We start from the raw sequence: 57,509 nt of genomic DNA on the forward strand, positions 1-57,509 counted from the left end.
ACGAGCGACTGGTGCTGCTGCACCTTGCTCACCTCGACCTCGACCACCTGGCGACCGTTCACCACCCGGGCGCCGTTGCTCTGCAGCCACGAGAAGACGGCGCGCGCGTATTCTTTGGCGTCAGCGTGATCACGCGTATGCGACGACGCGCTCAGCCGCGACCAATAGATGCCCGGTTCGGGGGCCGAGCCCAGGTCGATCGATCCGCCGCTCAGCACGATCTCGCTCACCGGCACGTCTTCGGCTTCGAAGGCGGCCAAGAGCGGCGGCAGCCACTCCGAATTCTCGTGAACGATGAACACGCGCGACGATTGACGCTGCGATCGACTCGGCGATTGACCCATAGTGCTCAAGTAAACCGGTACCACCCCGCCGGCATTCCGGTTGTGACATTCTGTGACCACCCGAGGGTTGGGCTATGAAAAACCGAAGGCTTGTGGCGCGATGTCAATGCCTCCCCGTAATATTACGTAACAGAGCGAAGGATGCTCGACCAGACACCGCGGCCCGCACGTGGCCCCGACCGAGATGAGGGTATTCCATGAGCACAATGACCGAAATGATGTCGATGTCGATGGCTTCGACCATGAAAGAGATGGGCATGTCAGACATGGACATGTCGATGATGGAGGCGTGTATCGAAGCCTGCTCGGCATGCGAGCAGGCTTGCGTGATGTGCGCCGACGCCGATATGGGCGACGGCATGGCCAAGTGCGCGAGCATGTGCTCGATGTGCGCCGACGTGACGAACACCATGATGCGCATGATGATGCGGCCGATGAGCTGGAACATGATGACCATGATGTCGATGCTCGAGACCACCATGGCGATGTGCAAGGCGTGCGCCGACGAGTGCATGATGCACGCCGAAATGAGCGAGCACTGCAAGATGTGCGCTCAGGCGTGCATGCAGTGCATGGAGGCGTGCGAGGCCATGCTCACCAGCATGAAGGCCATGGCCAGCTGACGCTAGCCAGCCAGAACCGGCTGGCATGCCAAGTCGACGGCCGGCTGAAACCCGCCCGCTGCCCGACCAGGCAGGCTGACGTTACAGGGCAGCCTCTACGGCTGCCGGTTCCACCACGACACTGAACCACTCAGACCCGACCGCCAGCACATTGTAGGCGGCGTGCAACGCGACGGGTTCGCCGATGCTGAGCGCCTCGGCGAGGTCATGGTGGTGCCACACCTGCACCGTGCTCGAGGTTTCGACCGAAACGAGTTCGAGCCAGCCGTCTTCTGACACCGACGACACGATGGCGTCAGCCCACTTGCTCGGCGTTGCCGCTGCGAGGCGACGGCGCATCGGGTGCAGCGAGTGCCCCTCGGCGGCGCGGGCACACTCCATGCCGAACTCCACTGCGCACACGGGGTGGAGCGGGGTACGGGTGGGCTGCCTGGTCATCGTTTCCTCAATCGAACGCATCGTGAACTTTCGTAGAATTCACGGTACGTGCAGAGCGATCCGCTGTCACCAGAGCACGTCATCGAACGACACATAACTCCCCAGGTGCGGCAGTATGTTCTGCCATGGCCCTCATCTATCGCGCCGACCTTCAGCCGTCGAAACTCGATCTGCTGCGCGGGTGGCTCCCCCGTCAGCCCTGGTACGCGCCAGACACGGCATCGGCCGGCAAAGGTTCGACCAGCACTGGTTCGACCAGCACTCCGCCGACGCAGACGCAGCTCTCGACGGTCGGCTCGTTTCGCTTCGACGACCCTGCGGGTGAGGTCGGCGTCGAGACTCTTTTCGTGCAGGTCGACGAAGGCGTCATCCATCAGGTTCCGCTGACCTATCGAGGCGCCCCGCTCGTGGGCGCCGAAGCATCGCTGATCGGAATCACCGAACACTCGGTGCTCGGCACACGCTGGGTCTACGACGGGCTGGGCGACCCGGTCTTTCTCGCCGTTACGGTGAATGCCGCGCTGAACGGTGGCCGGCACGCCGACGAGTTCGTCGATGTCGATGGCGAGCTGATCTTGCGTGAACCGCGGGCTCTCGTGAGGGGTTCTGGCACCGATTCGGGCGCCGGTTCACGCACGATTTCGCCGCCGGCGGTCGCCGAAATCTCGACCACCAGCAGCGCACACGACTCCACGACGAGCTTCGCGGCATTCGACGTGGTGGTGTTTCGAACGCCCGAACCCGCACCCCGAGCATCCGGCAGCCCGACGCAGGCAACGCCGCCGCAGGCCGGGCAACCGGATAACCGCCCCACCAATGCCGTGCTGACCGCGACCTGGGCCGGCCAGCCCGTCGAGCACACCTTGGTTCGCGTCACGACGGCGAAGAACCTCTGATGCGCACCTCAGTCGCGTTTGCGTTCGTCGATGTATTCGCCGACGAACCGTTGCACGGCAACCCGCTGGCGGTGATCGACGATGCCGACGAGCTCGCCGTGCCCGTGATGCAGGCCATCGCGCGCGAGTTCAATCAGTCCGAGACGACGTTCATCGTAAAGCCGACGGCCGCCAACGCCACGGTTCGGCTGAGATCGTTCACCCCGAACGGCAGTGAGGTGTTCGGCGCCGGCCACAACGCGCTGGGTGCCTGGCTGGCGCTGGCGCAATCGCGGCCCGCGCTGTTTTCGCCCTCGAGCGGCTCAGAACCGGGCACTTACTGGCAGCAGATCGGCCCCGACGTATTGCCGGTCGAGGTGCGAACCGCCGCCGACCGCAGGCCCGTGGTCTCGATGTCGCAATCGGCGCCCGTCTTCGGCGACAGCGTGAGAGACCGGGCTCAGCTCGCTGCCGCGCTGGGCCTGCGCGAGAACCAGCTCGCCGACGAAGCCGCCCAGGTCGTCTCGACCGGGGCCGGCCACCTGCTGGTGGCGCTCACCGAGCGCAGCGCAGTGGATGCTACGCGACCCGACTCGAACGAGCTAGCAGTCGTGCTCGCGGCAGTCGGCGGCGAAGGATGCTACGTGTTCAGCCGCGACCCGCACGACCCCGGCTCGGCGGCCTACGCCCGCTTCTTCAACCCCGTGATGGGAATCGCAGAAGACCCGGCGACCGGAACCGCCGCCGGCCCGCTCGCCGCCCTGCTCGTGTCGCGCGGTCAGGCGTCGGATGCGACCGAGACCATCATCGAACAGGGCTTCGCTCTCGGCCGGCCCAGCAGAATTCGTGTGTTCGTCAACGGCTCAGACGTGCGGGTCAGCGGCACCGGCCTCGTTGTGGCGAACGGCACCCTTCACCTCTGAGACGCGCGCGTCGCGCGCGGCGAGCCTGGCCAAGCGGCGCAGGCGAAGATGGTGCCCCACCTTCAGCCCGCGTGCCGCCGAACCGCCTCGGCCATCGCCACAACCGCCTCTTCGAGCAACGGCGCCGGCATCGCGAAGATCAGCCGCACATACTGTTCGTACCCCCGCCCGCAGAGCGCTCCGTCGGTCACCGTGACCCCAGCCTCGACCCGAAAGAAATCGGCGACCGACCCCTCGATACCAAGCGCCGAACAGTCGAGCCAGGCGATGTACGTGGCCTGCGGAATGCTATACCGCACCTCGGGTAGGTGCTCGGCCAGCAGCCGCCCGAGCAGTTGACGATTGCCGTCGAGGTAGTCGACCACCTCGGTCAGCCACGGCCGCCCCTCGGCGTAGGCAACGGCCGACGCCACAACGCCGAGAGTGGATGCACCGTGCAGCACGGCGAACCCGAAGGTCTGGTAGAGCTCTTCGTCGAAGTCGTTCGACGTGATGAGCTGGGCGGCCTTCAGCCCCGGCAGATTCCACGCCTTCGAGGCGCTCGTCGAGGTGATGGTGTGCGCGGCCGTTTCGGGCGAGAGCGAGGCGTAAGCGATGTGGGGCGTCGATCCGTACCGCAGCGGCGCGTGGATCTCGTCGGCGAACACCCGCCCGTTGTGCTTGCTGACGATCGCCGCGATCGACTCGAGCTCTGCCCTGGTCAGCGCCGTGCCCGTCGGGTTGTGCGGGTTGCACAGCACGAGCGTTCGGGCCCCCGCTCGAAAGGCAGCGTCGATGGCGTCGAGGTCGTGCTGCCAGCGCCCCTCGACGACCACACCGGGCACCTCGAAGACGGCCCGGCCGAGGGTCGGCAGAAAACTCAAGAACGGCATATAGGCAAGCGTCGGCACGATGACCCCCGTTGCCGCCGGCGAGAACTTCGTCACCGCGACCTCGAGCGCCGCCATCACGTCTGACACGGCGTGCACCCGTGCGGCATCCACGCTCCAGCCGTATTCGGCCTGCACGAAATCAGCCGTCGCCCGGGCCATCTGAGCGCTGGTGTCGGGCGAGAGGTAACCGAGGTTGCCGGCGTCGATGGCGCGGTGCAGGGCATCCGTCACCTCGGGTGCCGTACCGAAATCCATCTCGGCGACCCACGCGCCGATGGTGCCCGGGTGCAGGCTCCATTTTCGGCTCGCCGCCGTGCTCAGCTCAGCGCGGGTGATGGCGTCGAATCGACTGGGATGCATCGGTACCTTTCTCGAAGCGAGCTTACAATCCGAAGCTCCTGAGCCAACTCTCAGAACCACCACCGAAAACGCAAGGCGCGTTACCAGGTGTTGCAGTCGTGACTTCGTGTGTCACTTGAAAAGAGCGGCATGGTTTTGCCGAAACTACTGTTATTTCGTGAGCACTCTGTAGACGGGGCGCACCTCGCGACCCGCCTGTTTGCGTGCTTGCTTGCTTGAAAGAAACCCACCGATCGAAAGACGAATGACGTGACTACTCCGTTGTACCTCGGCGTTGCGCTCGATGGCGCCGGCTGGCATCCAGCAGCCTGGCGCGAACCGGATGCCCGGCCCCTCGATCTCTTCGACGTGGGGTATTACACCGACCTGGTGCGCCTCGCCCGCTCGGCCGATGTCGACCTCGTCACCATCGAAGACGCGGTGGGATTGCAGACCTCGGGGTTCGGGCCTGCGCGCGAGCACGCCGAGAATGATCGCACCGAGACCGACCACGCCGAGAAAGACCGCACCGCGACCGATCGCACCGACGAGGTGCGCGGCCGCCTCGACGCGGTCGTGCTCGCCAACGCCATCGCCCCGCGCGTGAGCGGAATCGGCCTGGTACCCACCGTCACCACCACCCACACCGAGCCGTTCCACACTGCGACCGCCCTTCAGACCCTCGACTATGTGAGCGAAGGCTGGGCCGGCTGGCGCGTGCAGGTTTCGGGCAGGGCGCACGAAGCGCAGCACTTCGGTCGCCGAACGATCGCGCCGTTCGACGCGGCGGCCATCACGGGCGGCGACCCAGGGGCCCAAGCCCTGCTCGCCGAGCTGTTCGGTGAGGCGCGCGATGCCGTCGAGGTCGCCCGGCGGCTCTGGGACAGCTGGCAAGACGACGCCATCATCCGCGAGGTCGAAACCGGTCGCTTCATCGACCGCGACAAGCTTCACTACATCGACTTCGTCGGCGAGTACTTCAGCGTGAAGGGCCCCTCGATCGTGCCACGCTCACCACAGGGTCAGCCGGTCGTGTTCGTGCTCGCCCATCAGAAAGTGCCCTACGAGCTCGCGGTCGCCGAAGCCGACATCGTGGCGATCACACCGCACACCGACGAGCACCTCGACCAGATTCTGAGTGAGCTGCGTGACGCCGAGCAGAGCGTCGAACGGCTCGCGGGCGCCCCGCTGCAGGTGTGGAGCGAAATCGTGGTGCTGATCGAAGAGACGGCTGCGGATGCCCGTACCGCCCTCGCCAGGCTGAACGACCTGCACGGCCAACCACTGGCATCCGACGCCCTCGTTCTCGCGGGTTCGCCGGCCGAGGTCGCCGACCAACTGCTGCACTGGTACCACCGCGGCATTTCGGGTGTGCGGTTGCGCCCCGCGCGACTGCCGCGAGATCTGCACGAGATCACCGAGAACATTATTCCGCTACTCGACCGGGCCGGCGTTCGCGACACCGCGCAAGGTGCGCACTCGTTGCGTGAGCGCCTCGGTTTCGGCGCAGCCCCCAATCGTTACGCGCCCGCCGAGGTCGCCCGCACAGAAAGCATCACCCGATGAGCACGCAGTCGCAGAGCACGCACCCGCAGAGCAGGCAGTTCCACAGCACACAGTTGCAAGCCACCCCACTGCAGCGGAGCACAGCTCGCACCGAAGACGGCCGCCCCCTGAAGCAGATCCACCTGGCTGCGCACTTTCCAGGCGTCAACCACACCACGGTGTGGAGCGACGGCAATCAGGCCAGCCAAGTGGCGTTCTCGTCGTTCCGACACTTCGCGCAAAACGCCGAGCGCGGCAAATTCGACTTTCTGTTTCTGGCCGAGGGCCTGCGCGTGCGCGAGCAGAAGGGGCTCATTCACGATCTCGACGTTGTCGGCAGACCGAACACCACGGCCATCCTCGCCGCCGTCTCTGCCGTCACCAGGCACATCGGGCTGGTCGGAACGCTGAGCGCCACCTTCAACGAACCCTACGAGCTCGCCCGTCAGCTCGCCTCGCTCGATCACGTCAGCGGCGGCCGGGCGGGCTGGAACATCGTGACCACGTCTGACGCGTTTCACGGCGAGAACTTTCGCAGGGGCGCCTACCTCGACCCGGCCGACCGGTACCGCCGGGCCGAAGAGTTTCTCGACGTGGCCAAGCAGCTCTGGAGCAGCTGGGCCGACGACGCCGTCATCGCTGATGCCGCCGCGGGCGAATTCGTGCGCCCCGGGGCCGTGCGCTCCATCGATCACCACGGGCCGCAGTTCGACGTGACGGGCCGGTTCACGACCCCGGTCAGCCCGCAGCGTTACCCGGTCATCGTGCAGGCCGGCGATTCGCCAGACGGCCGTGACTTCGCGTCGCAGAACGCCGAGGTGATTTTCTCGCGGCACTCCGAATACGAGGCGGGGCGGCAGTTCTACAGTGATGTTAAGGGCAGGCTGGATGCCGTGGGCCGAGACCGCGACTCCCTCAAGATTCTGCCCGCCGCCACCTTCATTCTGGGTGACACCGCCGATGAGGCTGCAGAACGTTCGCGCGAGGTCGGGCGGCTGCAGATCAGCCCGCAGACGGCCATCTCGTTTCTCGAGCAGGTGTGGGGCACTGATCTGTCGGGCTACGACGTGGATGGCCCGCTTCCGGCCACCGATCCGGTCGAAGACACCGCGGGAATCGCTCGCGGGCGAGTGCGGCAGTTCGCCGACCCGGTGGCCGTCTCGCGCGCGTGGCGTCAGCAGTCCGAGGCCGAGGGGCTGAGCATCCGGGAGCTGGTGATTTCGTTCGCCGCCAAACACACCTTCGTGGGTACGCCGGCGCAGGTGGCCGAGACGATCAATCGGCACGTGCAGAACGATGCGTCTGACGGGTTCGTCATTGTGGGTCACACCAGCCCGACCGGGCTCGACGAGTTCGTCGACACCGTGATTCCCGAGTTGCAGGAGCGCGGGGTGTACCGCCGCGACTACGACGAGGGGGCGACGCTGCGCCAGACGCTCGGGCTGCCGACACCGGTACCCCTGCGGGCGAGGGAGAAGGGCATGGGCAGCGCGGCTGTCGCGAGCGCCGCGGGTAGCGCAGCCCCGGGGGTGTCTGCCGGGGCCACGACATCCGCCTCTGGCGACACCGCCGACGGTGCATCCACCGTCGTGCTTGCGCACTCTGCACCGGCGAGTACAGCGCGGTGACCCTCGACACTGACGCCGACGTTGTGCTCGTCGGCGGCGGCGCCATGGGCTCGGCGGCTGCCTGGCAGCTCGCTCGCGGAGGCCGATCTGTCACCCTGCTCGAGCGATTCGCCGCCGGACACACTAACGGCGCCTCGCACGGGGCATCGCGCAACCTCAACCTCAGCTACGCCGAACCGACCTACCTTGCGCTACTGGCCGAGGCGCTGCCGCTCTGGCGTGACCTCGAGGCCGAGACGGGCACCTCGCTGCTCGAGCAGGTGGGCATCGTGAACCACGGTGCGAATGCCGCATTCGACGAGGTGGCCCGTGCTCTCGAGGTGGCCGGCTTCGAGGCGCAGTTCGTGCAACCGAGCGAGGCCGAGCGGCGGTGGCCGGGCATCCGGTTCGACCAGCGTGTGCTGTTCACGCCGCAAGCCGGGCGTCTCAACGCCGATGCGGCCGTGACTGCATTGCAGCGGGCCGCCGCCGCACACGGGGCGCAGATTCGGTGCTGTCACCGATCCGGATGCCCGTACCTTTCGCTCAGACCCCGACCAGTTGCGGGCGCTGCAGCGCTACGCGCGCGAATGGTTACCCGGAGTCGACCCCGACGCCTTCACCGAAATCAGTTGCACGTACACCACAACCCCAGACTCGAACTTCGTGCTCGACCGAGTGGGGGCAATCACCGTAGGCGCGGGCTTCTCGGGCCACGGCTTCACGTTCACGCCCGCGATCGGCCGAGTGCTCGCCGACCTCGTTGAGGGCCGGCCGGCGCCCGCCCTCTTCGGCCTGGCGGCCGACCGCGGCTAACGTCGGCCTGGCGGCCGCCCCCGGCTAACTCGCGAGCGGCGCCAGAGCGCGCTCGCCGACGAGCGGAATGAGGTCAGCCGCGATGCGCTCGAGCTCCTCGTGCAGGGGTGACGACTGGATGAGCAAGAGGGTGAGCCCGGCATCCTGATACTGCAGAATACGCTCGGCGACCTGCTCGGGCGTGCCGACCAGATTCGGCCGCAGGCCACGCGTGCCGACCGAGTATTCGCGCTTGCTCAGCTCGACGTCGAGCTGCGAGTGCGCTCGAAACTCCTCGAACGACGCGTAACCGGGCGACCCGGGATCGACCGTGGTGATTCGCTCGAGTTCACGCTGCGCCTCGGCCTCGGTGTCGCGCACGATAACGTACGCCGCCATGCCGAATTCGGCGAAGTCAGAACCCGAAATACGATTGCGTCGTTCGTTGAGGTCTGCGACTTTCGTTCGCACCTCATCCACCGAACCACCGTGCAGAACGTACGAGTCTGCGAAGCCCGCGATGGCGTCACGGCCGGCCTCGCTCTCGCCGCCGGCGAAGATGGCCGGCAGCCGACCCGGCTTCGGCGAGAGAATCGCCTCATCGACACCGTAATACTGGCCCTTGTAGCTGAACGGCGTCTCGCTCCACATGCCCTTCAGAATCTCGACGAACTCGGTTGCCTGGGCGTACCGGGCGTCATGGGTGGTGAAGGTGCCGCCGTATTGCTTGGCCTCTTCGGCCCACCAGGCCGCGACAACGTTGAGAGCGAACCGGTTCGCACCGATGTCAGAGATCGTCGCCGAGGTCTTCGCGGCCACCGTCGGCAAATGAAAGCCGGGCCGAATGGCGGTCATTACGCGCAGATTGTCGGTCACGGCCAGAATCGCGCTGCTCAGCGCCCACGCCTCGAGGCTCGGTGCGTCGATTCCCTTGCGGTCGTTGAGGTAGAGCTCGGGAACGAGTGTGGTGTGAAAACCGAGACGGTCGGCCTGAATCGAGACCTGCTTGATGTAGTCCCACGTCGCGGGCATGCCCTCATCACCGACGTTGCGCAAGAATCCGCCGTAAACGGGTGTCCAGTATCCGAAATCCATGGGTATTACTCCTTTAAGCGTGAATCGCGTGTTTATGCGTGAGTCGCGTACGACTGAGCAGAATCTGTGTCAGCCGAGTCTGTGCCAGCCGAGTCTGTGTCAGCCGAGTCTGCGAGCGATTCGAAGGTGAGCAGGTCGAGCGAACGCCCGAGGTCGGCGATCAGATCGGCCGGGTCTTCGAGCCCGATCGACAGCCGAACTGTACCGTGCGAGAAGCCGGCTTCGACGAGTTGCTCTTCTGACAGGTGGCTGTGGGTCATGGTGGGCGGGTGGATGACCAGGCTGCGGGCATCTCCGATGTTCGCCACCAGGCGAAAGACCTGAAGCGAGTCGATGAATCGTTCGGCAGCCTCTTCACCGCCAGCCAGATCGAGTGAGAACACCGATCCGGTGCCTTTCGGCAGGTATTTCTGGCCGGCCGCGAACCAGCGGTTGCCTTCGAGGCCCGCGTAATGCACGGCGGTCACGGCAGGGTGCGAGCCAAGAAACTCTGCGACCGCGAGCGCGCTGGCCGTCTGGCGCTGCACCCTCAGATCGAGGGTCTCGATGCCCTGGATGATCTCGAAACTGTTGAAGGGCGACAACGACGGCCCGAGGTCGTGCACGAGTTTCGTCTTCGCATAGACCAGAAAGGCACTGCGTTCGCGCCCGAAGGCATTCCAGAGCGTCACATCGCTGACCCGCGGGTAGGGAGCAGTGAACTGCGGCCAGCGCTCGGGCTCAGCTCCGAAATCGAAGGTGCCGAGGTCGACGATGATTCCCGCCAGCGAGTTGCCGTGCCCACCGAGAAACTTCGTGGCGGAGTGCACCACGAAATCGGCCCCGAAGTCTTTCGGCCGCTGCAGGTAGGGCGTGGCGATGGTGTTGTCGATGATCAACGGAACGCCCGCCGAGTGCGCGATATCGGCGATGTCTTGCACGGCCAGCACGCTGTTGATGGGGTTGCCGATCGACTCGGCGAAATAGGCGCGAGTCTCCGGCCGGGCGGCGGCCCGCCAGGCCTCGAGGTCGTCTTGGTCGACGAACGTCACGTCGATACCGAAATCGGCGAACGTGTCGGCAAGAAGGTCGACCGTTCCGCCGTACAACTGCCGGGCTGCAACGATGTGCTCGCCCGCTTTGGCCAAGGTGAGCAGAGCAACGGCTGTGGCCGCTTGGCCCGACGAGACCGCCAAGGCTGCGACGCCGTCTTCGAGTGCGGCGACCCGCCGCTCGAGTGCTGTCTGCGTGGGGTTGCCCGTTCGCGAGTAGAGGTTGCCCACCTCACGCAGCGAAAAGATGTTCTTCGCCGATTGAAAACTGGCGAACTCGTACGCGACCGTCTGGTAGATCGGCACAACCGCGGGGTTCTGCGCTTCACCGGCGGTGAGGCCGGCATGAACCTGGTCGGTGGCGAAATTGGTCGACGGAGTAGAGGGCCCTGACGGCGCCGAAGATCCGGAGGCCGAGAGCGACGTCACTTGATGCGCCGAGCGAGCGGCTGGTCAACACCTGCGCGCAAGGTCTCGAGATACTGCACGATCACCGCGGCGGTGGTGCGGTGAGTCGAATCGTTCAGCACGTCGTGCTTGGCGCCGTCGATGACCCAGACCTGGGCATCCGGATTCGACTCATACGTTGGCAGCGCCCCGTCGAGCGGGCTCAGTGAATCGGCCCCACCGTGAATCGCGAGAACGGGCACCGTCAGGGTGCTGAGATCGCGCGCAATACGATCGGCCTCGAGCGCCTCGGCGAATGAGCCGTGCGACACACCCGCATCAGCGTCGAGCACACCGCGATGCACGGGACAAGTCGTGCGTTCGAGCAGTTCAGACTCCCAGTCGTCGGTCACCGTCGAGGCGCCCGCTGTCGGGTAGCCGGCGAGGATGACCGCGGCAACGTCTGCCCCGAGCTGCCCAGCCACGTCGACCGCAGCAACGGCTCCCACGTCAGAGCCGACGATGATCACCGGCGCCGTCAGCTCGTCACCGGCGATGCGCGCGCCGATTTCGCTGGCGACCTCGGCCTCACTGCCGAATGCGTCGGCGAACGCCACCACGGTGTACGAGTCGGCCGAGATGCGCGTGCCGAATCGGTTGTACACGTCGGCCGTCTCACCGCGGCCGCCGAGCACCACAACGGTGCCGCGAACGCGAAGATTCTCAGGGGCAGTCCACTCTCGCGAGTGCAGATTCGTCTGAACTGTGGTCATTTCATTTCCGATCGTGTTGAAGAGTTGGGGGCCGCCGAAGCGGGGCTCACACCGTTGCGAGCGCTTCGTTCGGGGTGCTGCGGTCGGGCGTGCTGAGGTCGTTCGCGCCGGCGTCGTTCGCGCTCACGTCGAGGCCCGATGCAGCAGCATCCGCCCGCACCCAGCCAAGAGCGGGAGCCACCTCGGTCGCCAGAAGTTCGAGCGCTCGAATCGACGCGTCTAGGGTGGGCTTGCCCGGGTTGAACTGCGCCAGCAGATCGGTCGCGACGGGCAGCGCCTGCTCGCGGCTCAGCTGCTCGATCACCTGGTCGGGATGCCCGTAGAAGGCGTTGAACCGAAAGAGTGCATTCTCGAGGCTCTCTTCACCCAGGTCGAAGCCGCTGCGCTTTTTCATCGAGACGAGACTGTCGAGCACGCCGTCGCCGATGGAGCGCAGCGCCTCTTCGCGTGAGCCGGCGGTGAAGATGAGGCGAGACAGCCCGACACGCGGGGCGCGTCTGGCGACGGCGCCATCTGAGTCCGACTGCGCTGAGCCCGACTGCTCGGCGACCGCAGCGAGGTACGCGTCGGCCCACGGGCGCTGCACCACATCGGTGGGTTCGCTGTGCCCGTAGGTCGCACGGTTCAGCAGCAGGTTGCTGCCGCCTGCCGCAGCGTAACGCGCGCCCTCTGCGCTGAACACGCCCTGCCAGATTCTGTTCGCGGCAAGGTCGGGCGAGTACGGCTTCGACTGCGGGCCGCCTTCGAACAGTGGATGACCGGCGAGCGCACTGCGCAACCGATCGAGCGCGGCAGTAGTCAGCTCGCGCTTCTGCTCAATGTCTTTGCCGAAGGCGCGATACGCGTCGGGGTCGTAGCCGCTGCCGACGCCCAGCTCGACCCGGCCGTTCGACAGCACATCGACGACGGCGACGTCTTCGGCCAGGCGCAGCGGGTCTTCGAGGGGCAGAATCGTAATGGCCGTACCGAGGTGAATGCGCTCGGTTTTCGCTGCGACGTTCGACAGAAAGGTCCAGGGCGAGCCGAGGCCGCCGTTCGGTTCTGGTGAGAAGTGGTGCTGCGCCACCCATCCGGTGTCGAAGCCGAGCTCATCGGCGGCGATGAAGAGTTCTTGGGCGTTCAGATACGACTGCTTGAGGCTGGCACCGCCCTCGACGTGGGTGAGAAAGCCGAGCTTGAACTTCGATGCCTGCGACACGATCGCTCCTTACAAATCTGGTGGTCGTGAGACTGTACCAAGATCAAGAGAACCCGAGTGTAACAAAGTGATCATTGTTGAAACAAACTGACACGAAAGTCAACAAAGTCGTTAGGCGCGCTAGCGTCACGGCTCGCACGCGTGCAACACATTACGTCGCGGCAGGCCGATTCTGTTCAACCGGTCAATATGATTGAGACAATAGTTGTGAACACGTCTGCCGAGGAGAGACCACGCATGAGCTCCCCCACCATCAGCCGCATCTCGTCGGAATGGCTTGCCGAACGCGTTGTCGACAGGGGCGCCGTGGGAATCGGCGATGCCGTCGCAGCGCTCATCAGATCGGGCGAGGTCGAACGGGGCGCTCAGCTGCCGACGATACGCGAATTCGCCCGGGTCACCGGCACCAGCGTGGGCACCGTTCTGGCCGCCTGGAATTCCTTGCGCGAGGCAGGCCTCGTCGAGACCCATCGCCGCGCCGGTACGACGGTGGCCCTCGAACCCACCGTCTCGCCGCGCAGCACGCCGTTCTCCGACTGGTCGGCGATCGACCTCGCCCAAAGTGCACCCGACATCGCACTGCAGCCCGAGCTCGGTGCCGCACTGCTCTCGACCCTCGACTCGAAGAACCTCAACGTGTTCGGGCGCGAATACATGACCGAACGGCTGCTCAGCGCGGTCGCACCGACGTGGCCGTTCGAACCCGAAGCGTGGGCGACCGCAGGCGGCGGCACCGAGGCGCTACTTCTGGCGACTGCGGCCGCGGCTCCCCCCGGCTCGCTGGTTGCGGTCGATGAACCGGTGGGCCCGGGTTTTCTCGATACGCTGCGCGATTTGCAGTTGACGGCCGTAGGCGTGGCTGCCGACGCCGAAGGCCCAACTGTGGCATCACTGCGCGAAGCGCTGAAGCAGAACCCGGTCGCCTTCATCTTTCAGCCCGGGGCACCATTCGCGGTCAGCCACTCGGTGTCGCCGAAGCGTGCCGCCGAACTCGCCGAGGTGCTCGCGGCGCATTCCGAGCGCGTTTGGGTCGTCGAAGACGATTCCATCGGACCACTCGCCCGCTCGGAATCACCCTCGATCGGTTCGCACTTGGCCGGCCAGGTCATTCGCATTCGCAGCTACTGTAAGGCGTTCGGCATCGACGTCAGAACGAGCGTTCTGGCGGGCTCGAAAGAGCTGATCGACCGAACCATCGCCCTGCGCAGCCACGGCGTCGGGTCGAACAGCAGAATCTTGCAAGACACTCTGGCCTATCTCATCGGCAGCGCCGAGGCCCAAGCCTCGGTCAGCTCGGCGAAGTCGATCTACGCCGCACGGCGCACGGCCCTCACGAACGCTCTGCGAAGCGAGGGCGTCACTGTGTTCGCGGGGCCCGAGAGCGTGGTCGTCTGGGTCGAGGTGAGAGACGAGACGGATGCCCTGCTCGCCCTCGCCCGCCAGGGAATCTCTGTGGGTGCCGGCAGTAAGTCGTTCGTGCACGCCCCATCGCGGCCGCTCTTGCGCATCTCGATCACACAGCTGCCCGACGATAGCGTCGTGATCGGGCAGCTGGCGCGAACGATCGCGCAGGCGTCGAGCGCCAGTACCCGCGAGTATTTCGACTGAGAAGGTACTTCGACTGAGAAGGTACTTCGACCGGGAGTACGTGAGCCGAGCATCCAATCGGCGAATGCCGTTCGGGCAAACAATACAGTTTGTTACAGCAACAATCGGTAAGAAATCCATTGTTGCGCCCTTCACGGGCAACAATGGCGGTAACACATACGTCTACCCGTGGAGGAACGATCCCCTATGTCAGCATCAGGCGCAAGCCGGCAGATCAAACTGGGCGCTGTGCTCACCGGAGTCGGTGGCCCCGGGCACTTCAATACCTGGCTCGACCCGCAGATTCCGACCAACGCGAGCATCGACATCAATTGGTACATCGAGCAAGCGCGCATCGCTGAAGAGGCCAAGTTCGACCTCGTATTCATCGTCGACAGCCAGTTCATCACCGCGAACTCGCCGCCGCACTACCTCAACCGGCTCGAGCCGCTGACACTGCTCTCGGCACTGGCTGTCTCGACCAAGAACATCGGTCTCGTCGGCACTCTCACGACCTCGTACAACGATCCGTTCTTCATCGCGCGCCGCTTCGGCTCGCTCGATGTCATCAGCGGCGGCCGCGCCGGCTGGAACGTGGTGACCAGTGGCGACGCCGGAACCGCTGGCAACTTCAGCCTCGACGAGCACTACGACTACGACACCCGCTACGGCCGCGCGCTCGAGAACGTGCGCGTCGCCCAGGGCCTCTGGGATTCGTACGAAGACGACGCTTTTCCCGCCGACCGCGAGACGAAGGTCTTTCTCGACCCGTCGAAGCAGCACACGCTGAACCACCGCGGCGAGTACTACCACGTCGAAGGCCCGCTGAACCTGTCGCGTTCGCCGCAGGGTCAGCCAGTCATCTTCCAGGCCGGCGACTCAGAGCAGGGTCGAGACCTGGGCGCCGAGATCGGCGAGGGCATCTTCACCCACGCGCCCACTATCGAGATCGCGCAGGCCTTCTACGCCGACATCAAGTCGCGCGCAGCCGCGAAGGGGCGCAACCCCGACCACGTTTTGATCGTGCCGGGCGTTTCGGTGTTCGTCGGCGACACCGACGAAGAGGCGCGCGAAATCGAGCGCACCACGCAACTGGCCGACGGCGGTTTCGAACAGTCACTGGCCGAGTTCGGGCGCGCGTTCGCGTGGCACGACTTCCGTCAGTACGATCTAGATGCGCCGTTCCCTGACGACGTGCTGAAGTACGCGGAGCGCGGCTTCTACACCCAGGCCGTGAAGGTCGTCGAGCTGGCTGCCGCGCAGAACCTGACGTTGCGCCAGGTCATCGAGATCACCTCGAGCCCCCGCCGCGGTCCGTTCGTCGGCTCGCCCGAGACGGTGGCGAACGAGTTGCAGCGCTGGTTCGATGGCCGAGCACTCGACGGCTTCAACATTCACGTCGGGCATCCTGACCAGTTCAAGCGGCTGATCGACGAGGTACTGCCGATTCTGCGCGACCGTGGTCTGCTGCGCCGCGAGTACGAAGGTACGACCCTGCGCGAGAACCTCGGCCTGCCGTTCGTCGAGAACCGCTACACCGTGGCACGGAATGCTGCGGAGTCAGCGCAGCCGCAATCAGCCTCAACCGACGAGCAGAAGAACGACGTACGCGAAGACGCCGCAGAGGCACTCGTCTCGTCGCACTGACGCGAGTCATCAACCGCCGCACTACTCGAGCGGGTAGCGCTCGGCCGGGCCGCAGGATGCCCGTGCCGAGCCCTACCCGCTCCACCGCGTCTCCGCCGTGTCTCCGCCACGAAGTGAGCCCGTTACGCCGCATTGAGACCGGTATAGCGGGCTCTTTGCGGCGTAACGGGCTCGGCGCACGGCGGCTATGCGGCCGCGGCCGCGCGCAGAGCAGAGCAGAGCAGAGCAGAGCAGAGCAGAGCAAAGCCAGCGTTGCGCAAAGGGAGACCCTATCGCTGCGGTGTGCCGGTGCGACACGGCGACAGCGCAGCCGGCGCAGCGCAGCGCGCCGCTCAGTCGGCGAAGACCGGAGTCTTCTCGCCCGCCTCGATGGCGACCACGAGCCGGTTCTGCGCCGGCGCCAGCGGGCACGGCGAGTAGTTCGTGTAGGCGCACTGCAGGTTGCCCGTGCGGTTGAAGTCGAGCTCGATAGGCCCGCCCTCGGCAGGCAGCTCGGCCGCGATACGTCTGCTCGCACGGTACGTGCTGACGCCGCTCGTGCCATCGGTGAACACCGCGAACGCGCCGCCGCCCGCGGCACCGCCGGCTAAGAACAGCAGACGGTTCGTGGTGCCATCGAGGTCGAAGACCACCTCGCCCAGGGCATCGTGCTGATGTGTGATGCCGTCGATCGCAGCATCGATCGCCGTGTCGCGCGGCGCCTCGAACGGCACGTACTCGCCCCGAACGATCCATCGCGGGTCGGGCGCGAACGCCGGCGTCTCTACGTATGATTCACGCAAGCCGTGGGCTGGGTCGATGGGTCGCAGCAGGGTGATTCCCCCGCGCTTCGAGAGTTCGACCACGACCTCATCGAACCGGGCATCGCGACGAAACTCGCGTTCGGCGACCGGCGCGAAAACAAAACGGCCGTGCACGGGGTCTTCGTCGACGGTCAGCCGCTCTTCGTCAGAGAGTTCCACCACGACACCCTCGTCGCTGACGCTCCACGCACCGGGAACCTCGGCAAAACGTTGCGCCGTCTCGCCGAGCTTGTAGACCGCCGCGTAAGAGAGAAAGCCATAAGCGTCACGCCGGCGTTCTTCGTTCTGCGCACGCCAGGCATACCAGGCGGCTTCGAATTCGGGCCGATCAACAACAGGGGTTGTGGGTTCTGTGAGAGTCATGGCGTCAGCGTAGCGACAAACGATTCGGCACACTGTAACAAACGAAACAAACGTCGGTTCCGGATGCCTCGCCTCAGCTCACCGCGTTGCGAGAGCCGCCCCCAGCGGCAGCCGCGGGTAGATCTCATCGGCAATGACGCGCAAGCCCTCGCTGAACTCGCGCGAGGCGTTGGGCAGCGGAATCGAGAACAAATAGTCCGTCGACCTGGCTACCGCGGCATCGTCTGCGAGCTGCTCGCCGATTTCGTCGGGGCTGCCGTAGTAGACGTTCGATTGCTTCAAGAACTGTTCGGGTGAAGTCGCCCCGAATCCGGTGTACTGCCGAGGGTTGGCAGCGAAGTCGGCGGTGATCAGGGCCAGAGCATCTGCCCGCGACTCGGCCGGCAGCACCGCTCGCGAAACACCGATGCGCGGAGCCGCGTCAGCGGAGTACGCCTCGAGGTAGCGGTCGATCAGGGCGGACTGCACGGGCCCGGTGTCGCCCTCGAAGGCGAGGCGGTGCAACAAGAGACCGTCACCTGAGCGGCCGATGGCCTCGGCGTTGCCCGGCGTCGCCGTGGCTTGCCACACCCGCGAGAGCAATGGCCGCGGCGACGGGTACACGTTCAGCGGTTTGTCACCGCCGTCGATGACGCCTTCGAGCGCGAACTTCAGTCGGGCGAGGCTGTCGTCGTACAAAGTGTCTTTGTTGTCTTCAGAGAGTTCGAAAGCCTGAAAGGCCGGGGTCGAGAAGCCTCGACCGTTGCTCTTGCCTACCCCGAATTCGAGCCGCCCGCCGCTGAGGTAGTCGGTCACGGCCGCGGTCTCGGCGAGACGGATGGGGTGGTCGAAGACCACGGGAATGATCGCAGTTCCGAGCCGAATGCTGCTCGTGCGCTGCGCCGCCGCAGCCAAGAACGTCAGGGCCGACGGCAGCCCGATGGGCGCGAAATGAGCTTCGGCAATCCACGCTACTTCGTAGCCAGAACGCTCTGCCTGCTCGACGACGTCGAGCGCTTCGCCGTAAACACGGGCGGGATTCGTATCAGCCGGCGTCTGCAAGAAAAGAGACAGCCCTGGCCGGGGTGCTCTGTTAACGAAATCAGTCACGGCACGTTCCTCCATCAATCACGCATCAATCAAGCTCACGATCGTTGCGAGCATAGACATCTCAGCATTGTTTCGCCGCTTTGTGACAACAAAGAGACTCTTAGCAGACGCTTTTCGTAACAAAATCAGGCTTTTCGTAACAAAAAAGCGACATCGAAAGCCCCTATGTAAGCATGAGTCACGGCCACCCCGCCGAGCCTGTTCTCGTAACGCATGCACCGTGTTCACGTGAGCGCAGGTCACCCGAATTGCACCCAGCGCACAGCACCTACTTGGAGAACCATGAAGACCAAAACCCGCGGCCTGGCAATCGCCAGCGCCCTCGTTGCCACAAGCCTCGCGCTTGTCGGTTGCTCATCGGGCGGTGACTCGAGCGCCTCTTCGGCGAGCTCAACCCCCGTCGACGGCGGCACCATCACCTGGGCTTACACCAGTGTGGCCGCGAACTGGGATCCGGTGGTCATCGGTGGAACCGCAGGTACCTACCTGACGACGCCGATCTTCGCGTCGTTGTTCACCCTCGACTCCGACCACAACATCGTTCCCGACCTGGCAAGCGGATTCGACTACAACACTGCTGGCGATCAGATCACGATCCACCTCAAGACGGGCCTGACCTTTCAAGACGGCACGCCGATAAACGCCGCTGCGGTCAAGTTCAACATCGACCGCATCTTCTCTCAAACGAACTCAGCGTTGAAGGCCGTGTACGCCGATGTGAAAGACGCCGTCGTGGTCGACGATGCGACCGTTCAACTCGACCTGAAGCAGCCCGATTACCAAATTCCGTACATCCTCGCGGAAAAAACCGGCGAACTCGCGAGCCCGACCGCGGTGCAGAAAGACCCGACCGCGTTCAATGCGACCGCACCCGTGGGAGCCGGCCCCTTCATCGTGAAGGAACTCGTTCCCGGTGACCATGTCACGCTAGAGAAGTGGCCCGGCTACTGGAATGCCGCGAACATCCACATCGATACACTGCGAATCAACCTCGGAGTCAACCCGACGACGTTGGTCTCAGCGCTGCAGTCGGGAGATGCCAACTTCGCCACTCTCACCCCTGACCTCATCGACTCGGCCACACAGGCCGGGCTGACGGTCGAGGACACCAAGTCGTGGGGCTCGACCTTCTTGAGCCTGAACACGAATCAGGCGCCCTTCAACAACCCGGCCGTCGTCAAGGCGATCCGGTTGGCAACCAACCCCGACCAGTACGTTCAACAGCTGGCATTCGGTAAGGGTCAGTCGAACTATCAGCCGTTCCCTCAGGGTCACCCGGATTTCGTTCAGGCGCTCACGACTGAGAACACGTACAACGTCGACCAGGCGAAGTCCACGTTGTCAGCAGCCGGCATTCAGCCTGGGCAGATCTCGTTCGACGTGCCCTTCATCAACGTCAACGGCTTCGACAAGGTGGGCGAAGTTCTGAAGTCGCAACTCGCCGCAGTCGGAATCACGGTCAACCTTCAGAGTGACGACTACGCGACGTGGGCGAAAGGCTACTTCGGTAAGACCTTCGGGGCATCGCTTTACGGCTGGGTCGGTCGCGACTCGCCGGTCGCCGCCATCTCAGACCAGTACGACAGCCTGGGTGTGCTGAACCTCAGCTCGCCGAACGTCTCACCTGACCTGACAGCAGCGTTGGCGAAGGCGCGTTCGACGCCGATCGACTCGCCCGACTACGACACCAACCTGCAGGCGGCAGCGAAGATCGGCTACGAAACGGCCAGCAACGTCTCGCTGTACACCTACTCGACTCCCCTCGCCCTGGGCGCCGGTGTTTCGAACCTGCCCACCGTCGACGGGTTCATCGACTGGACGGGTGTGTACATCACTCCCGGCAACTAGCCGACAGGTTCTGGGTCTCGGGATGACCGTTCAATCGGTCATCCCGAGACCCAGAACCACAGCTCAACCCAGCACGTCGCAAGCGCCGCACCGACCCACCACCCGCACGATCTGATCCTGGAAAGGAGAACGACCGATGACCGCATCGACAGTAGCGCCACCCACGCCGAAGACGGCACCGAGCAGCAGCCCGAGTACCAGCGACCGCGAACCTGCACAACGACCTAGGGGAATCTTCTGGCATCGGGTACAGCGTGTTCTGCGCTCGGTGTGGAAGCCCATCAGCATCTTCATTCCGGTCTTCATTCTCGCCACCTTCTTCACCTTTCTTTTGGGCGCGGTGAGTGGCCGAAGCCCCGCCGCACTCCAGCTCGGCGATTCCGCCACGCCTGACGCCGTCGCTGCGCTCAACCATCAGTTCGGTCTCGATCAACCCTTCTTCGTTCGCTATTTCGACTGGCTCGGAACACTTCTGAGCGGCAATTTCGGCAACAGCTGGGTGAGTGGCGTTCCGGTAGCCAAGCTTCTGGGCGACAGAGCGGTCGTCAGCCTCTCGGTTGCCGGGCTCGCTCTGCTCATCGGGCTGGTCTTCGGATTCATTCTCGGAGCTGTGGCCGCACATTTTCAGACCCGCTGGCCCGACCGAGTGATCACAACGGGCACAACGGTCATCTCTGTGCTGCCCCCGTTCGTCGTGGGCATCGCGCTGATCGCCGTGTTCGCGATCTGGCTGCGCTGGTTGCCGGCCGTCGGATTCGTACCGATCACCAAAGGCTTTTGGCCGTGGGCGAGCCACCTCATCCTGCCGGCCGTCGCCTTGAGCTTCGATACGGTGTCTGACGTCGCCAGGCAGTTGCGCACCGGCCTCGTCTCGGTCTACCGAGAGAACTATGTGATCGGGGCCACTGTTCGAGGCATCGGCCCTCGACGGGTCTTCTGGGTACACGTTCTTCGCAATGGCGTCGGGCCTGCCCTTTCGGTTCTGGGACTCAAGTTTCCGGCGTTGCTCGGTGGCGCAGTGCTCATCGAGTCGATTTTCGGCCTCGCAGGCTACGGCGTTTTCGCTGCTCAGTCGGCAGTGAGCGGCGACGTGCCCTCTGTTCAGGCCGTGCTCGTCATCTCTGTGGTTCTGGTCGTGGTGTTCAACCTGCTGGTGAACGTCGTGCTCAATCGCCTCATTCCTTCGGCAGCACGAGGAGTGTGACGTCATGATCAAGACTCTGTGGAAACTGCGCAGCACCAAGATCGCTGCGGCGATGCTGCTCTTCATCGCCCTTATTACCATCGTCGGGCCGTTCGTCGCACCCTACGACCCGCTGGCCACCAGCTCCCAAGCACTCGCCGCCCCGTCGGCTTCGCACTGGCTGGGTACCGACTACCTCGGCCGAGACGTGCTGAGCCGCATTCTGGCCGGAGCACCGCTCAGCGTCGGCAGCACCGTGCTCGTCGCCGTCATCGCTCTGCTCGTCGGCGCCATTCCCGGCATTCTCTCGGTGTATCTACGCGCGGGTTTCGAATGGGTCTCGCTGCGCGTCGTCGACACGTTCATCGCACTGCCGTTTCTGGTTTTCGCGGTCGCCATGACTGCTCTGCTCGGCAATGGCATCATTCAGGCGATGATCGCGGTCGGGCTGCTCGTCTCCCCTCTCTTCTACCGCGTCGCACGATCGGCCACTCTTTCGGTGGCCAACTCGCAATACGTCGAAGCGGCCGTGCTGGCCGGCGCATCCACCGGCTATATTGTGCGAAAGCACGTGTGGTCGAAGGTGCTCCCTCCCATCGCTATCTCATTGGCCACGACACTCGGGCTTGGTCTTATTGTCATTTCGAGCCTGCAGTTTCTGGGAATCGGCGTTCAACCGCCGACACCCACGTGGGGCGGCATTCTCGCCTCTGACCTGGGGTACCTGCAGCAGCAGCCGTATGCCCCCATCTATCCGACCGCGCTCATCCTCATCACTGTGCTGGCTTTCAATCTGCTCGCCGACGCCATTCGTGACGCCGCCGGCGAGTCGGGTCGCATTCTGATCGGATCTAAGGGTGCGCAGGCCAACCGCGCCCGGCGCCTGGCCGCGGTCAGTTCTGACTACCCCGAGAAGGAGGCCGCATGACTGCCCCAGTGAACCCCACGGCGAACCCCGCACTGAGCACCACAGCGAACGAGCCTGACAGCGAGATCGTGCTCGATCTCAAAAACGTCACCATTCATGACGACGTTGCCGACAACGAACTGGTGAAGGGTGTCTCGTTCACCCTCCGCCGGGGTGGCGTTCTCGGAATCGTCGGCGAATCGGGCAGCGGAAAGAGCCTCACCTGCCGAGCGATTCTGGGCATTCTGCCCAAACACATCGAGGTCTCGGGCGGTTCGATCGATCTTCTGGGCCGGGATGTTTCGAGCCTCACCCTGAAGGAGTGGACGGGTCTGCGCGGAACGAATATCGCCGCGGTGTTTCAAGACCCGGGTTCATACCTGAACCCCTCGATTCGGGTCGGCAAGCAAGTGCAAGAAGTACTTCGCGTCAAGCAGCACCTCGGCCGCAGAGAATCCCGGCTGCGCACGCTCGAGTTGTTCGAGGCCGTGCGCCTGAACGACCCCGCTTACGTCTACCAGCAGTACACCCACGAGCTCTCGGGTGGAATGCTGCAGCGCGTGCTGATCGCGGCGGCCATCGCACTCGAGCCCGACGTCCTCATCGCCGACGAAGCCACGACGGCGCTCGATGTGACTGTTCAGGCCGAGATTCTCGACTTGCTCGGGGAGCTCAAGGCGCGCACCGGTCTCTCGCTGATCGTCGTCTCACACGACCTCGCCGTGGTCGCTCAACTGTGCGACGAAGTGCTCGTCATGAAAGACGGCGCCGTTGTCGAGCAGGGTCTCACGCGCGACATTCTGTACGCACCGAAACACGAGTACGCCAAACTTCTCATCGCTGAACATGAGCAGTACGGTCTCGAACGGTATCTCGACTCGGCCGTGCCCGAGCCCGAACAGCAGGAGCTCGACTATGCCTGACGTGCCCCTGAGTTGGACCGCGCCTACCCTCGAAGTCGCGTCGCTGAACGTGCACTTCGGCCGCGGCCGCGCACGCAAGCAGATCATCGACGATGTCGGCTTCGAGATTCGGCCTGGCGAGTCGGTCGGGCTGATCGGCGAGACAGGGTCGGGCAAATCGACGATCGCCCGCAGCATCCTCGGCCTGGTCGACCCCTCGGCGGGCTCGTCAGTACTCGTCGCCGGCAAACAGGTTGTCGGGCTCTCTGCGAATGCTCGCCGATCGTTCCGTCGCAGCGGGGTCGCCCAGTACGTTTTTCAAGACCCGCACAAGAGTCTCGATCAAGACTTCACCGTCGAACAGTCGATAGCTGAACCATTGCTCATTCGAGGCGACATCAAGCGAGCCGATGTGGCAGAAGCAGTTCGCCGACAGGTCGACGATGTGCAGTTGGATGCCGCCCTGCTGGGCAGGTTTCCGGCCGAGCTGTCGGGCGGTCAGCGGCAGCGGGTCGCCATCGCGCGCGCCCTCATCACGAAGCCGCGGCTGCTCATTCTCGACGAGCCCGTCAGCGCCCTCGACTCGGCGAACCGGGTCAAGATTCTTGAGCTGCTCGGTCGCCTGCGTTCGTCAGAAGTGGCGATGCTCTTCATTTCGCATGATTTGGGTTCGGTAGCGGGTATCACCGACCGTACTCTCGTTCTGTACCGTGGGCGGGTGGTCGAGGTGAACAAGACGTCTCAGATCGTCAATGCCCCCGAGCATCCGTACACCCGCCTTCTGGTGGGCTCAGCACCGACCCTCTCTGGTGGGTCGATCGACCGCGAGCGGCGAGAACAATTGCGCGCAGAACTGCACCCCTCATGATGCACCCGTGTCGCTCAATCGCGCTTGATTCACTCTTCTCCTGATTCACTCTTCGACATTCACTCTTCGACGAAAGATCATCACCATGAGCAAGAAGCAGATTCGACTGACCCTGAACCTGCAGTCGACCGGGCGCCACGACGCCGCCTGGAAGACCTTTCCCTCGACCACCGACTGGGTCGACGGCGTCGACTACTTCATCAAAATCGCCCAGCTCGCCGAGCGCGGCAGATTCGACGGCATCTTCATTGCCGACCGCCTCGGCGGCCTCGACAAGACCGGGCGCATTCGCCCGTGGCGCGGGCTCGACCCGACTGTGCTGCTCGCCGCGCTCGCCCGCGAGACGTCGCACATCGGCCTACTGTCGACGAACCCGGCCATCCACGGCAACCCGTTCTTGCTCGCCCGTCAGATCTCGTCGCTCGATCACGTGAGCAAGGGCCGCGCCGGCTGGAACATCATCACCAGCCAAGAGTCGAACACACTACAGGCGCTCGGCAAAGACCAGGTGCTCGACTCTGAGACGCGTTACCGCGCAGCCGACGAGTTCGTGTCGATCGTCGACGCGTTCTGGCGCTCGCTTCCGCCAGAAGCCGTGGTCGGTGACGCCGAGGCCGAGGTCTACATCGACGAGAGCCTCACCCGGCCCGTCGACATTCAGGGTGAATTCTTCCGCGGCGCGGGCGTGCTGCCGCTGGTCGGCGGCTACCGCGGCGAGCGCCCGGTGCTCTTTCAGGCCGGAACCTCACGCGCCAGCAAGCAGTTCGGTGCCCGGTGGGCGGATGCCCTCTTCACGTCACAGCGTCTGCCCGAGCTCGGCCGTGCCTTCTCCGACGAGGTGAAGGGCCTTGCCGAAGCCAACGGCCGCAGCCGCGATTCGCTGCTCGTGCTACCCGGCCTCTACGTCATTCTCGGCGACACCGAGCAAGCGGCCATCGCACGCAAAGACGAGCTCGACAACCTGCTCGCCATCGAGCCGCTCATCGATACGCTTTCTGACTACCTCGAGTTCGACGTCTCGCACCTCGAGCTCGATAGTGAGCTGCCGTACGCCTCGCTCGACACCCCGGCCAGTACCTCGCACGCCACCGTGCGCCGCCAGCAGCTCGTCGCCGATGCGAAGAACCGCCAACTGAGCATCCGCCAGCTGCTCTTCAACAACCTCTCGGGCGGCCAGCGCGTCATCATCGGTACGCCCGAGCAGGTCGCAAACGACATCGAGCACTGGGTCGACACCGACGCGGCCGATGGATTCACCATCAACATCGACGTGCAGACGAGTGGTTTCGAGGCCTTCGTCGACGGCGTGGTGGGTGAGCTGCAAGACCGCGGCCGGTTCCGCCGCGAGTACGAGCACGACACCCTGCGAGGCAACCTCGGGCTGGGCTCGAGCCTGCCGAGCGAAAGCCTTGTGAGCGCCTGAGCTCTGCCGAACATCCCGTACCCGACCTGCCTAGTTTCGAAAGAGAAAACCCATGTCACTCAGTTCATACGCCGGCCCCGATAAGACCAGGGTCAATGTGGTCACCTTTCCGCGTGCAACGCCGCCGACCGATGTCGAGGTGCTCATCGTGGGTGCCGGCCCCTCGGGCCTCGGCACTGCGCTCGAGCTTCAGCGTCACGGCATCGAGGTAGCCGTGGTCGACTCGGCCACCGAAGCCACCCTGGTGCGTGCCGGAGCGGCCGGCGTCAGCGCTCGCACGGTCGAGATCTTTCGCACCTGGGGTGTGGCCGAGCGAGTTCGTGAGAGCTGGACCGTTCCGCCCGAGTGGAACAAGGGCAATATTCTGGTCACCTCAGTGGTGGGTCACGTGCTCGGCGGCAACGTGCCCGACGCGTTCTCGCGCCGCACCGGCAGCCCCATCTCGCGCGAAGACGGCGTTCGCCGCCCGCAGACCGTGTTTCAGCAGGTGTTTCTCGACCGGCTCGCCGAGCTCGACGTCACTGTCGCGGCCGGTTGGCGGGTCGAAGGCCTCGAGCAAGACGCCGACGGGGTCACCACGACGGTCGTCGACATCGAGAGCGGCGAGAAGCGCAGCATCCGGTCGACCTATGTGATCGGCGCCGACGGCTCGAAGAGCACGGTGCGCAACCTGGCCGGCATCACCCGCACGGGCGAGTACGCCACCGAGCGGCACTGGCGCTACGTGGTTCGCACCAAGGGCGGAGTACCTGCAGAGCTGGGCGCGGCCCCGAGCGCGAGCAACATCATCTTCAACAACGACTACTCGGGCTTCATTTCGGCCATCAACGAGACCGACTGGCGCGCCTACGCGGGGCCGTTCGCCCTCGACCACGTGCCCACCGAAGACGAACTCATCTCTGCCGCGAAGAAGGGCTTCGGCTTCGATGTCGACCTCGAGATCGTGAGCCTCACCTCGTACTTCAAGAGCACGCGTATCTCCGACGAATTCGTTCGCGGCCGCGTCGCACTGGTAGGCGACGCCGCACACGTGCGCACGCCGGGCGGCAACCTCTCTGAGGGCTTCGGCGACGTAGCGAACCTCGGCTGGAAGCTTGCGGCGGTGCTGCGCGGCTTCGGCGGCGAGCGTCTGCTGGCCTCGTACGACGAAGAGCGCCGCATTCACAACTGGCGCGTTGCCGACCACGCGCTTGAGCGGTCGATCGCAAACGATGAGGCGCTGGCGAAGATCAGGGCCATCGGCGTTCCCCATGACGACGACACGAGCCCCGAAGCCGTCGACCTTCGTGTGCAGATCGGTGCGATCATCGCCCGTGACTTCGCCTTCGCTCTCGGCGTGGTGTTCGACGAGCGGTACGACGCTTCGTCGGTCGTGGTCTACGACGCCGAGCAATTCGACACCGACCCGCAGTGGACTCCGTCTGTGTATGTGGATGACGCGCGACCCGGGCATCGCGCCCCGAACGGCGCCATCGAAACTGGCGGTGTGACCCTCTACGGGCGCCTCGGCAGCTGGCCGACGCTCTTCGTGCTGAACGACGACACCTCGGCGGTAGCCCAGTTCACAGCGGCCGCGGCATCGCGCTCGGTTCCGCTTGACGTGGTGTACCTCACCGAGCCTGAGGTGCGTTCGCTCTACGCGTCGGACTACGTCATCGTGCGCCCCGACCACCACGTCGCCTGGCGTGGAATCGGCCACGACTTCGACGCCGCCGCGGTGATCGACACGATCTACGGGCGCGACGCTGCTGCTGATGCTGATGCTGACGCATCGGGTGCGAGCGAGTCGGAGAAGGTGCTCGAGGCCGCAGAGGCGTAGGCCTCACATCTCCCAGTGACGAAAAGGGCCGAGCAGACGATATGTCTTGCTCGGCCCCATTTTCGTTGCCGAGCCAGGTCGAGTCAGCCCGGCTCCCCCAACTCCCCCGGGCTGGCCCAACTCCCCCGGCTGGCCCAACTGGCAGGGCTAACCCAACTCCCCCAGCTGCGCCAGAATCGCCCGCGCCACCCGATCGTTCTCGCGGAACGCGATCGCGTTCGTGCGCGGCCGCGAGAACGCTCCGACGACGGGCGAACTCGTGTACGGACCGACCGCGTATCGCCTGTCGTGATGTTCACCTGAAGCAGACTGCACCCGCGTATCGCCGCGCCTGACCGAGAGCCGCCCAGTCGCCTCGCTGAAGCCCGCGTCACGCGCCACTTCTTCGAGCCCCGCTCCCGATTCGATCAGCGAGCGCAGCAGGTCGTTCTCGCTGCGCGCCACATTCGACTGCGGCAAGCGCGCATCGACGAGAGCGCTCGCCCGAACTTCGCGGTCGAGGTTCGGGCTGCGAGCCACGAATTGCCCTCTGTCGTCGTCTGTCTCAACGCTCAGCTCGCCGCCGAGAAACTCGACCACGCCGGCCTCTGAGAGCGCCAGCAACTCTTCGAGCCGGTGCCCCGGCGGCCCACTGGCGATGTAGCTGAAGTAGCCGAGCCACCAGCCGTTGAGGTCGCGAACCCGCGACTCGGCGCTCCACACGGGCGAATCGAAGAACGGCGAAAGGGTGAACAGGCTTGTCAACAGTCCCATGAAGAGGCCGAGCGTGGCGCTGTGCTGCTGCACGGTTCGCAGCGTCAGATCGGCGGTGATGTAGTCGCGCAGGGCGGCTTGCAATTCACCCTCGGAGCCGAAGGTGCGGCCCGCGAGCGGGCGGTCGAATTCGGGCAGCAGCAGGCGGTCGATGGGGTCGATGACGCTGCGTTCGACGAGGGCGCGCAGTCGGGCATCCGCCGCCAGCACTGCCTGCGGCTCGAGCTCGGTGAATTCGGCCGAGAACTGCTGCCAGCTGATCGAGGTGCGCTCCGGATGCCCGGTGAAGAGCTCTCGGTAGTACGCCCAGAGCATCTCTTTGGCAATGAGCGGCCACACATCGGCGACGAAATCGAGGCTCTCATGCTCGGCTTCGAGGCGAGCGACGATCTCTGGCGTGAAGAAGGTGGGCGTGAGAGCGTCGCCGACGATCTTCGAGCTGATCTTCGAGTGGTAAGGAACCCCGCGGCGCGAACCGAGCAGCAACACGGGCTCGCGGCCCGAAGGCAGGTAGCGCAGGTCGCCCTCGGCCGAGCGCTCATACCGGCCACCGCGCCCCTCGGTCAGCAGCACGGTGAGGTCGACGGCGGCGAGTCCCAGGCCGCGCACGATGACACGCTGGTGCGGCGCGAGCGCGCGAGTATCGGCGTCGGTGGTGAACGCCGGCGGCAGGTAGAACAGCTCGTGGCGAGCCGCGAAATCGATGAGAGCGGAGTGTTCACGCTCGGGCGTCGAGCCGTTGTGTCCCAGCGAATACAGCACAACGTCGACGTCGAGCTCGACGCCGGAGTCGAGCACGACGCGCTGAGTGCCGGAGTCGAGATCGTCGACCCTGAGGGCCCTTTCGGTGTGCGAGTAGACCCGGTAGTTCTCGGGCAACGCACGCAGTGCCTCCTGGTAGAACCAGTCGAGGTAGAGGCTCTGCAGGCGCCGGGTGGCAAAGCTCCCGCCAGTGAGATGCTTCAGTTCAGACCGCAACGCTGGGTCGTCGATCACAATCTCGATCTCACCCTCGCGCACCCGCTCGGCCCACTCGATGAGCGAGGGGCCGGGCCTGACCGGGCCCTCCATGGTCGAACTCGCGTCGGTGAACATGGTGACATCGGCCGCCATCGAGTTCAGTTTCAGCAGCGGCGACTGCTCATACCGCCAGATGCGGCCTGCGCCGGGCGGAAACGGGTCGATCAGATGCACCGTGATGTGCTCGCCTGGGCGACGAAACTCGGCGGCGTTGGCCGCTAAACGTTCGAGCACGCCAACACTTCGCGGGCCGGCGCCGATGATGGCGATCGAGTGCCGCCGGGCATCCGGAGCAGAATCGGGCGGTGGCCGCCGCGCAAAAAGACGATCGCCGTCGGCCGTTCCGGCCTCGGCGGTTCGCCCACAGTCAAGAGACATGAAATGCGTTTTCCTCGATGAGAGGCGTCGGTTCTGGTCATTCTCGACCAGAACCGACGCCCGCTGATAGTGCTTGTGGCTGACGTTAATGCTACGAAATCGGCAGCCCGGGAGGGTTCACGAGCGGCGTCGGCACGTCAGAGCACTTTGCTCCGAAACTCTCTGGTGCGTACCGGATTGCGCTGGATCGACGTTAGGGGTGCCAGGCACCCGAACCGGTTCCGTGTGAACACGCTAGGTAACACTTGACACGAATCGACACGACGTTGACGCAGCGGCTCACTGTCTGCACAGCAGCTCACTGTCTGCACAGCGGCCCTGTTCAGAGCCGTTGCGAGATGTGACGACTGTGCCCGTTTGTTACGAACACATTTCTGTGAGCTCTCGAATGTTGCGTAAGGTGACCGGGCGGGTTCGCGCTGAGGCGGCACGACACCGGCATCTCCGCGGGTCTCGTGACGGCACCTCACAGCATTCTCAGTCGCACACCGACCCGCGAAAGGAATCGAAAAATGTCACTCACCAAGAAAATCCTGGCCGCGGCCGCCGCGCTGCCCCTCATCGCGGTGCTCGCGGGTTGCGCCGGCTCATCGACAGGTTCATCGAACGCGTCGGGAACCGCTACACCTACGGTGAAAATCGGCGTCGTCGGCGCGAGCGACCCCTACTGGGCCACGTACACGCAAGCCGCGAAAGACGCCGGCATCACCGTCGACATCGTCGACTTCTCTGACTACGCTCAGCCGAATCCCGCGCTCACCGAGGGCGAACTCGACCTCAACCAGTTTCAGCACATCGTCTATCTGGCCAACTACAACGTCGCCAGCAATAGCGACCTGGTGCCCATCGGCTCGACTGCGATCTATCCGCTGGGCTTGTACTCCACCAAGTACAAGTCGGTCGCCGACATCAAACAGGGCGACACAGTCGCTATTCCGAATGACGAGTCGAACCTCGCCCGCGGATTGCTCGTTCTGCAGTCGGCTGGCCTGGTGAAGCTGAAAGACGGAGGCACTATCTTCGCGACCACCGACGACATCGACGAGGCCAACTCGAAGGTGAAGGTCACGACCGTCGATGCCTCGCTCACCGCCTCGTCGCTGCCCGATGTGGCCGCCGCCATCATCAACAACGACTATGTGGCGAATGCCGGCCTTGCCGCGTCTGACGCCATCGCGCAAGACGACCCGAGCGACCCCACCGCGGTGCCGTACGTGAACATCTTCGCCGCGAAAGCGGCTGACAAAGACAACCCCACGTTTCTGAAGTTGGTCGACATCTACCAGAACACTCAGAGCGTGCTCGACGGCGTCAAAGAGAAATCGGGCGGCACCGCCGTGTTCGTGAAGACTCCCGTCGCCGACCTGCAGAAATCACTCACCGACGTCGAGGCGCAGGTCAAGGCCCACAAGGCCGGATAGTCCACGGCTGAACCACCCACAGCGGTTTCGGCGGCACCTCGCCGTCGAAGCCGCTGTTTTTCTCGTAAGGAACACCTTCATGGCTCTCATCAGCCTGACCAACGTCAGCAAGACCTACCCCCCGGCCGAACGCGGCGGCGAGCGGGTCATCGCCATCGACGACGTGACGCTCGACATCGAGAAAGGTGACGTCTACGGCATCATCGGGTATTCCGGTGCGGGCAAGAGCACCCTGGTGCGCCTGATCAACGCACTCGAACGCACCACCTCCGGCGCCATTCGAATCGACGGCCGCGACATGACCGCTTTGCCCGAACGCGACGTGCGCCGCATCAGGCTGGGCATCGGAATGATCTTTCAGCAGTTCAACCTGTTCAATTCGAAGACCGTCTTCAACAACATCGCCTACCCGCTCAGGGTCGCCGGTGCCGACAAGAAGACGATCGCTTCGCGAGTGGATGAACTGCTGAGCTTCGTGGGCCTGACCGACAAAGCCCGCAACTACCCCGAGCAGCTCTCGGGCGGCCAGAAGCAGCGCGTGGGCATCGCCCGGGCGCTCGCGGCTTCGCCGAGCATCCTTCTCGCCGACGAAGCGACCAGCGCCCTCGACCCCGAGACCACCAGCGAGGTGCTCGCGCTGTTGAAGCGGGTCAATACCGAGTTCGGTATCACCATCGTGGTCATCACCCACGAGATGGATGTCATTCAGACGCTCGCGACGAAGGTAGCCGTGATGGACGCCGGCCGCATCGTGGAGCGCGGCGACGTGTTCGAAGTGTTTTCGAACCCGCAGCAGGCTTCGTCGAAACGGTTCGTGTCGACCGTGGTTCAGGGCGTGCCCTCACGCGATGAAGTACTAACGCTGCGGCAGCGCCATCGCGGGCGCATCGTGACGTTCTCGTTTCGCGACGGAGATGTGTCGCAGTCGGTGGTCTTCGCCGAACTTGCGCGCGCTAACGTCGGTTTCGAGATCGTCTATGGCGGCATCAACGATATTCAGGGCCAGGTGTTCGGCCACCTCACGCTGGCGCTCAGCGGAGCGGCCACCAACCAAGAAGAGGCGCTCACGAACATCCGATCGCATATCACGGTGACGGAGGCGGGGCTGTGAACGAACTCATCGACCTGCTGCCGAAGCTCTGGCAGGCCACCTTCGAAACCCTCTACATCGTGGGGCTCAGTCTGCTCTTCGGTGGCGTCGGCGGGCTCGTTCTCGGGCTCGGCCTCTATGTGACCCGTCGCGGAAATCTCTACCAGAACCGGGTGGTATTCGGTGTTCTGAATGTGCTGGTCAACGTCTTCAGGCCCATTCCGTTCATCATCTTCTTGGCCGCCGCCCAGCCGCTGGCGCGCGCCGTGCTGGGCGTCGGAATCGGCAACAACGCCATCATCTTCACACTGTCGCTGGCGGCCACCTTCGGCGTCAGCCGCATCGTCGAACAGAACCTGCTCACGGTGCAGCCCGGCGTGATCGAGGCGGCGAGGTCGGTCGGAGCCGGCCGTTTGCGCATCGTGTCGACCATCGTGGTGCCTGAAGCGCTCGGGCCCCTCATTCTCGGCTACACGTTCATCTTCGTGGCGTTGGTCGATATGTCGGCCGTTGCCGGCTACATCGGCGGCGGCGGGCTCGGTAACTTCGCAATTCAGTACGGTTACCGGCAATTCAACCCGGCCGTCACGTGGGCGGCGGTGCTGATCATCATCATCATCGTGCAACTGGTTCAGTTTCTGGGCAACTGGCTCGCTCGCAAGGCCTTACGGCGGTGATCTTACGCACTTGTGCACTCCGTCTTTTCGAATCGCGAAACATGGTGTCACACCGTGTCACAAGCTGTCGTCGAGCGTGACCGCACCCGCTGCGGTCGATAGCGTTCGATTCGTTCGGTAGCGCCAAGGAGACACCATGACCCACCAGTCGAATTCCGATTTCGAGAGACCCGTTGAAGCTCCGCTTCAGATCGGAGTGTTCGCCCACTTCGCCGAAGAAGATGGCTCGGTTCACTCGAACGCCGACTCCGTCTACGAGCGCTTCATCGACTTGTTCGTGCACGCAGAAAGTCTTGGTTTCGATTCTGCCTGGGTGCGCCAGTTTCATCTTCAGAACGCTGACAGATCTCGAGCGGGCGGCTTGCCGTCGCCGTTTGTATTTCTCGCCGCAGTTGCAGCGCGCACAGAGCGCCTGCGCCTCGGCACCGGTGCCGTGACGCTTCCGCTTGAGAGCCCGCTGCGCGTGGCCGAAGACGCGGCGGTGCTCGACGTTCTGAGCGGCGGACGAGTCGAGCTCGGCGTCGCAAATGGCGGCGGGCTGCCCGGGCTCGCCGAGGTCTTCGGGCGCTCCTTCGCCGACGATCCCGCAAAGCGCCGTGTCGATTACCTCAAGGCGCTGCAGGCGCTGCTCGACGCTCTCGCCGGCAAGCCCCTCGACGAGGCAGGCCAGATCATCTCACCTTTGCGCCCACAACTACTGGATCGATTCTGGCAGGCCACACTCTCAGACACGAGCGCGTTCGAGGCCGCTGAACGAGGTCACGGCGTGCTCGTGGGAACCACCCAGACTGTTCCTGCCGAGGTCACGGCAGCGGCCTACTATCGCGGGCTTGCCGACGGCGTAACGCCTCGACTGGGGCTGTCGACACTGATCTTTCCCGGTCGCAGCCGGGAAAGCGCGTTGCGCGAGGCCGAAGCAGGCATTCTCAAGAAATGGGCCTGGGGCAAAGACTTTCTTCCCCCCGCGACCACCCTTGCTGAGATTGCAAACTCGCTGAGCATCCACTACGGCACCGCTGAGCAGATCGCGGAGTCGATCGCCAGCCAACCGGCTTTCGCCTACACCACGCACCTTCAGGTGCAAGTCGAGCTTGTGTACTCGAACTTCGCCAAGCGCCACGACGCGCTCGAACTCTTCGTGAACGAGATAGCTCCGGCCCTCGGCTGGCGTTCGCCACTCGCCGCCACCGTCTAGGAGAAACACAATGGCATTCGAACAACGACAACCCCTCGCTCTCGGCGCCGGGCTCTTCTACCCGGGCGGTGAGCATGTCACGGCGTGGCGGTCGGCCGACGCGGTGCCAGAGCAGTATCTCGATCTCGACTATTACGCCCACTTCGCTCAGACCGCAGAGGCCGGCACCTTCGCCACGGTGTTCATCGCAGACGAACTCTACGTGTGGGATCGATTCGCCTCGGGAATCAGTCACGGGGTGAATGTGCGCCCAGAGCCGTTCACGCTGCTGAGTGCGCTGTCACAGCTCACCTCGAAAATCGGTCTCGCCGCGACGATTTCGTCGACATACAACGAGCCGTACCATGTGGCGCGCAAACTCGCCTCGCTCGATCACCTCAGCCACGGCCGTGCGGCGTGGAACCTCGTCACCAGCGCGAGCGATGAGGAGGCCCGCAACTTCGGCCGCGACAGCAACCTCGACCACGCCGTGAGGTACCGCCGCGCAGAGGAGTTCGTCGACGTGGTCACGGGGCTGTGGGACAGCTGGGATGGCGACGCCTTCCTCTACAACCGAGCAAGCGGCCTGTTCGCCGATCGCACCAAGCTGCACGTGCTCGACCACCACGGCGAGTTTCACTCGGTGCGAGGGCCCCTGAATGTGCCACGGCCTCCGCAGGGGCATCCGGTGCTCTTTCAGGCCGGCGCATCTGAAGCAGGTCGAGCACTCGCCGGGCGCACCGCTGAGGCCGTGTTCACCATCAGCCCGAACGATTTGACGGGCGCTCAGCAGCTCTACAGCGAGTACAAAGCGCGCGCCACTGGCGCGGGTAGAAGCGCTGACGATCTGCGGGTGCTGCCTGCACTGCTTCCCATCATCGGTCGCACTGAAGAAGACGCCGAAGAGCGTTTCAGAGAGATCGCCCGGTTGACTCCCGACCAGGTGTCGCTCGACCTGCTCTCGCATCACCTCGACGCTGACCTCAGCGATCGTGATCCCGACGAGAAATTCGTGTTCGACTTCGACCCCGAGAATTTCAACCAGGTCAGAAGCGTGTATTCGAGCATTGCAGCGATGCTCGAACAGCGCGATTACACGCTTCGCGAACTGTACAACACGCTGCTTCGTCAACGTTTTCGCCTGGGTACGCCCGATAGCCACGCCGCCTGGATCGCCGACCGGTACGAGCAGCACGCGGCCGACGGATTCATCGTGATGTTCTCGACGCTTCCTGACGGTCTCGATGATTTCGTCGAGCACATCGTTCCGCGCTTGATCGATCGCGGGGTGTATCGCGCTGAATACGCCGGCGATACTCTGCGCGAGAATCTGGGGCTCGAACGCCCCGCAGGAAGGTATGCAGCATGACCAGACGACTTCTTCTCGGCGCGTTTCTGTTTCACCCAGGCGGCGCACACGTCACGGGTTGGCGTCATGAGAGCGCGGAGCCCGACCGTCATCTCGACATCGATTTTTTCGCCGACTTCGCGCGTACCGCCGAACGCGGAGTCTTCGACACCCTCTTTTTCGCCGACGGGCTGTACTTCTGGGACAGATTCACCTCGGGAATCGACCACTACAGCCAGGTGCGCCCCGAGCCGCTCACTCTGCTCGCCGCGCTGTCGGTGCGCGCCAAGAACATCGGCCTCGCTGCAACCATCTCGACCACCTACAACGAGCCGTACCACGTTGCTCGCGCACTCGCTTCGCTCGATCACATCAGTGGCGGCCGAGCGGCGTGGAACCTCGTGACCTCGCGCTATGACGAGGAGGCGCGAAATTTCGGCGGAGACAGCCACCTCGATCACTCCCGACGATACGAGCGCGGTGCAGAATTCGTAGAAGTCGTGAACAAGCTCTGGGATAGCTGGGCCGACGATGCGATTCTCGCTGACAAGGCCAGCGGCTTCTTCGCCGATAACACGAAACTGCAGACGCCCGACCACCGCGGCGAATTCTTCACCGTGCGTGGCCCACTGAACATCACACGTGGGCCGCAGGGGCACCCCGTGCTTTTTCAAGCCGGCGGTTCGCCTGCGGGTCAAGAACTCGCCGCAGCGACAGCCGATGCCGTCTTCACCCACTTTCCCTCTCTCGAAGAGGCCAAGCGCTTCTACGCGGGCTTGAAGAAACAAGTCGTCGAACACGGGCGCGATCCAGAGCGATTCTCCATCTTGCCCACCTTGCGCCCGGTTGTCGGTAGGTCGCGTGCCGAGGCCGAAGACCTCGCAGAGCAGATTCTCGCGACAACCCCCGACAGCCTCATCGTCGAAGACGTCTCACACTCGATCGGCCAAGACCTCACCGGGCGCTCGGCCGATGAACGGTTCGCCTTCGCGCCGAACGTCGACGTCTCGAACGAGTCGAAGTCACCCAACAAGCGCAGGGAGTGGGCCGGTCAGAGCGAACAGGTGACCGCCCGCGAGCTGTACGCTCGTTCGTTCAGAGAAAACGTCGTCATCGGCACCGGCATCGAGATCGCCGACATTGTCGAAGAGCGTTTCACCGAGTTCGCGGCCGATGGGTTCATGGTTCAATCGCTCACTGTGCCGAGCGGTCTTGAAAACTTCGTCGACGAAGTGATTCCTGAGCTGCAACGCCGTGGGCTGACCCGCACGGCCTACGAAGAGACCACGCTGCGAGAGCGGTTCGGGCTCGAGCGCGCGCCTCGCGCCGACTACGCCCAGACCGTAGCGGGTTAATGCGATGACGACGGTGGATGCTCGTACTCTGCCTCTCGCGCCGAGTGTCGTTGCCGACCTACGCACCTCGCCTCTCGTGGAGCCGGCGACAACGACGCCAGTGTTGACCCGCGGCAGGCAGGGATTCAGCACGAGGCAGGTGCATGCCGGCACAGCCGTGGCAGATGCCAACCAGTCGCGGGCCTTGCCGATTCACCTGACCGCCGGGTTCGTCTTCGACGACTTCGACCAGGCCGCCGCGCGCTTCGGCGCCGACGACCCCGGCTTCAGCTACACCCGAATCGGAAACCCTACGACTGAAGCAGTCGAGCGTCTCATTGCGGCTCTCGAGGGCGGCGTCGAGGCCGTGCTTCTCTCGAGTGGTCAGGCTGCCATCGCGACAGCCTTGCTGGCACTGCTCGGCGGAGGCGACCGGCTTCTCACGGCTGCGAGCATCTATGAGGGCTCGAGGAGCCTCTTTCTCGAGAACTTCGCCCGGCTCGGAATAGCCACCGACGAGGTGGTCGACACGCGAAGTGCCCAGGCTTGGGAACGCGCGATCCGCCCCACCACCCGCGCGATCTTCGCAGAGTCGATCCCGAACCCGCGTAACGATCTCACCGACATCGCCCTCGTGGCCGAGGTAGCGCATCGACACGGCATCCCGCTGGTCATCGACAACACCTTCGCCACCCCGTATCTGCTGCGCCCGCTCGAACACGGGGCTGACATCGTGGTGCACTCGGCGAGCAAGTTTCTCTCGGGGCACGGCACGGTTCTCGGCGGAGTCGTGGTCGACGGCGGCACCTTCGACTGGTCGGCGCACCGCGACAGGTTCGGTCAGATCACCGAGCCCGCGCCCGGACTCGATGGCCGCGGCTATGGCGACATCGCCGGGCGTGCGGCCTACTCGGCGTACCTTCGCCGCGCCGTTGTGCCCCGGTTCGGCCCCACGCCGTCGCCGTTCTCGGCGTTTTTGATTCAGCAGGGCATCGAAACTCTTTCGCTGCGGGTTCAGCGCCAGAGTGACACCGCTCTCACCGTCGCCCGCTGGCTCGAAGAGCACCCCGAGGTACAGAGCGTCGACTACTCGGGAATAGCCACAAACGCCTACCACGATCTCGCCCGCAGGTACCTTCCGCACGGCCAGGGGTCGGTCTTCTCGTTCACTCTGCGTGGCGGGCGTGAGGCCGCGCGATCCACGATCAACCGGGTGCAGTTGTTCACCCGCATGACGAACCTCGGCGACGTGCGCTCGCTCATTCTGCACCCCGCCTCGACCACTCACACTCTGCGCTCCCCCGAACAACTGAAGGCTGCCGGTATCGGTCAGGGGCTCATCCGGCTGTCGATCGGTGTCGAAGATGCCGACGATCTGATCGCCGATCTCGAGCAGGCGATTGGATGACCGGGCTGCAGCACTTCGGCTGGTTTCTCTCTCGTGGTTTCGGGCCGCACGGTTGGGGGCAGCCGTACCTCGACTGGAACTACATCTGGCAAGAGCCTGAGCTCTACCAACAGTCGGCCCGCGAGCTGGAACAGGCCGGGCTCGACCTCGTGATCATCGAAGATGCGCTCTCGCTCGGCACCGAATCGACCCTCGATTTGCGCGTTCGCGGTGCCTACGGTGGGCCGAAACACGACCCGCTCAGTCTCACCCCCTACCTCTTTCAGGCCACCCGTCATCTCGGGGTGGTGCCCACCGTAAACCCGCTGCAGTTCGCGCCCTACCAGGCGGCGCGCCAGTTCGCGAGCCTGCACCATTTGAGCCGCGGCCGACTCGGTTTGAACGTGGTGACCGATGTCGGTTCAAGCCGACACTTCGGGCTCGACCCGGTGCCCCACGACTTCGCCTACGATCGAGCAGAAGAGTGGCTCGGCGGCATCCGCGAACTCTGGCACAGCTGGGGTGAAGGTGCTTTGCTCGAAGATCGCCAGTCGAAAATCTTCGCCGACGGCTCGCGGCTCGACGCACTACGCCATCGAGGCGAGCACTGGGCGTTCGACGGGCCCCTCAACGCGTTGCCCTTCGACACGTCAGCAGGTCAGCTCGGTGACCCCGTCGTGGTCTCGCCGGGGTCATCGCCCCGAGGTCTCGCCTTCACCGGGCGCAACTCTGACGTGCAACTGGCGCTTTCTCCGCTCGATGTGCCGAGCGTGCGGGCCTACCGCGCACGCGTCGCCAGCGCAGCTCAGGCGGTGGGGCAGGCCGATCCGCCGCTTGTGCTCTTCGTGTTCAAGCCGATCGTGACGTCGAGCGCCGACGAGGCCGACCGAATCGTTGCCGCGTCTGCTTCACCGAGCGAAGCGAAGCTGAGAGAGGTCGCTCTCGGCTGGTCGAGCGACCTCGATACCGACCTCACCGAACTCGACCTCGACACTCCCGTCGATCCTGCCATTTTCGGCGACCACGTTTCGCGCGGCACGCTCAACGCACTGCTCGACGGTGCCGAGAGCTTCACCTCGGTGACGCTTCGCGAGTTGCTCGCCCCGAAAGCGCGTCTGAAGCGAATTCGCCCGGGCGAGACTGGGCCCGACGGCGGTGGGCAGGTCGGCACCGCCGAAGAGATCGCCGACTTCATCGAGCTTCTCGGCGAAGAGACGGGCAACGACGGTCTGATTTTCGCCGGCGATCTGCACCCCGTGACTGTGCACCGCACCCTCGATGAACTCGTGCCAGAGCTGCGCCGCCGAGGCGTGTTGCGGCGCGAGTTCGGCGGCGGCGGCCTGCGTGCGAACCTCACCGATTTTTGAGTGACGAAACCACCAGGGCTGTCTCGATTCGACTCCCCAATGCGTACTACCCGTACGAATCACCACCAAGCACCACTGAAAGGAACCACATGTCACTGAACACCAGCTCGCCCACCCTCATCGCTCCGCCCGCCGAGCGCCTCGTGAGCCGACGCATCGACGACCTGCTGGTCGCACTCGCGCCGGCGCCGGGAATCGTAGAGATTCGCACTGGAGAAACCGTCGTCGCCTCGACGACTCGTGCTGTCGAGTTGCACGAGGTCGACATTCAGGTGCGCTTCTACATTCCCCGAGAAGATGTGCGGCTCGACCTGCTGCGGCCGATCGAGGGAACGACCTTCTGCCCCTTCAAGGGTGTGGCAAGCGAGTACTGGGCTCTCGCCGACGACACCACCGACACGGCGGTCGCCTGGTCGTACCCAGAACCCAATCCATCGTTCGCCGGCATTGCTGGGCACATCGCGTTCTACGACTCGCTCACTCTGAGCGTCTCGCAGTGAGCTCCGCTCTGGGCGCCCCCGTTCCTCTCCGAATTCGTCACCGAGAAGGCGGGGGCGCCCTGGGCGTGTTCGAGACCACGCACGACGTCAGCGGGTATACCGCAGCGTCGCTGTTCCAGGCCGGCGCCCGAGTCGAGACGGTCGTGCGTTTCTCCACCACCATCGGTCATCTCGAGCTTCCGGATGCTTGGCGAGACGTTCGCGGGTTCGCCGTCAAATTCCGCACCGATGACGGCGACTATGATCTCGTGGGCAACAATTCGCCGGTGTTTTTTCTGAACGATCCGATCAAGTTCGCCTCTCTCGTTCGCGCGGTCGCCGTACGACGCGGCAGCAGCGGGCAGAACCCGGCCGGCGCCCCCTCATTCGACGAGTTGTTCGACTATGACCGGCTCTGGGAATTCTTCACGACGCATACCGAGACCGCGCACCAGGTGACCTGGCTGTTCGGCGACCGCGGCATTCCACTCTCGTGGCGACATCTCGATGGGTTCGGCACCCATACCTACCAGTGGGTCAACGCGCTGGGAGAACGGTTCTGGGTGAAGTATCACTTCATCAGCGAGCAGGGCACGGCATTTCTCGACGAGCAGCAGGTGGCAGGCATCGAAGAGACAGAGGTGGGCTACTACAGCGCAGACCTCGCGGCAGCGATCGATCGGGGCGAGCATCCGGCCTGGTCACTCTTCGTTCAGATAATGCCGTACGACGAGGCCGAACGGTACCGCTTCAACCCGTTCGACGTGACGAAGATCTGGGCGAAAGCCGATTTTCCGCTCGTGCCAGTGGGGCGGTTGGTGCTCGATCGCAACCCCGGCGACTTCGAAGCGCAAATCGAACAAGCCGCATTCAGCCCAGCGAGCATCGTGCCCGGAGTCGGGCCGAGCCCTGACACGATGTTACAAGCGCGAATCGCGAGCTATCCGAACTTTCACAAGCACCGCGTGGTGCTCGATCGAGCGCAGCGGCCCACCGAATCGGCACCCGGTGTTGACCTCGAAACCCGAGCCGAGCGGTGGGAAGACGACGCCGAGCTGCTGGCCTCCGCGGCCGCCGTGCATGCCGAAGACGACGATTTCGCACAGGCCGGCACCCTCGTTCGTTCGGTGCTCGACGACGCCGCCCGCACGAGGTTGGTCACCACCATCGCCCAGCACATCGCCCCCGTGAAGTCGCCCGAGATTCGCGAGCGCGCATTTCGCTACTGGCAGAGTGTCGACGAGTCACTCGGGCGACGCATTCGCGCTCTTTTCGTCGAGCAGTGATGCGCACCATGACGCCGTGCACCATCACGCCGTGCACCAAGACCCCGCGCCGAGACGCCTTCGGGCGAGCCCGGCACGGTACTCGCACGACCCAAAACCCGCGCGGAGAATGACAAGTTGTGTAGCTGCGTGACCAAATCAAACAGTTCGTTACGAGATGCTTCTGCGAAATTGCGAACTGAATTCTCGGCCCATGAACGCTCTGTTAGCGTTCGAATCGAGGCACCACACAGCTCACCATGCGCCCTATTTGAATCGAGATTCGATGATCAACACCCGTTCCCGCCACCGCCACCGCCACCGTGCAGTGCGATTGGCGTTAGCAGCGTCAGTCGCCAGCTTTGCTCTCGTGCTGAGCGCATGCTCATCCAGCGGCAGCGCCAGTCCATCTTCGTCGTCGGCGGCGGCGGGGGGCACGTACACGATCGGAGTGTCAGAGCCCACCAGCACCATCGACCCAGAGACCGTCAGCGCCAGCGGTGCCATGCTCATCGTCGGGCTGGCCTCTGAAGGTCTTATCTCGCAAGACAGCAAGGGCACTCTCGAGCCTCGGCTCGCAAGTTCATGGGCCGCCTCAAGCGATGGTCTGACCTGGACCATCACTTTGCGCGATGGCCTGAAGTTCAGCAACGGCGACCCACTCGGCGCTGCCGACGTCGTGGCCACCTTCAACTCGATCACGGGTCCAGACAGCCAGTCGGCCGGCGCGTCGAGCTTCGAGGGGGTTCTGAAATCGGTCGCTGCCGGGTCGACGCCCAACACCGTCGTGTTCACCCTCGACAGCCCGTTCTCCGATTTTCCGTATCTGCTCACGGGATCTAACACGACTATTCAGCCTGCCTCATATAAGCAGGGCACGAACTGGATCGACAATCCGGTTGGCGCAGGCCAATTCCTCTTACAGAAGTACACCCCCGGCCAGTCGGTGACCTACATCAAGAACCCCGATTATTGGGATGCCGCTGACGTCAAACTCTCGGCAATCACGGTCAACTTCTACGCCGACGAACAGGCCCAACTCCTCGCGTTTCAGAGCGGTGAGATCGACCAGATCAACGACAGCGCCACTGTCGCCAGCACACTCAACCTGGCCGACTACCGCCAGACAGCACCCTCGTACACCCACTTCGATGGCCTCTTCTTCGACGTGACCCAGGCGCCATTCGACGACGTGAGCGTGCGTCAGGCGGTCGCTTGGGCTCTCGACCGCAAGGCCATCGTGCAATCTGTCTACGGCGGTCAAGCGACGGTAGCGAACGACAACGAGTACTTTCCGAATTTCTCTGTGCAGCCCACGGGTATTCCGCAACGCGACCAAGACCTCGACAAGGTCAAGCAGCTTCTCGGCGGCAAGACGGTGAAGTTCACGATCACCACCTCGACAGACCACAAAACGCTGGCAGAGGTCGTGCAGCAGCAACTCAACGCGATTCCGGGCTTTGACGTCGACATTCAAGTTCTGACCAGCGCTCAGTATTACGCCGACGGCTCAAGCACTCCGTGGCTCAACGCTCCTGTGACCATCACAGACTGGGCACAGCGCCTTCCTTCGCAGTTCGTCAATCTGATTTTCAAAAGCGGCGCGGTCTGGAACGCCTCGAAGTATTCCAACCCTCAGCTAGAGAATCTGTCGAGCCAGTACGACGCGGCGGCAGCGGCACCCGAGAAGCAGACCCTGGCGAACCAGATCGCGACGATCGAAAACAACGACGTCGCCGCGATCGTGCCGGCGTTCGCTACCGGGTCGAGCGTGTTGCAGAAGTCTGTGCAGGGTGATTTCGCAGCCCCGCTCGACTTTCCGGGCGGCTTCGACTTCCGCGGCATCTCGAACAGCAAGTAAGCACATGACGACGACCAGCGTGGAACGACGCACGGCCCTGCTCGGCCTGCTTGGCAAACGAGTAGTGCAGATTCCCGTCGTTCTGCTGGTCGTCTCAATTCTGACGTTCTGGCTTCTGCAGGTGGTGCCTGGCAACCCCGGGCGAAACGCCCTTGGCCAATACGCGACCGCCGCACAGGTCACGGCCTGGAACCATGACAACGGCGTAGACGGCTCGCTCGTCACGCAGTATCTGCATTGGATCGGCGGATTCTTCGTCGGCGACTGGGGGCAGAGCCTCGTCTACTCCACCCCGGTCAGAGAGCTTGTGCTCGAAAGGCTCGGCAACTCGCTTCTGCTCGGGCTATACGCCTTCGTCATCATGGTGCCAGTCGCCATCGCCCTGGGTTCGGCGCAGGCCTACCGCGAGGGCAAACGAAGCGATCGAGCCATTACCGTCGGGCTGCTGTCGCTGTCGGCGATTCCAGAGTTCGTTGTCGGCGTGGTCTTGCTGCTCGTCTTCGCCGTCTGGCTTCGCGTCGTGCCCGTGCAGTCGGCCGCTGGCGCCTCGGGTGACTTCTTCGATCGACTGCGGGTTATGACGTTGCCAGCGGTCGTGCTCGCGCTCGGCTATCTCGCCGTCTTGACCAGAATGGTGCGAAGTGGCACCAGTGAGGCGATCACCTCGCAATTTCACCGAACCGCAGTGATCAAGGGCCTCTCGTCTGCCACGATCGTGCGCCGTCACGTCATTCGCAATGCGCTCGTGCCGACGCTCTCTGTACTCGGCATCTACCTCGGCACCCTGCTCGGTGGCAGTGTGATCGTCGAGACCCTGTTCAGTTACCCGGGATTGGGCGCGCTGATGGTCACAGCCGCCGACCGTAAAGATGTTCTGCTGCTCGAGAGCGGCGTCATGATCACCGGGGCCGTCTCCCTACTTGCGCTCCTGTTCACCGATATCTGCTTCGTGCTCATGGATCCCCGGATCCGCTTCAACGCCCGGGAGACCAATTGACAGCCACCATACCCAGATCTGCGGCGCCCACCGCCGAAAAACAAGGCCCGGTCACCGACGATGCAGGCGAGCGCCCCAGCCGCATCCGCAGTCTGCTGAAGCGGCCCTCGTTCGTCATCAGTGTGCTCATCATCGTGTGGTGGGTGGTGGCCGCCCTCGGCTGGCAGATTGTGGGTCTCGAACCCTACGCCAAGACGGGCGACCTTCTCGCCAGCCCAGACTGGGCTCATCCCTTCGGTACTGACAACCTCGGCCGCGATATGTTTGCACGGGTCGTGGCCGGCGCTGGCCCGGCGTTGCTCGTCGGCCCACTCGGTGCTCTGCTGGCTACCGTCGTCGGCGGAACCCTGGGTCTCGTTGCCGGGTATTACCGCGGTGCCGTCGACACTCTGATGATGCGGTTCTTCGATGTCATTCTCGCGTTGCCGAGCCTCATCTTTCTCATCGTGCTGGTCGGCGCTTTCGGCATCAGTACTGCCGCGCTCATCTTGATCGTCGGAATATTGTTCGCCCCCGGAATCGCCCGGATCATTCGTGCCGCAACGCTCGTCGAGATGGGTAAGAGTTATGTGACGGCAGCCAAACTGCAGGGCGAAAAAGACTCTCGCATTCTGTTTCGGGAGTTGCTCCCCAATATTCTGCCGACCCTGGTCATCCAGGCGACGCTGAGCTTGGCGGCCGCCGTGTTCATCACCGCCTCTCTCTCGTTTCTCGGCCTAGGAGAGCAGCCGCCCTCTGCAGACTGGGGGCTCGCAATCAACGAGAACCGCATCTATCTGCAAACGGCATGGTGGACTGTCGTCTTTCCCGCTATCGGAGTCGCGTCGCTCGTTGTGGCGGCGAACCTCATCGCCGACAACATCAGGGAGGTGTCTCGATGACCACGAGCGTCGTCTCGGTCGACAACCTGCGTGTGTCGTACTCGACCTCCCGATCGTCGGTCGAGGTCGTGCGCGGTGTCAGCTTCGACATCGCGCCCGGCGAGTCATACGGCCTGGTGGGTGAGTCAGGCTCGGGCAAGAGCACCATTGCGTTGGCGCTCACGGGGCACCGTGTCGCCGGTGCCACCGTGACAGCCGACTCTCTGAATGTGGCCGGCCTTGATGTGCTCGACCTCTCACAATCGGAGCTTCGAGCGTTTCGTGCACGCAAGATCGGCGTTGTCTACCAAGAACCCGCCCGGGCCCTCAACCCGACGATGACCGTCGGCGCTCAGGTCGCAGAGGTCTTTCGGCTTCGCGGCGATGACCGGGGTCTCGCTCGGCGTGAAACAGTCGCCGCACTCGACCGAGTCGGTCTGCCAGACCCCGCCACCTTTGCATCTCGGTATCCGCACGAATTGTCTGGCGGCCAGCAGCAGCGTGTGGTCATCGCGATGGCTCTGGCTGTGTCGCCCGAACTCCTCATTCTCGACGAGCCGACGACCGGGCTCGACGCCCGCGTCGAAACCGAGGTGATGGCGCTGATCGATCAGTTGCAAATCGAACTGGGCTTCGCGACACTGCTGATCAGTCACAACCTGCCACTGGTTGCCGCGCATTGCCAACGAATCGGAGTTCTTGAGCGCGGCGTGCTCGTCGAACACGGGTCTGCCGCCGACGTTCTGCTGAACCCTTCGCACGCCTACTCGAAAAAACTCGTTGCGGCGCTGCCAGATCTCGCGTTCGCGTCTGCTCGAAACCGAGATTCGGCCGATGAAACCGATCCCCTTGTCACAGTGACCGGCCTCTCTAAGTCATACGGCGGCAAGCGTGCCCTCGACAACGTGTCGCTCACCATTGGCCGGAATGAGATTCTCGGCATTGTGGGGCAGTCTGGAAGCGGAAAATCGACGTTCGGGCGGGCCCTGGCAGGGCTCATTCGGTACGACGGCCAAGTGAGCTTCACCGACTCCTTCGAGCGTCGACGCCCTGCCCGGCCGCTGGTACAGATGGTGTTTCAGAGCCCCGATGCCTCGCTCAACCCCAGGCGCACCGTCCGTCAGGTTTTCGCTCGCTCGATCGAGCTGCTCGGCGGAACGGGCACCGTCGAAATGCTCGCCGAGTCGACGGGCCTCGATCTAGCGCTGCTGAAACTACTGCCCCACGAACTCTCAGGCGGCCAAAAACAGCGTGTCGCCATCGCCCGCGCCTTCGCCGGGCCCGTTCCCCTGGTCATCTGCGACGAACCAACGAGCGCCCTCGACGTGTCTGTTCAGGCGCTCGTCTTAGACCTCCTCGAAGAGCTGCAAGAGCGAACCGGCGTATCGTTCGTGTTCATCTCGCACGACCTGGCGGTGGTGCGCCGCCTCGCCGACCGCATCGGCGTTCTGCACGAGGGCAGGCTCGTCGATCTCGCCCCTACCGAACAACTTTTCTCAGGTGATGTCGATGCTTACACCGAGTCGTTGATCGCGTCGGCGGTCGACCTCCGGGCGCGCGGTGTCAGAACCCCAGCGGTCGCTGCGCCCGGTGACGGATGGCAAGCCAACCGAGCTCGTTAGCGGTACCCAGACGGAATGGGCGCCTCACCATTGATGAAGTACCGCCCGAGCTCGTCGCGCTTGTACGCCACCGGGTCGTGCAGGCTGAGCGTTCGTACATTGCGCCAGAACCGATCGAACGCGAGATTCGTCGCCGTCGACCGAGCCCCAGTGAGCTCGAAGAGCCCACTGCTCACGGCGAGCGCCACGTCAGTCGAGGTGACTTTGGCGCTCGCGATGATCTCGGCGACAGCGGCACGCTGCTCGGCCGTGGCATCATCGCCCAGCGCGTAGAGCCACTCGAGCGCATTCACGCCCCGCTCCACCAGAGCCGACACCGCTTGAACATTCGCCAGATAGTCACCGTAGGCGTTCAGGATGAACGGCTCGTCATGCCCGTTCGACACTGTCGAGTGCAACGCGGGCCGGGTGTGGTTGCGCGTATAGTCCGCGGCTTCGAGCAGCGCCCCTTCGGCGATGGCGAGATGCAGAATGCCGAAGGTGAGCTGAAAGTGCAGCACACCCACCGACTGCCGCGGGGTCTGGCCGAGAGTGACATCGCCGAAGCGTTTGAGAATCTCGGCATCGGTGATGGCGAGCTGGTCGAGAGTGATCGACTGGCTGGCCGAGAGGCGTTGGCCCAGAACATCCCACTCGCCCGTGAACGACACGCTCGGCGACTGCGGGTCGACGATGACGACGACCATTTCGTTCGTCTCAGAGTCGATGGTGATCGAGAAGAGGCGATCGGCCACGGGCGCCCCGGTGGCGAATCCGCTGTCGCCGTGCACGACGTGCCCACCGTCGGTCGCCGTGGTCTTCGGGTAGCCGACGGCACGATTGCTGCCCGGGCTCGCCCACAACCAGCGGTTCTGCACGGTGTCGCGCAGCGCCTTCTCGCTCTGCGGCGTCTCGAAGGTCTGAATGTAACGCAACCACACGTAGTGGTACCCCAAAATGTGCGCGATCGAGGCGTCGCTGCGCGCGATGATGCGCACGAGCTGCGAGGTGGTTCGCCAGGGCAGGCCACCTCCTCCGATCGCTTCAGGCAGACCGGCTGTCAGCAGACCACTCGAGCGCAGCAACTGCACTTCGGCGACGGGCAGAGCATTCGCCCGGTCGCGTTCGACGATATCTGCACGCAGCTGGTCGGCGACGCCCTGCGCAAGGGCGTACCAGCGCAGATGGTCGGCCGGTTCGACGTTCGAAGGGTCGGGTAGAAGGTCGAGACTACTCATTTTTTTACTCCAACAACCCAGGCATAGGCCGGGGCTGCACCGTTCAGCAGGTGGTCGCCCACGTTGCGCGTCTTATAGATTCCAGGGTTGTGCACCGAGATGGTGCGGGCGTTGCGCCAATGTCGGTCGAGGGTCTTCGCCGAATCGACCGACGATGCTCCGCCCACCTCGAACAGTCGCGTCGCGGCTCCGAGCACCGTGTCGACCACCGTGCTGTGAGCCCGCGACACCGTGATCTCGAGCGCGTCGAAGAGCTCGGCGGCCGCAAAACCCTGTTCGTCTCGCGCCGCGTTCAGTCGATCGAACTGCGCTGCCGCCGCTAGCACTACCGCATCGGCCGCGAACGACGCTGCAGAGAGCTGGCCCACCACCTGCTGCACCAGCGGGTCTTCGCGCGCGGTCGCTCCACTCCCGTGACTGAACACACGGCTTCGCCGGGTCACGAACTCGACTGCGTCACGCAGCACTGCACGCCCGATGCCTGCCAGTGAGGCGAGCAGCACCTCTTGGTAGAAAGCGATCATGTAGTTCGGTGCGCGGTCGGCGAACCAGAAGATGTCGTCGGGATCGACCGGAACAGCGTCGAGCACGGTGGTGCCTGAGCCGGTCATCCGCTGACCGAAGCCGGCCCAGTCGTCGACCAGCTCGACTCCTTCGTGACGGGCATCCACCAGAGCGAACGCCCGCTCGCCGCGCTCATCGATGACGCCGATAGCGATGTGATCGGCGAACAGGCTGCCGGTCGAGTAGTGCTTGGTTCCCGTGATGAACCAGCCGTTCTCGGCATCTCCGCTCACCGTCGTTTCGACAGCGCCGAGTGCGCCCGAACCGATCTCGGTAACGGCATTGCCGATGATCGCCCCATCGACCACAGCCCGCAGCCAACGGTCGCGCACCGGCGAATCGACGTCGTTCAGGCGCTCTTCGACCATGCCGAAGTGCGCGCGCAGCAGCTGCGGCAGATTCGAATCGGCCGTACCCAGCTCGATCAGCAGCTCGAAGAACTGGCTGCTGGATGCCCCGCCTCCCCCATCGGCGACCGCGATGCGCACCGCGCCGAAGCCCACCTCGCGCAACCACGCTACGGGCTCGTAGGGCAGAACGCGGCCGCGTTCACGCTCGACGGCGGTGGCCGCGATGCGATCGAACACGGACCGAAATCGCGTCGCCAGCTCGTCGTAGGCCACATCATCGACATTCGGCCTGCTGAAGGTGCCGCTCGTCATTTCTCTCCAAACGCTCCGCGGTACCGCGCGGCAGGGTGTCGTTCGTTCAGCAGGTCAGTGCCGAACAGTTTCTGTCGCAATGTGCCCGGCGTGTATTCGGTCTGGGCGAGCCCGCGCCGTTGCAGCACCGGAACGACCTCGTCGATGAACTCTTCATAAGAGCTCGGGATGCGCCAGTTGGTGATATTGATTCCGTCGACCCCGGCGGCCCGCCACACCTCGAGCTGGTCGGCGATCTGCTCGGGGGTACCCACGACTCGGCCGCGCCGCGACAGAATCGCGCCGAGATCGGCCACGGTGGGCTCGCGGTCGGTGATCGCGCGGCTCAGCCACTGCAGAATGCCCTGGCTCGCATTCGTCTTGATGTCGACCAGCCGCGTTTCGGGCGGGTACGGTGTGCCGTCGGGTTTGGTGCCGAAGTTCATGTGCGTGAGATACCCGTCAAGGCTTGCGAACTCGTCGAGCTCAGCCTCTTTCGCCCGCGCCTCTTCTTCTGTGCGGCCGATCACGAAGGTCAGGCCCTGAAAGAACTTGATGTCGTCAGGGTTGCGGCCCGCCGCCACGGCTAGGGCGCGCGTCTCGGCGATGCCCTCGGCTGCGACCTCGGGCGACGGCGCGGCGATGAAGACCGCCTCGGCGTTGGCCGCGGCGAAGGCCTTGCCCGCTGCCGACGATCCGGCCTGGTAGAGCACCGGGGTGCGCTGCGGTGAAGGCGAGGGCAGATGCGGGCCTTCGACCTTGTACCGTTTGCCTTCGTGATAGATCTTGTGAATCTTCGAGGCGTCGGCATAGATACCTGATTCGCGGTCACGAACGAGGGCCCCGTCATCCCACGACCCCTCCCACAGCTTGTAGGTGACGTCAACGTATTCTCGGGCCCATTCATACCGCTCGTCATGCTCAGTCAGGGCGTCGTAACCGAAGTTGCGGGCCGCGTTCTCCATAGTGCCGGTCACGATGTTCCAGGCGATGCGGCCCTTCGAGATGTGGTCGAGGGTCGAGACCTGACGGGCGAAGTTGAATGGATGCTCTTGCAGCACCCCACTCGTGAAAGCGAGCCCGAGGTGCTCGGTGTTCACGGCGAGCGCAGAAAGCAGAACCGACGGGTCGTTGCTCGGAATCTGCAGCCCCTCTCGCGCATTGAGCACGTACGGGCTGTCGGCAGGGCCGTAGAGCCCCACCACATCGGCGAAGAACACGGCATCGAACTTGCCGCGCTCGAGTGTCTTGACGAGGTCGATCCACACCTCGACATCGTTGAAATCGGCTTGCCGGGCGTCTGGATGCCGCCACTGGCCGTGCTGAATATGTGAACCGGTATTCATCACGAATGCGTTGAACCGCAGTGCTGTCATGAGGGTGCTTTCGGGTGCGTTGTGGCGTGCGTAGTGCGTACTTTGGTGCGTGTGTTGTGCGTGTGTTGTGCCGTCGCCCGGAGCGGCTTCGGGGTGATGCTTCGGGTAACGCTTCGGGTAACGCTTCGGGGCAGTTATGACGATAGCCATAGGGGTGTCGCGCGCCGAATCGCGTGCCGAAACTTCGCGCGTGTGAAGTAACACAAGGTCACAACTTGTAACGTCTGCTCTGCCGCTGCCCCACCACCACACCCGCCAACACGAGCAGAGTGCCAAACGCTTGGCGGGGGCCGAACGCCTCCCCCGCGACACAGGTGCCAAGCAGCACTCCCGTGACGGGGTTGAGCAGCCCGATCAGGCCCACAGTCGCCGCCGGAAGGTGCCGTAGCCCGGTGAACCACGCCACGAAGGCGAGCGCCGTGGCAATGACGGTGACGTAAGCGAACCCGAAAGCGGCCGGCTCGTCGATCTGCGGCGGCGCGCCCTCGACCATCACGGCGAACGGCGCCACCAGCAGCCCGCCGGCGATCAGTTGCCACGCCGTGATAGCAAGCGTCTTCTGCCCCACGGCCCACTTTTTGGTCAGCACGAATCCCACCGACGACATGAGCATGGCGGCCAGTGAGGCGGCTACACCGAGCACCGAAATAGACCCGGTAATACCTCCCAGCAGCATTACACCAACTCCGGCGAATCCGATCGCCGCCCCGAGCAGCGGCCTCAAGGTGGGCCGGGCGCCGAGCACCGGCCACGCGATCAGCATCAGCACACCGGCCGATGTGGCCATAATGGTCGACGCTACGCTCGACGGCAGCAGTTGTGACGCGGCGTACACCAGCACGAAAAACGCCCCGACGTTCAGCGTTCCGAGCACGAGCGATTTGTACCACCACGACCCTCGTGGGCGTGATCGCGTCAGGGCGAGCACAATGAGCCCGGCTGGCAGTGCGCGCAACACCGCCCCCCAGAGTGGATGGTCGAGCGGCAGAAACTGCCGCGTCACGAAGTAGTTCGACCCCCAGGCAATCGGGGCGATTGCCGTAATGAGCACCCAGCGCCAGCGGTGCCACAGCGCGAGCATCCGCGATGCTTTAGCTTCCATGGAAGCAATAATAGCTTCTGCGGAAGCTACTATTGCGTCATGGCAGAACCCGTCGACCGCACAGATCGCACAAAGCACATTGAACCCACAGACCGCACTGACCGCATCGACCGCATTGACCGCATTGACCGCATTGACCGCATTCAAGCGGAGTGGAACCGAGAGCGACCCGATCTCGATGTGAGCCCGCAGGGCATCATCGGCCGGCTGCACCGGCTCGCCGGGCATCTCACCGCGGAGCTCACGCCCGTCTACGAACGACACGGTCTCGGCGAGGGCGAGTTCGACGTGCTCGCCGCCCTCCGCCGTGCGGGCGCCCCCTTCGAGCGGGCGCCCGGCGAACTAGCCGCGCACACCATGGTGACCACGGGTGCCATGACCAAGCGCATCGATCGCCTGGCCGAAGCGGGGTTTGTGGTGCGCAGGGCCGCGGAGGGCGACGGGCGGCGCCGGGTCGTTGCGCTCACCGATCACGGCCGCACGGTCATCGATGCCGCCTTCACCGAACATATGGCGAATGAGAAGCGGCTGGTCGCCGATCTGCCGGCCGCCGAGCGAGCCCGTCTCGAAACGATCTTGCGCGAGTGGCTCGGGCACTACGAGTCGCCTCTGCAGCGTTAGGGCCGCCGCGGCTGCCCTGTGCAGCGCCAGCGCCGCCACCGGACGCGCGCGCCATCAGCCACACATGACCTATCGCGCGCAGCCAGCCACACATGACCCATCGCGCGCGCCATCAGCCAAGCACACGACCCGGCACCTACGGGCGCGCCGCGTCACACCCCGATGGTCAACGCCGCGGTGTACCCCGCCGCCACGGAGCCCGAGATACTCGCGATCTGGTGAATTCCGCCGTCGTTGCCGAACACGTTGTCGGTCGCGAGACTGGTTGAAGCGAGATTCTTCACGCTCTGCGCATACCCGGTGGTGGCATAAACCGCATCGCAGGTCTCCTTCGGCATGGCGATCTGCGATGTCTTCACGATCGGCCCAGACGCCACCGCAGTCGCCACATCTGTATATACCTCGAAGTGAATATGCGGCCATCGCCCCGAATACGCCGCCGGATAGATCGAGGTGAAGGCGACGGTTCCATTCGCGTCGACCTGCTGCACGCCACGCAGATAGTTCTCGTTCTGCACACTCGCACCGTAAAGCGAGTACTCCCCGTCGCGGTTGCAGTGCCAGAGGTACACCGCCGCGCCCGCCAGCGCGTTTCCCGTCGAAACGTCACGCACGGTGAGTTGGATGTTCAGCGGCACCCCCTCAGCCGTGATGCTCGACGAGCCGAAGCTCGAGCGGATGTCGCTGCGAACGATTCCCGAGGCACCCAGCACATCGACACCGTTCGAACCATCGCCTGGATACGGCCCGGCGGTCTCATCGGGTACCTCTGTCACCACTTCGGCACCGGCCGACGGCGTGCTCGTCGCTGCACCCGCGGTACTGCCGTCGGTGGCCGAGGCGCTGGGTGTCGAGGTGGCCGTCGCGCCCGCCGCTGCGGCCGAACCCGATCCCGACCCCGCGCCGGGGCTCGCGCAGGCGGCGAGCAGCGTCGTTACGGCCACGCCGCCGAAAAGGCCGAGGGCCAGGCGCCGGTTGACCAGTGTTCTGACGTCGTAGACGAGCCCCCGGTCATCCTCATCGATCTCATTGCCTGCGGCGTCGCGCCACTCGTCGTCGTTCTGCTTCGTCGTCATTTCTGTGCTCCCTCTCATTTTCGTAGGTTCAACGAAACGGCACGGCCCTATGGGGTGGCCATACGAGCTCTTGGCGCGTGCTATGAAATACTGTGCGAGCCCTGAATGCGCGGGCGAGACTGCTCGGCCCTGAAAGGACCCCGCCGGATGACCGATCTACCCCCTCGCGATGCGGTCGCGAACACCGGCGCGAACCCTGGCGATGCCTCTCACGAGACCGCGACCGAGACCGAAGCCGAGGCCGGCAGTCGCGACGCCGCTCCTGCGATAGTCGCGAACACCGGCGAAGCAGCTCAGCCGCCGGCCCAGCCGAATGGCGACCGGGGCGCCCTCATCGTGGTCGTCGCCGCGTCGGTCGTGGCTCTGCTGATGGTGCTCGGCGGCAGCTTCTGGGCCTGGAGCGCCCTCAGCCAGAGCCGCTACAACGCCGCGAGCATCGCCCTACAGACTCAACTCGGTGCCGAAGCTGTTGCGGTGCACGCGTACGACGCACGGTTGGCTGACATGAACAGCCTCGCGCTGCGCATCGCCTCGGTGACCGCTCGGCCGGAGTTCACCGCCGATACGAGCGCCGAGGCAGGCGCGCTACGGCAAGACCTGGGCGTCGCGCAGCCGCTCGCCACGGCACCGGCAGCTACCTCCCCCGACAGCGCCGACGCCCTTCCGGCCGCCGGCTACCGGCCCGCCTGGCAATTGCTGGGCGACTCTGAGCACCTCGAAGCTCTCACTCGGCAATCGCAGCAGACCACGGCGCAACTCAGCTCGAAGACCACCGACGCTAAGTCTGCCGAAGACACGCTCACGGCAGCAGAGGCGGCATACTTCTCGGCCACCGCCACGACCGCTGAGCAACTGATCGCCACCGATACTCTGTCGAACCGCTCGGTGCAGGTTCCGCTCATCCACCTCATCGATCAGGCACGAAACCCGTCGATGAGCCTCAGCCGCGACGGAGCGTTTCTCGGTTCGATCGTCGACGCCGAGGCTCAGGTGCGCGCCTCGCAGGCCACCAACCAGGCCCACCAAAACGATCCCGCCTGGTCGGTGCGGCGCGAGATCGAGGCCTACGCCCGTTCGCTCAGCAACGGAATCGCGCTGGAATTCGTCTGGGCGCCGGAGGTTTCCGGGCTCGGCAGCGGCTGGCTCTCAGGCACCGCGCAAACCTTCGACACCGACGGCGGATACGCCATCATCAGTCTGAACTACTCGGTTGAAGACGCCTGGACCGATGGGCTCAACGAGACCGACGACCACGCACTCGTTGCTCACGAGGTGGGCCACACCCAGATCTACCGCTGCGCGAAACTCTTCAACGACCCAGCCTTCGCCGGCAACCAAGAGACCTGGGCCACTGCCTGGTCGATCAGCCAGGGCTTCGACGTAGAAGGCTCGGGCATTCAGGCCTACGGCCGCCCCACCGACGCCCAAATCGCCCTCGCCGCTCAGTGCCGCTGACCGCGGCCAGGGTCGCGGTCGCAGTGGCTTAAGCGCCCACGGATCGCACACATCACGACCCCACATACTCCTGTCGAAATGCCCCGCCCATCGCGTCAGCAATGTGCCCGAAGTCGCGGTCGCAATTCAGCACGATAGCGTCATTTGCCATGGCGTATGCAGCGATGAGGCAATCGAATGCAGCAGCCGCGCGCATCCGCCCGGTCTGCCACAGAGCCTGCTGCACCCGTAACGCGTCAGCCTCGCTCGGGTGTACGAACGCCGCAAGCAGTTCATCCATGTCGCGCCGAAATTCGACGTACTCAGCGAGACTGCGCGCCGAATGACAGTACTCGAGAACCTGTGGTGGGCACGTGATGATGAGGTGAACAGGCGACAACGCCCTCAGTCGCTGAGCAATGAGGTGGTTTCTAGCCGCTCTCTGCCAGACGCTGTTGTCTACGAGGTACGTGCTCACGAGCCTGCAGGATGCCCACTCCCCGGCTTCATCGTGCCGGCATCGATCTGGTCGTTGGTGAACTCACGGGCAATGATGCGCTCGACAACCGTCGGCTGACGACGCACGGCGATGAGCGTTTTTAGAGCGAGATCGACAGTCTCTCTGTTACTCCCTGCCCCAACGAGGTCACGAGCGGTCTTGAGTTCGAACGGATTGATGTCGATCGATGTCACGGTCACGTACCTCTCCCTCCCCCGAACGGCTATATAAGCCACTAGATAGATCTGTGGCTCAGGAGGTAGTGCCGCCGACAGCCTGACGGTGAGCGGTTCCGCGTTTGCGGAAATAGGATAGGGGCTATGTCGCAAATTCGGATTCGTGATGCAGCACACTACCTCGGAGTCAGCGACGACACTGTACGGCGGTGGATCGACATCGGCGTGCTGAAAAGCAGCAAAGACGAATCGGCACGCTCGGTCATCGACGGGCTCGAGCTGGCGCAATTGGCACGCAAGAACGCCATTCTGCCCGCCGACCCCTCTGACATCGGGCGCTCCGCCCGAAATCGGTTCGTGGGTCTCGTCACCGAAATAACCATGGACAAAGTGATGGCCCAAGTCGAGATGCAGTGCGGCCCGCACCGCGTGGTTTCGCTGATGTCGAGTGAGGCAGTCAGAGAACTCGGGCTCGAACTCGGCTCCGTAGCAGTAGCCGTCGTGAAAGCCACGACGGTGATCGTCGAAACACCCGCAGAGAGAACGTGAATCAGATGACCTTCGCACCCCTGAAATCAAAGCCCACAAGAAAGTCGCTTCGCAGCCTGGCCACCCTGGTGATCGCAGCAGCTGTCGTCACCGGAGCGGCCGCCTGCTCGAGCTCATCCACCACCACCGCTTCGACGGGCACGCCGAGCGCCTCGGCAACCACCGCCCCCGCCGGCACTGTCGTGGTTTTCGCAGCGGCATCACTGAAGGCGACCTTCACCGCTCTCGGCACCGCTTTTCAGGCGGCCAACCCTGGCACAACAGTGACCTTCAGCTTCGCGGGCTCGTCTGACCTGGTGACCCAGATCACCGGCGGAGCCCCGGCCGACATCTTCGCCTCGGCCGACACGAACAACATGGGCAAACTCGTCTCGGCAAACCTGGTCAGCGGTACGCCGGTCAATTTCGCCACGAACGTGCTCGAAATCGCGACCCCGCCCGGAAACCCCGCGAACGTGAAGACCTTCGCCGACCTGGGCAACGCGAGCATCAAAACCGTGATCTGCGCGCCGGCCGTACCGTGTGGCGCCGCGACCGCCACCATCGAACAGTCGACGGGCGTTACGATTCCGGCGGTGAGCCAAGAGTCGTCGGTGACGGATGTTCTGGGCAAGGTCAGCTCGGGCGAAGCCGATGCCGGGCTGGTGTACGTGACCGACGTCAAGAGCGCCGGCAACACTGTTACGGGCGTTCCGTTTGCCGAGTCGAGCAGCGCCGTGAACACGTACCCCATTGCAGCGCTTTCAGATGCGAAGAACGCCGCGCTGGCGCAGGCCTTCATCGGGTACGTGACCGGCCCCGACGGTCAGGCGACGCTGGCGGCTGCCGGTTTCGGCAAGCCGTAACCCGGTAGTCGCAGAACCCGTGAAGACATCGCTGAACCCGTGAAGACCTCGCAGAACTACTGGGGCGTGCCCAAATGGGTTCTGGCCATCGCCCTCGTCGGCGCACTCTTCGTCGTGCTGCCGCTGCTGGCGATGGTCGTTCGGGTGAATTGGGGTCAGTTCATTCCGCTCATCACCTCGCAGTCGTCGATCGATGCGCTGCTGCTCAGCCTGCGAACCTCGACGATCGCAACGCTTCTGTGCATCATTCTCGGAGTGCCGATGGCGCTGGTGCTGGCCCGCACGACATTTCCGGGTCAGCGCATTCTGCGTTCGCTGGTGTTACTGCCGCTGGTATTGCCGCCCGTGGTCGGCGGAATAGCGCTGCTGTATACCTTCGGCCGCCAAGGGTTGCTGAAGGCGCCGATGAACTTTTTGGGCATCCAAATCGCCTTCTCGACAACAGCCGTGATTCTGGCGCAGACCTTCGTCGCATTGCCGTTTCTCGTTCTCAGCCTCGAAGGGGCATTGCGAACGGTTGGCACGCGGTATGAGGCCATCGGCGCGACGCTCGGCGCAGGGCCGACAACGGTGCTGCGCCGCATCACACTTCCGCTCGTTCTGCCCGCGCTGGTCTCAGGCGCGGTGCTCTCGTTCGCCCGCGCCCTTGGCGAATTCGGTGCCACGCTCACCTTCGCCGGCAGCCTGCAAGGGGTTACTCGAACCCTGCCCCTTGAAATCTACCTGCAGCGCGAAACCGATCCCGATGCGGCCGTCGCCCTCTCACTCGTGCTGGTGGCCGTGGCCATCATCGTGGTGGGGCTCGCGAACCGGGTGGGCTCGAATTCCCGGCTCGGCCCAAACGTTCTCTCGTGACATTCACCTTCGAGGCCGCAGTCGCCCGGCGTAAGTTCGACGTGTCGTTCAGCCTCTCCCAAGGCGAGACACTTGCCGTGCTCGGGCCGAACGGCGCGGGCAAGTCGACACTGCTGAACCTCATCTCAGGTTCGCTCTCGCCCGACAGCGGGCACGCCGAACTCGATGGAGATGTGCTCTTCTCGGCGGGCTCCGGCCGCAAACGCGTTTGGCAACCCCCGCACACACGCGGCATTT

53 protein-coding genes and 1 pseudogene (2 of these 54 cut by a window edge) are annotated in these 57,509 nt (G+C 64.3%); 36 read left to right on the forward strand and 18 right to left on the reverse strand.

Annotation, left to right across the window (positions count from 1 at the left end):
- Together IEX24_RS07270 and IEX24_RS07275 are read right to left on the reverse strand one after the other, a co-directional pair.
- Positions 1-302, reverse strand: the 5' portion of a protein-coding gene (locus IEX24_RS07270) for an ATP-grasp domain-containing protein (protein ID WP_229715150.1). The gene continues 679 nt to the left of window position 1, outside the view; only the first 302 of its 981 coding nucleotides appear in the window; the start codon lies at positions 300-302; its stop codon lies off the left edge, out of view.
- Between the two features lie 145 nt (positions 303-447).
- Positions 448-603, reverse strand: a complete 156-nt coding sequence (locus IEX24_RS07275; RefSeq protein WP_188676607.1) for a hypothetical protein — start codon at positions 601-603, stop codon at positions 448-450.
- On the opposite strand from IEX24_RS07275, the gene IEX24_RS07280 reads away from it, so the two are divergent.
- A complete protein-coding gene (locus tag IEX24_RS07280) occupies positions 602-967 on the forward strand; it encodes a four-helix bundle copper-binding protein (protein WP_229715151.1) in 366 nt (121 codons plus the stop codon). The genes IEX24_RS07275 and IEX24_RS07280 overlap by 2 nt on opposite strands.
- Positions 968-1,048: 81 nt before the next feature.
- Here IEX24_RS07280 and IEX24_RS07285 read toward each other — a convergent pair whose 3' ends face one another.
- Positions 1,049-1,405: a hypothetical protein gene (locus IEX24_RS07285; protein WP_188675872.1), complete on the reverse strand. Its 357-nt coding sequence runs from the start codon at positions 1,403-1,405 to the stop codon at positions 1,049-1,051.
- A 125-nt stretch (positions 1,406-1,530) separates the two neighbouring features.
- Here IEX24_RS07285 and IEX24_RS07290 point away from each other — a divergent pair, with 125 nt between their 5' ends.
- Positions 1,531-2,301, forward strand: a complete 771-nt coding sequence (locus IEX24_RS07290; RefSeq protein WP_188675875.1) for a maltokinase N-terminal cap-like domain-containing protein — start codon at positions 1,531-1,533, stop codon at positions 2,299-2,301.
- Entirely contained in the window at positions 2,301-3,203 is a 903-nt protein-coding gene (locus IEX24_RS07295; RefSeq protein WP_188675878.1) for a PhzF family phenazine biosynthesis protein, read from the forward strand. Before IEX24_RS07290 ends, IEX24_RS07295 begins: the two co-directional genes overlap by 1 nt.
- A 62-nt stretch (positions 3,204-3,265) precedes the next feature.
- On the opposite strand, the gene IEX24_RS07300 is transcribed toward IEX24_RS07295, so the two are convergent.
- The gene (locus tag IEX24_RS07300; protein ID WP_188675881.1) at positions 3,266-4,435 is read right to left on the reverse strand and encodes a MalY/PatB family protein; all 1,170 of its coding nucleotides are present in this window, start codon (positions 4,433-4,435) and stop codon (positions 3,266-3,268) included.
- Positions 4,436-4,684: 249 nt separating this feature from the next.
- Here IEX24_RS07300 and IEX24_RS07305 point away from each other — a divergent pair, with 249 nt between their 5' ends.
- The 4 genes and pseudogenes from IEX24_RS07305 (at position 4,685) to IEX24_RS19930 (ending at position 8,382) form a co-directional block, all read left to right on the forward strand.
- Positions 4,685-5,980 (forward strand): LLM class flavin-dependent oxidoreductase, encoded by a 1,296-nt coding sequence (locus IEX24_RS07305; protein WP_188675883.1) that lies wholly within the window; start codon positions 4,685-4,687, stop codon positions 5,978-5,980.
- The gene (locus IEX24_RS07310; RefSeq protein WP_188675897.1) at positions 5,977-7,587 is read left to right on the forward strand and encodes an NtaA/DmoA family FMN-dependent monooxygenase; all 1,611 of its coding nucleotides are present in this window, start codon (positions 5,977-5,979) and stop codon (positions 7,585-7,587) included. The genes IEX24_RS07305 and IEX24_RS07310 overlap by 4 nt, the downstream gene beginning before the upstream one ends.
- Before the next feature lie 44 nt (positions 7,588-7,631).
- Positions 7,632-8,007: pseudogene (locus tag IEX24_RS19925) on the forward strand (FAD-dependent oxidoreductase); the annotation flags it as partial.
- Positions 8,008-8,127: 120 nt separating this feature from the next.
- The gene (locus IEX24_RS19930; protein ID WP_307821236.1) at positions 8,128-8,382 is read left to right on the forward strand and encodes an FAD-dependent oxidoreductase; all 255 of its coding nucleotides are present in this window, start codon (positions 8,128-8,130) and stop codon (positions 8,380-8,382) included.
- A 24-nt stretch (positions 8,383-8,406) separates the two neighbouring features.
- On the opposite strand, the gene IEX24_RS07320 is transcribed toward IEX24_RS19930, so the two are convergent.
- The 4 genes from IEX24_RS07320 to IEX24_RS07335 are packed head-to-tail and all read right to left on the reverse strand — an operon-like array spanning position 8,407 to position 12,845.
- Complete coding sequence (locus tag IEX24_RS07320) at positions 8,407-9,456, reverse strand: LLM class flavin-dependent oxidoreductase (protein WP_188675900.1); 1,050 nt, start codon at positions 9,454-9,456, stop codon at positions 8,407-8,409.
- Positions 9,457-9,488: 32 nt separating this feature from the next.
- On the reverse strand, positions 9,489-10,916 hold the full coding sequence (locus IEX24_RS07325; protein ID WP_188675902.1) for an O-acetylhomoserine aminocarboxypropyltransferase/cysteine synthase family protein: 1,428 nt from the start codon (positions 10,914-10,916) through the stop codon (positions 9,489-9,491).
- Positions 10,913-11,647: an alpha/beta hydrolase gene (locus tag IEX24_RS07330; protein WP_188675905.1), complete on the reverse strand. Its 735-nt coding sequence runs from the start codon at positions 11,645-11,647 to the stop codon at positions 10,913-10,915. The genes IEX24_RS07325 and IEX24_RS07330 overlap by 4 nt, the downstream gene beginning before the upstream one ends.
- Before the next feature lie 46 nt (positions 11,648-11,693).
- Positions 11,694-12,845: an LLM class flavin-dependent oxidoreductase gene (locus IEX24_RS07335; RefSeq protein WP_203585871.1), complete on the reverse strand. Its 1,152-nt coding sequence runs from the start codon at positions 12,843-12,845 to the stop codon at positions 11,694-11,696.
- A 237-nt stretch (positions 12,846-13,082) separates the two neighbouring features.
- Here IEX24_RS07335 and IEX24_RS07340 point away from each other — a divergent pair, with 237 nt between their 5' ends.
- Together IEX24_RS07340 and IEX24_RS07345 are read left to right on the forward strand one after the other, a co-directional pair.
- Entirely contained in the window at positions 13,083-14,453 is a 1,371-nt protein-coding gene (locus IEX24_RS07340) for an aminotransferase class I/II-fold pyridoxal phosphate-dependent enzyme (RefSeq protein WP_188675908.1), read from the forward strand.
- A 186-nt stretch (positions 14,454-14,639) separates the two neighbouring features.
- Positions 14,640-16,079, forward strand: a complete 1,440-nt coding sequence (locus IEX24_RS07345; RefSeq protein WP_188675911.1) for an LLM class flavin-dependent oxidoreductase — start codon at positions 14,640-14,642, stop codon at positions 16,077-16,079.
- 332 nt (positions 16,080-16,411) lie between these two features.
- Here the strand turns inward: IEX24_RS07345 and IEX24_RS07350 are convergent, their stop codons facing one another.
- Positions 16,412-17,245, reverse strand: a complete 834-nt coding sequence (locus tag IEX24_RS07350; RefSeq protein WP_188675914.1) for a DUF1684 domain-containing protein — start codon at positions 17,243-17,245, stop codon at positions 16,412-16,414.
- 78 nt (positions 17,246-17,323) lie between these two features.
- Entirely contained in the window at positions 17,324-18,334 is a 1,011-nt protein-coding gene (locus tag IEX24_RS07355; RefSeq protein ID WP_203585870.1) for an LLM class flavin-dependent oxidoreductase, read from the reverse strand.
- Positions 18,335-18,616: 282 nt separating this feature from the next.
- Between IEX24_RS07355 and IEX24_RS07360 the strand changes: the two genes are divergently transcribed.
- The 7 genes from IEX24_RS07360 to IEX24_RS07390 all read left to right on the forward strand — a co-directional run bounded on the left by IEX24_RS07360 (position 18,617) and on the right by IEX24_RS07390 (position 27,284).
- Positions 18,617-20,182 carry an ABC transporter substrate-binding protein gene (locus tag IEX24_RS07360; protein WP_188675920.1) on the forward strand — a complete coding sequence of 522 codons (1,566 nt, stop codon included), beginning with the start codon at positions 18,617-18,619 and terminating at the stop codon, positions 20,180-20,182.
- A gap of 136 nt (positions 20,183-20,318) precedes the next feature.
- On the forward strand, positions 20,319-21,386 hold the full coding sequence (locus IEX24_RS07365; protein WP_188675923.1) for an ABC transporter permease: 1,068 nt from the start codon (positions 20,319-20,321) through the stop codon (positions 21,384-21,386).
- 4 nt (positions 21,387-21,390) lie between these two features.
- Entirely contained in the window at positions 21,391-22,293 is a 903-nt protein-coding gene (locus IEX24_RS07370) for an ABC transporter permease (RefSeq protein WP_188675926.1), read from the forward strand.
- A complete protein-coding gene (locus IEX24_RS07375; RefSeq protein ID WP_188675929.1) occupies positions 22,290-23,195 on the forward strand; it encodes an ABC transporter ATP-binding protein in 906 nt (301 codons plus the stop codon). The genes IEX24_RS07370 and IEX24_RS07375 overlap by 4 nt, the downstream gene beginning before the upstream one ends.
- Positions 23,188-24,042, forward strand: coding sequence for an ABC transporter ATP-binding protein (locus IEX24_RS07380; protein ID WP_188675932.1), 855 nt, complete (start codon positions 23,188-23,190; stop codon positions 24,040-24,042). The genes IEX24_RS07375 and IEX24_RS07380 overlap by 8 nt, the downstream gene beginning before the upstream one ends.
- Before the next feature lie 85 nt (positions 24,043-24,127).
- Positions 24,128-25,465, forward strand: coding sequence for an NtaA/DmoA family FMN-dependent monooxygenase (locus tag IEX24_RS07385; RefSeq protein WP_188675940.1), 1,338 nt, complete (start codon positions 24,128-24,130; stop codon positions 25,463-25,465).
- 52 nt (positions 25,466-25,517) lie between these two features.
- Positions 25,518-27,284, forward strand: coding sequence for an FAD-dependent monooxygenase (locus IEX24_RS07390; RefSeq protein ID WP_188675944.1), 1,767 nt, complete (start codon positions 25,518-25,520; stop codon positions 27,282-27,284).
- Positions 27,285-27,431: 147 nt separating this feature from the next.
- Here IEX24_RS07390 and IEX24_RS07395 read toward each other — a convergent pair whose 3' ends face one another.
- Entirely contained in the window at positions 27,432-29,435 is a 2,004-nt protein-coding gene (locus IEX24_RS07395) for an FAD/NAD(P)-binding protein (protein WP_188675946.1), read from the reverse strand.
- 512 nt (positions 29,436-29,947) lie between these two features.
- On the opposite strand from IEX24_RS07395, the gene IEX24_RS07400 reads away from it, so the two are divergent.
- From IEX24_RS07400 to IEX24_RS07465, 14 genes are all read left to right on the forward strand, one after another.
- Entirely contained in the window at positions 29,948-30,856 is a 909-nt protein-coding gene (locus tag IEX24_RS07400; protein WP_188675949.1) for a MetQ/NlpA family ABC transporter substrate-binding protein, read from the forward strand.
- A 79-nt stretch (positions 30,857-30,935) separates the two neighbouring features.
- Positions 30,936-31,967 (forward strand): methionine ABC transporter ATP-binding protein, encoded by a 1,032-nt coding sequence (locus IEX24_RS07405; protein WP_188675952.1) that lies wholly within the window; start codon positions 30,936-30,938, stop codon positions 31,965-31,967.
- Positions 31,964-32,623 (forward strand): methionine ABC transporter permease, encoded by a 660-nt coding sequence (locus IEX24_RS07410; protein WP_188675955.1) that lies wholly within the window; start codon positions 31,964-31,966, stop codon positions 32,621-32,623. Before IEX24_RS07405 ends, IEX24_RS07410 begins: the two co-directional genes overlap by 4 nt.
- A gap of 136 nt (positions 32,624-32,759) precedes the next feature.
- Positions 32,760-33,818, forward strand: coding sequence for an LLM class flavin-dependent oxidoreductase (locus tag IEX24_RS07415; RefSeq protein ID WP_188675958.1), 1,059 nt, complete (start codon positions 32,760-32,762; stop codon positions 33,816-33,818).
- 10 nt (positions 33,819-33,828) lie between these two features.
- Positions 33,829-35,166 carry an LLM class flavin-dependent oxidoreductase gene (locus IEX24_RS07420; protein ID WP_188675960.1) on the forward strand — a complete coding sequence of 446 codons (1,338 nt, stop codon included), beginning with the start codon at positions 33,829-33,831 and terminating at the stop codon, positions 35,164-35,166.
- The gene (locus IEX24_RS07425) at positions 35,163-36,500 is read left to right on the forward strand and encodes an NtaA/DmoA family FMN-dependent monooxygenase (protein ID WP_188675976.1); all 1,338 of its coding nucleotides are present in this window, start codon (positions 35,163-35,165) and stop codon (positions 36,498-36,500) included. The genes IEX24_RS07420 and IEX24_RS07425 overlap by 4 nt, the downstream gene beginning before the upstream one ends.
- 13 nt (positions 36,501-36,513) lie before the next feature.
- Entirely contained in the window at positions 36,514-37,887 is a 1,374-nt protein-coding gene (locus tag IEX24_RS07430) for an O-acetylhomoserine aminocarboxypropyltransferase/cysteine synthase family protein (RefSeq protein WP_229715152.1), read from the forward strand.
- Positions 37,884-39,233, forward strand: coding sequence for an LLM class flavin-dependent oxidoreductase (locus IEX24_RS07435; RefSeq protein WP_188675982.1), 1,350 nt, complete (start codon positions 37,884-37,886; stop codon positions 39,231-39,233). The genes IEX24_RS07430 and IEX24_RS07435 overlap by 4 nt, the downstream gene beginning before the upstream one ends.
- A gap of 89 nt (positions 39,234-39,322) precedes the next feature.
- On the forward strand, positions 39,323-39,733 hold the full coding sequence (locus IEX24_RS07440) for a DUF427 domain-containing protein (RefSeq protein WP_188675985.1): 411 nt from the start codon (positions 39,323-39,325) through the stop codon (positions 39,731-39,733).
- A complete protein-coding gene (locus tag IEX24_RS07445) occupies positions 39,730-40,998 on the forward strand; it encodes a catalase (protein ID WP_188675988.1) in 1,269 nt (422 codons plus the stop codon). The genes IEX24_RS07440 and IEX24_RS07445 overlap by 4 nt, the downstream gene beginning before the upstream one ends.
- Positions 40,999-41,428: 430 nt before the next feature.
- Entirely contained in the window at positions 41,429-42,838 is a 1,410-nt protein-coding gene (locus IEX24_RS07450; RefSeq protein ID WP_188675991.1) for an ABC transporter substrate-binding protein, read from the forward strand.
- A gap of 4 nt (positions 42,839-42,842) precedes the next feature.
- On the forward strand, positions 42,843-43,835 hold the full coding sequence (locus IEX24_RS07455; protein WP_188675993.1) for an ABC transporter permease: 993 nt from the start codon (positions 42,843-42,845) through the stop codon (positions 43,833-43,835).
- Positions 43,832-44,716: an ABC transporter permease gene (locus IEX24_RS07460; RefSeq protein ID WP_229715154.1), complete on the forward strand. Its 885-nt coding sequence runs from the start codon at positions 43,832-43,834 to the stop codon at positions 44,714-44,716. Before IEX24_RS07455 ends, IEX24_RS07460 begins: the two co-directional genes overlap by 4 nt.
- Positions 44,713-46,317: an ATP-binding cassette domain-containing protein gene (locus IEX24_RS07465; RefSeq protein WP_188675996.1), complete on the forward strand. Its 1,605-nt coding sequence runs from the start codon at positions 44,713-44,715 to the stop codon at positions 46,315-46,317. Before IEX24_RS07460 ends, IEX24_RS07465 begins: the two co-directional genes overlap by 4 nt.
- On the opposite strand, the gene IEX24_RS07470 is transcribed toward IEX24_RS07465, so the two are convergent.
- The 4 genes from IEX24_RS07470 to IEX24_RS07485 form a co-directional block, all read right to left on the reverse strand.
- Entirely contained in the window at positions 46,314-47,534 is a 1,221-nt protein-coding gene (locus tag IEX24_RS07470; protein WP_188675999.1) for an acyl-CoA dehydrogenase family protein, read from the reverse strand. The genes IEX24_RS07465 and IEX24_RS07470 overlap by 4 nt on opposite strands.
- The gene (locus tag IEX24_RS07475; RefSeq protein WP_188676002.1) at positions 47,531-48,760 is read right to left on the reverse strand and encodes an acyl-CoA dehydrogenase family protein; all 1,230 of its coding nucleotides are present in this window, start codon (positions 48,758-48,760) and stop codon (positions 47,531-47,533) included. Before IEX24_RS07475 ends, IEX24_RS07470 begins: the two co-directional genes overlap by 4 nt.
- Positions 48,757-50,115, reverse strand: coding sequence for an LLM class flavin-dependent oxidoreductase (locus tag IEX24_RS07480; protein WP_188676585.1), 1,359 nt, complete (start codon positions 50,113-50,115; stop codon positions 48,757-48,759). The genes IEX24_RS07475 and IEX24_RS07480 overlap by 4 nt, the downstream gene beginning before the upstream one ends.
- Positions 50,116-50,323: 208 nt before the next feature.
- Positions 50,324-51,217, reverse strand: a complete 894-nt coding sequence (locus IEX24_RS07485) for a DMT family transporter (protein ID WP_229715155.1) — start codon at positions 51,215-51,217, stop codon at positions 50,324-50,326.
- A 39-nt stretch (positions 51,218-51,256) separates the two neighbouring features.
- Between IEX24_RS07485 and IEX24_RS07490 the strand changes: the two genes are divergently transcribed.
- The gene (locus IEX24_RS07490; RefSeq protein WP_188676004.1) at positions 51,257-51,838 is read left to right on the forward strand and encodes a MarR family winged helix-turn-helix transcriptional regulator; all 582 of its coding nucleotides are present in this window, start codon (positions 51,257-51,259) and stop codon (positions 51,836-51,838) included.
- A 152-nt stretch (positions 51,839-51,990) separates the two neighbouring features.
- Here IEX24_RS07490 and IEX24_RS07495 read toward each other — a convergent pair whose 3' ends face one another.
- Positions 51,991-52,914 (reverse strand): dioxygenase family protein, encoded by a 924-nt coding sequence (locus IEX24_RS07495; protein ID WP_188676007.1) that lies wholly within the window; start codon positions 52,912-52,914, stop codon positions 51,991-51,993.
- 147 nt (positions 52,915-53,061) lie between these two features.
- Here IEX24_RS07495 and IEX24_RS07500 point away from each other — a divergent pair, with 147 nt between their 5' ends.
- Positions 53,062-54,369: a hypothetical protein gene (locus IEX24_RS07500; RefSeq protein WP_188676010.1), complete on the forward strand. Its 1,308-nt coding sequence runs from the start codon at positions 53,062-53,064 to the stop codon at positions 54,367-54,369.
- 52 nt (positions 54,370-54,421) lie between these two features.
- Here IEX24_RS07500 and IEX24_RS07505 read toward each other — a convergent pair whose 3' ends face one another.
- Positions 54,422-54,826 (reverse strand): PIN domain-containing protein, encoded by a 405-nt coding sequence (locus tag IEX24_RS07505; RefSeq protein WP_188676023.1) that lies wholly within the window; start codon positions 54,824-54,826, stop codon positions 54,422-54,424.
- Positions 54,823-55,047 carry a hypothetical protein gene (locus IEX24_RS07510; RefSeq protein ID WP_188676026.1) on the reverse strand — a complete coding sequence of 75 codons (225 nt, stop codon included), beginning with the start codon at positions 55,045-55,047 and terminating at the stop codon, positions 54,823-54,825. The genes IEX24_RS07505 and IEX24_RS07510 overlap by 4 nt, the downstream gene beginning before the upstream one ends.
- Positions 55,048-55,167: 120 nt before the next feature.
- On the opposite strand from IEX24_RS07510, the gene IEX24_RS07515 reads away from it, so the two are divergent.
- The 4 genes in view from IEX24_RS07515 to IEX24_RS07530 are tightly spaced (at most 39 nt apart) and all read left to right on the forward strand, a layout consistent with a single transcriptional unit that may run on beyond the window.
- Positions 55,168-55,572: a TOBE domain-containing protein gene (locus IEX24_RS07515; protein ID WP_188676028.1), complete on the forward strand. Its 405-nt coding sequence runs from the start codon at positions 55,168-55,170 to the stop codon at positions 55,570-55,572.
- A 5-nt stretch (positions 55,573-55,577) separates the two neighbouring features.
- A complete protein-coding gene (modA, locus tag IEX24_RS07520) occupies positions 55,578-56,417 on the forward strand; it encodes a molybdate ABC transporter substrate-binding protein (protein ID WP_188676031.1) in 840 nt (279 codons plus the stop codon).
- Between the two features lie 39 nt (positions 56,418-56,456).
- Positions 56,457-57,272: an ABC transporter permease gene (locus IEX24_RS07525; protein ID WP_188676042.1), complete on the forward strand. Its 816-nt coding sequence runs from the start codon at positions 56,457-56,459 to the stop codon at positions 57,270-57,272.
- Positions 57,269-57,509, forward strand: partial view of a sulfate/molybdate ABC transporter ATP-binding protein gene (locus IEX24_RS07530; RefSeq protein ID WP_188676045.1) — the beginning only. 815 nt of this gene lie beyond the right edge of the window; the window shows 241 of its 1,056 coding nt (coding positions 1-241); it begins with the start codon at positions 57,269-57,271; its stop codon lies off the right edge, out of view. Before IEX24_RS07525 ends, IEX24_RS07530 begins: the two co-directional genes overlap by 4 nt.

The sequence above is a fragment of the Subtercola lobariae genome, from assembly GCF_014640255.1.
GTDB classification, from domain to species: Bacteria; Actinomycetota; Actinomycetes; order Actinomycetales; family Microbacteriaceae; genus Subtercola; species Subtercola lobariae.

Coding starts and splice junctions, on each gene's coding strand:
- IEX24_RS07280 (WP_229715151.1), top strand. CDS start 602: ATGTCAGACATGGACATGTCGATGATGGAGGCGTGTATCGAAGCCTGC.
- IEX24_RS07275 (WP_188676607.1), bottom strand. CDS start 603: ATGCCCATCTCTTTCATGGTCGAAGCCATCGACATCGACATCATTTCG.
- IEX24_RS07285 (WP_188675872.1), bottom strand. CDS start 1,405: ATGACCAGGCAGCCCACCCGTACCCCGCTCCACCCCGTGTGCGCAGTG.
- IEX24_RS07290 (WP_188675875.1), top strand. CDS start 1,531: ATGGCCCTCATCTATCGCGCCGACCTTCAGCCGTCGAAACTCGATCTG.
- IEX24_RS07295 (WP_188675878.1), top strand. CDS start 2,301: ATGCGCACCTCAGTCGCGTTTGCGTTCGTCGATGTATTCGCCGACGAA.
- IEX24_RS07300 (WP_188675881.1), bottom strand. CDS start 4,435: ATGCATCCCAGTCGATTCGACGCCATCACCCGCGCTGAGCTGAGCACG.
- IEX24_RS07310 (WP_188675897.1), top strand. CDS start 5,977: ATGAGCACGCAGTCGCAGAGCACGCACCCGCAGAGCAGGCAGTTCCAC.
- IEX24_RS07320 (WP_188675900.1), bottom strand. CDS start 9,456: ATGGATTTCGGATACTGGACACCCGTTTACGGCGGATTCTTGCGCAAC.
- IEX24_RS07330 (WP_188675905.1), bottom strand. CDS start 11,647: ATGACCACAGTTCAGACGAATCTGCACTCGCGAGAGTGGACTGCCCCT.
- IEX24_RS07340 (WP_188675908.1), top strand. CDS start 13,083: ATGAGCTCCCCCACCATCAGCCGCATCTCGTCGGAATGGCTTGCCGAA.
- IEX24_RS07345 (WP_188675911.1), top strand. CDS start 14,640: ATGTCAGCATCAGGCGCAAGCCGGCAGATCAAACTGGGCGCTGTGCTC.
- IEX24_RS07350 (WP_188675914.1), bottom strand. CDS start 17,245: ATGACTCTCACAGAACCCACAACCCCTGTTGTTGATCGGCCCGAATTC.
- IEX24_RS07360 (WP_188675920.1), top strand. CDS start 18,617: ATGAAGACCAAAACCCGCGGCCTGGCAATCGCCAGCGCCCTCGTTGCC.
- IEX24_RS07365 (WP_188675923.1), top strand. CDS start 20,319: ATGACCGCATCGACAGTAGCGCCACCCACGCCGAAGACGGCACCGAGC.
- IEX24_RS07370 (WP_188675926.1), top strand. CDS start 21,391: ATGATCAAGACTCTGTGGAAACTGCGCAGCACCAAGATCGCTGCGGCG.
- IEX24_RS07375 (WP_188675929.1), top strand. CDS start 22,290: ATGACTGCCCCAGTGAACCCCACGGCGAACCCCGCACTGAGCACCACA.
- IEX24_RS07380 (WP_188675932.1), top strand. CDS start 23,188: ATGCCTGACGTGCCCCTGAGTTGGACCGCGCCTACCCTCGAAGTCGCG.
- IEX24_RS07385 (WP_188675940.1), top strand. CDS start 24,128: ATGAGCAAGAAGCAGATTCGACTGACCCTGAACCTGCAGTCGACCGGG.
- IEX24_RS07390 (WP_188675944.1), top strand. CDS start 25,518: ATGTCACTCAGTTCATACGCCGGCCCCGATAAGACCAGGGTCAATGTG.
- IEX24_RS07395 (WP_188675946.1), bottom strand. CDS start 29,435: ATGTCTCTTGACTGTGGGCGAACCGCCGAGGCCGGAACGGCCGACGGC.
- IEX24_RS07400 (WP_188675949.1), top strand. CDS start 29,948: ATGTCACTCACCAAGAAAATCCTGGCCGCGGCCGCCGCGCTGCCCCTC.
- IEX24_RS07405 (WP_188675952.1), top strand. CDS start 30,936: ATGGCTCTCATCAGCCTGACCAACGTCAGCAAGACCTACCCCCCGGCC.
- IEX24_RS07415 (WP_188675958.1), top strand. CDS start 32,760: ATGACCCACCAGTCGAATTCCGATTTCGAGAGACCCGTTGAAGCTCCG.
- IEX24_RS07420 (WP_188675960.1), top strand. CDS start 33,829: ATGGCATTCGAACAACGACAACCCCTCGCTCTCGGCGCCGGGCTCTTC.
- IEX24_RS07425 (WP_188675976.1), top strand. CDS start 35,163: ATGACCAGACGACTTCTTCTCGGCGCGTTTCTGTTTCACCCAGGCGGC.
- IEX24_RS07435 (WP_188675982.1), top strand. CDS start 37,884: ATGACCGGGCTGCAGCACTTCGGCTGGTTTCTCTCTCGTGGTTTCGGG.
- IEX24_RS07440 (WP_188675985.1), top strand. CDS start 39,323: ATGTCACTGAACACCAGCTCGCCCACCCTCATCGCTCCGCCCGCCGAG.
- IEX24_RS07455 (WP_188675993.1), top strand. CDS start 42,843: ATGACGACGACCAGCGTGGAACGACGCACGGCCCTGCTCGGCCTGCTT.
- IEX24_RS07465 (WP_188675996.1), top strand. CDS start 44,713: ATGACCACGAGCGTCGTCTCGGTCGACAACCTGCGTGTGTCGTACTCG.
- IEX24_RS07470 (WP_188675999.1), bottom strand. CDS start 47,534: ATGAGTAGTCTCGACCTTCTACCCGACCCTTCGAACGTCGAACCGGCC.
- IEX24_RS07475 (WP_188676002.1), bottom strand. CDS start 48,760: ATGACGAGCGGCACCTTCAGCAGGCCGAATGTCGATGATGTGGCCTAC.
- IEX24_RS07480 (WP_188676585.1), bottom strand. CDS start 50,115: ATGACAGCACTGCGGTTCAACGCATTCGTGATGAATACCGGTTCACAT.
- IEX24_RS07485 (WP_229715155.1), bottom strand. CDS start 51,217: ATGGAAGCTAAAGCATCGCGGATGCTCGCGCTGTGGCACCGCTGGCGC.
- IEX24_RS07490 (WP_188676004.1), top strand. CDS start 51,257: ATGGCAGAACCCGTCGACCGCACAGATCGCACAAAGCACATTGAACCC.
- IEX24_RS07495 (WP_188676007.1), bottom strand. CDS start 52,914: ATGACGACGAAGCAGAACGACGACGAGTGGCGCGACGCCGCAGGCAAT.
- IEX24_RS07500 (WP_188676010.1), top strand. CDS start 53,062: ATGACCGATCTACCCCCTCGCGATGCGGTCGCGAACACCGGCGCGAAC.
- IEX24_RS07515 (WP_188676028.1), top strand. CDS start 55,168: ATGTCGCAAATTCGGATTCGTGATGCAGCACACTACCTCGGAGTCAGC.
- modA (WP_188676031.1), top strand. CDS start 55,578: ATGACCTTCGCACCCCTGAAATCAAAGCCCACAAGAAAGTCGCTTCGC.